Annotated in this window: 43 protein-coding genes (2 of these 43 cut by a window edge); 19 read left to right on the top strand and 24 right to left on the bottom strand. The window is 63.0% G+C overall.

Annotated elements, in window-relative coordinates; translation table 11 throughout:
* The 11 genes from pdxJ to rpoE form a co-directional block, all read right to left on the bottom strand.
* A protein-coding gene (gene pdxJ / locus SA496_RS04855; RefSeq protein WP_120652493.1) for a pyridoxine 5'-phosphate synthase crosses the window boundary here: on the bottom strand, positions 1–427 show its 5' portion. It extends 320 nt beyond the left edge of the window; only the first 427 of its 747 coding nucleotides appear in the window; it begins with the start codon at positions 425–427; its stop codon lies off the left edge, out of view.
* Positions 420–1118: a DNA repair protein RecO gene (gene recO / locus SA496_RS04850; protein WP_120652494.1), complete on the bottom strand. Its 699-nt coding sequence runs from the start codon at positions 1116–1118 to the stop codon at positions 420–422. Before recO ends, pdxJ begins: the two co-directional genes overlap by 8 nt.
* A gap of 8 nt (positions 1119–1126) precedes the next feature.
* Positions 1127–2029, bottom strand: coding sequence for a GTPase Era (gene era, locus SA496_RS04845; protein ID WP_120652495.1), 903 nt, complete (start codon positions 2027–2029; stop codon positions 1127–1129).
* The gene (gene rnc / locus SA496_RS04840; protein WP_077527417.1) at positions 2022–2711 is read right to left on the bottom strand and encodes a ribonuclease III; all 690 of its coding nucleotides are present in this window, start codon (positions 2709–2711) and stop codon (positions 2022–2024) included. The genes era and rnc overlap by 8 nt, the downstream gene beginning before the upstream one ends.
* Positions 2708–3085, bottom strand: a complete 378-nt coding sequence (locus SA496_RS04835) for a DUF4845 domain-containing protein (protein WP_120652496.1) — start codon at positions 3083–3085, stop codon at positions 2708–2710. The genes rnc and SA496_RS04835 overlap by 4 nt, the downstream gene beginning before the upstream one ends.
* Positions 3086–3201: 116 nt before the next feature.
* Entirely contained in the window at positions 3202–4056 is an 855-nt protein-coding gene (gene lepB, locus SA496_RS04830) for a signal peptidase I (RefSeq protein WP_120652497.1), read from the bottom strand.
* Positions 4057–4061: 5 nt separating this feature from the next.
* Complete coding sequence (lepA, locus tag SA496_RS04825; RefSeq protein ID WP_330115093.1) at positions 4062–5861, bottom strand: translation elongation factor 4; 1800 nt, start codon at positions 5859–5861, stop codon at positions 4062–4064.
* Between the two features lie 152 nt (positions 5862–6013).
* A complete protein-coding gene (locus SA496_RS04820; protein WP_120652499.1) occupies positions 6014–7438 on the bottom strand; it encodes a DegQ family serine endoprotease in 1425 nt (474 codons plus the stop codon).
* 192 nt (positions 7439–7630) lie between these two features.
* Positions 7631–8581 carry a MucB/RseB C-terminal domain-containing protein gene (locus tag SA496_RS04815; RefSeq protein ID WP_120652500.1) on the bottom strand — a complete coding sequence of 317 codons (951 nt, stop codon included), beginning with the start codon at positions 8579–8581 and terminating at the stop codon, positions 7631–7633.
* 8 nt (positions 8582–8589) lie between these two features.
* Positions 8590–9183, bottom strand: coding sequence for an RseA family anti-sigma factor (locus SA496_RS04810; RefSeq protein WP_120652501.1), 594 nt, complete (start codon positions 9181–9183; stop codon positions 8590–8592).
* A 31-nt stretch (positions 9184–9214) separates the two neighbouring features.
* On the bottom strand, positions 9215–9796 hold the full coding sequence (rpoE, locus tag SA496_RS04805) for an RNA polymerase sigma factor RpoE (RefSeq protein WP_077527424.1): 582 nt from the start codon (positions 9794–9796) through the stop codon (positions 9215–9217).
* A gap of 381 nt (positions 9797–10177) precedes the next feature.
* Between rpoE and nadB the strand changes: the two genes are divergently transcribed.
* Positions 10178–11794, top strand: coding sequence for an L-aspartate oxidase (gene nadB, locus SA496_RS04800; RefSeq protein WP_120652502.1), 1617 nt, complete (start codon positions 10178–10180; stop codon positions 11792–11794).
* Here the strand turns inward: nadB and SA496_RS04795 are convergent.
* Both SA496_RS04795 and SA496_RS04790 read right to left on the bottom strand, forming a co-directional pair.
* A complete protein-coding gene (locus tag SA496_RS04795; protein WP_120652503.1) occupies positions 11763–12215 on the bottom strand; it encodes a protein YgfX in 453 nt (150 codons plus the stop codon). The two genes, nadB and SA496_RS04795, sit on opposite strands and share 32 nt — an antisense overlap.
* The gene (locus SA496_RS04790; protein ID WP_330115092.1) at positions 12199–12453 is read right to left on the bottom strand and encodes an FAD assembly factor SdhE; all 255 of its coding nucleotides are present in this window, start codon (positions 12451–12453) and stop codon (positions 12199–12201) included. Before SA496_RS04790 ends, SA496_RS04795 begins: the two co-directional genes overlap by 17 nt.
* 119 nt (positions 12454–12572) lie before the next feature.
* Here SA496_RS04790 and ygfZ point away from each other — a divergent pair, with 119 nt between their 5' ends.
* From ygfZ to SA496_RS04775, 3 genes are all read left to right on the top strand, one after another.
* Entirely contained in the window at positions 12573–13514 is a 942-nt protein-coding gene (gene ygfZ, locus SA496_RS04785) for a CAF17-like 4Fe-4S cluster assembly/insertion protein YgfZ (RefSeq protein ID WP_120652504.1), read from the top strand.
* 168 nt (positions 13515–13682) lie between these two features.
* On the top strand, positions 13683–14519 hold the full coding sequence (locus SA496_RS04780; protein ID WP_120652505.1) for an HDOD domain-containing protein: 837 nt from the start codon (positions 13683–13685) through the stop codon (positions 14517–14519).
* Between the two features lie 68 nt (positions 14520–14587).
* Entirely contained in the window at positions 14588–15343 is a 756-nt protein-coding gene (locus SA496_RS04775; RefSeq protein ID WP_120652506.1) for a substrate-binding periplasmic protein, read from the top strand.
* Between the two features lie 121 nt (positions 15344–15464).
* Here SA496_RS04775 and SA496_RS04770 read toward each other — a convergent pair whose 3' ends face one another.
* Both SA496_RS04770 and SA496_RS04765 read right to left on the bottom strand, forming a co-directional pair.
* Positions 15465–16850 carry a sensor histidine kinase gene (locus tag SA496_RS04770; protein ID WP_120652507.1) on the bottom strand — a complete coding sequence of 462 codons (1386 nt, stop codon included), beginning with the start codon at positions 16848–16850 and terminating at the stop codon, positions 15465–15467.
* Positions 16843–17514, bottom strand: coding sequence for a response regulator (locus SA496_RS04765; protein WP_120652508.1), 672 nt, complete (start codon positions 17512–17514; stop codon positions 16843–16845). The genes SA496_RS04770 and SA496_RS04765 overlap by 8 nt, the downstream gene beginning before the upstream one ends.
* A gap of 201 nt (positions 17515–17715) precedes the next feature.
* Between SA496_RS04765 and SA496_RS04760 the strand changes: the two genes are divergently transcribed.
* From SA496_RS04760 to SA496_RS04735, 6 genes are all read left to right on the top strand, one after another.
* Entirely contained in the window at positions 17716–18981 is a 1266-nt protein-coding gene (locus SA496_RS04760) for an OprD family porin (RefSeq protein ID WP_330115091.1), read from the top strand.
* A 31-nt stretch (positions 18982–19012) separates the two neighbouring features.
* Entirely contained in the window at positions 19013–19987 is a 975-nt protein-coding gene (locus SA496_RS04755) for a tripartite tricarboxylate transporter substrate binding protein (RefSeq protein WP_120652510.1), read from the top strand.
* A 96-nt stretch (positions 19988–20083) separates the two neighbouring features.
* Positions 20084–20527, top strand: a complete 444-nt coding sequence (locus tag SA496_RS04750; RefSeq protein WP_330115090.1) for a tripartite tricarboxylate transporter TctB family protein — start codon at positions 20084–20086, stop codon at positions 20525–20527.
* Position 20528: 1 nt separating this feature from the next.
* Positions 20529–22040: a tripartite tricarboxylate transporter permease gene (locus tag SA496_RS04745; RefSeq protein WP_120652512.1), complete on the top strand. Its 1512-nt coding sequence runs from the start codon at positions 20529–20531 to the stop codon at positions 22038–22040.
* Entirely contained in the window at positions 22033–23055 is a 1023-nt protein-coding gene (locus SA496_RS04740; RefSeq protein WP_120652513.1) for an AbrB family transcriptional regulator, read from the top strand. Before SA496_RS04745 ends, SA496_RS04740 begins: the two co-directional genes overlap by 8 nt.
* 120 nt (positions 23056–23175) lie before the next feature.
* Positions 23176–24039 carry a DUF6279 family lipoprotein gene (locus tag SA496_RS04735; RefSeq protein WP_330115089.1) on the top strand — a complete coding sequence of 288 codons (864 nt, stop codon included), beginning with the start codon at positions 23176–23178 and terminating at the stop codon, positions 24037–24039.
* Between the two features lie 10 nt (positions 24040–24049).
* Here SA496_RS04735 and ung read toward each other — a convergent pair whose 3' ends face one another.
* Positions 24050–24745: a uracil-DNA glycosylase gene (gene ung / locus SA496_RS04730; protein WP_120652515.1), complete on the bottom strand. Its 696-nt coding sequence runs from the start codon at positions 24743–24745 to the stop codon at positions 24050–24052.
* Positions 24746–24854: 109 nt separating this feature from the next.
* Between ung and SA496_RS04725 the strand changes: the two genes are divergently transcribed.
* On the top strand, positions 24855–25697 hold the full coding sequence (locus tag SA496_RS04725; RefSeq protein ID WP_120652516.1) for an HDOD domain-containing protein: 843 nt from the start codon (positions 24855–24857) through the stop codon (positions 25695–25697).
* Between the two features lie 144 nt (positions 25698–25841).
* Here SA496_RS04725 and SA496_RS04720 read toward each other — a convergent pair whose 3' ends face one another.
* Positions 25842–26723 carry an AraC family transcriptional regulator gene (locus SA496_RS04720; RefSeq protein ID WP_120652517.1) on the bottom strand — a complete coding sequence of 294 codons (882 nt, stop codon included), beginning with the start codon at positions 26721–26723 and terminating at the stop codon, positions 25842–25844.
* Positions 26724–26854: 131 nt separating this feature from the next.
* Between SA496_RS04720 and SA496_RS04715 the strand changes: the two genes are divergently transcribed.
* From SA496_RS04715 to mmsB, 5 genes are all read left to right on the top strand, one after another.
* Positions 26855–28348: a CoA-acylating methylmalonate-semialdehyde dehydrogenase gene (locus SA496_RS04715; RefSeq protein WP_120652518.1), complete on the top strand. Its 1494-nt coding sequence runs from the start codon at positions 26855–26857 to the stop codon at positions 28346–28348.
* 63 nt (positions 28349–28411) lie between these two features.
* Positions 28412–29575: an isobutyryl-CoA dehydrogenase gene (locus SA496_RS04710; RefSeq protein ID WP_120652519.1), complete on the top strand. Its 1164-nt coding sequence runs from the start codon at positions 28412–28414 to the stop codon at positions 29573–29575.
* Positions 29576–29585: 10 nt separating this feature from the next.
* Positions 29586–30404: an enoyl-CoA hydratase gene (locus tag SA496_RS04705; protein WP_120652520.1), complete on the top strand. Its 819-nt coding sequence runs from the start codon at positions 29586–29588 to the stop codon at positions 30402–30404.
* A 23-nt stretch (positions 30405–30427) separates the two neighbouring features.
* The gene (locus SA496_RS04700; protein ID WP_153922050.1) at positions 30428–31531 is read left to right on the top strand and encodes an enoyl-CoA hydratase/isomerase family protein; all 1104 of its coding nucleotides are present in this window, start codon (positions 30428–30430) and stop codon (positions 31529–31531) included.
* Positions 31532–31574: 43 nt separating this feature from the next.
* The gene (mmsB, locus tag SA496_RS04695) at positions 31575–32459 is read left to right on the top strand and encodes a 3-hydroxyisobutyrate dehydrogenase (RefSeq protein WP_153922047.1); all 885 of its coding nucleotides are present in this window, start codon (positions 31575–31577) and stop codon (positions 32457–32459) included.
* A 63-nt stretch (positions 32460–32522) separates the two neighbouring features.
* Here mmsB and SA496_RS04690 read toward each other — a convergent pair whose 3' ends face one another.
* The 3 genes from SA496_RS04690 to SA496_RS04680 all read right to left on the bottom strand — a co-directional run bounded on the left by SA496_RS04690 (position 32523) and on the right by SA496_RS04680 (position 37490).
* Positions 32523–33881 (bottom strand): HlyD family type I secretion periplasmic adaptor subunit, encoded by a 1359-nt coding sequence (locus SA496_RS04690; protein WP_330115088.1) that lies wholly within the window; start codon positions 33879–33881, stop codon positions 32523–32525.
* Positions 33871–36027, bottom strand: a complete 2157-nt coding sequence (locus SA496_RS04685; RefSeq protein ID WP_330115087.1) for a type I secretion system permease/ATPase — start codon at positions 36025–36027, stop codon at positions 33871–33873. The genes SA496_RS04690 and SA496_RS04685 overlap by 11 nt, the downstream gene beginning before the upstream one ends.
* A gap of 110 nt (positions 36028–36137) precedes the next feature.
* A complete protein-coding gene (locus tag SA496_RS04680; protein WP_153922041.1) occupies positions 36138–37490 on the bottom strand; it encodes a TolC family outer membrane protein in 1353 nt (450 codons plus the stop codon).
* A gap of 337 nt (positions 37491–37827) precedes the next feature.
* On the opposite strand from SA496_RS04680, the gene SA496_RS04675 reads away from it, so the two are divergent.
* Together SA496_RS04675 and SA496_RS04670 are read left to right on the top strand one after the other, a co-directional pair.
* Positions 37828–51885 (top strand): retention module-containing protein, encoded by a 14058-nt coding sequence (locus SA496_RS04675; RefSeq protein WP_330115086.1) that lies wholly within the window; start codon positions 37828–37830, stop codon positions 51883–51885.
* Between the two features lie 86 nt (positions 51886–51971).
* A complete protein-coding gene (locus SA496_RS04670; protein ID WP_120652526.1) occupies positions 51972–52322 on the top strand; it encodes a tryptophan synthase subunit beta in 351 nt (116 codons plus the stop codon).
* 262 nt (positions 52323–52584) lie between these two features.
* On the opposite strand, the gene lapD is transcribed toward SA496_RS04670, so the two are convergent.
* The 4 genes from lapD to SA496_RS04650 all read right to left on the bottom strand — a co-directional run bounded on the left by lapD (position 52585) and on the right by SA496_RS04650 (position 57527).
* Positions 52585–54534 (bottom strand): cyclic di-GMP receptor LapD, encoded by a 1950-nt coding sequence (gene lapD / locus SA496_RS04665; RefSeq protein WP_120652527.1) that lies wholly within the window; start codon positions 54532–54534, stop codon positions 52585–52587.
* 8 nt (positions 54535–54542) lie between these two features.
* Positions 54543–55202 carry a cysteine protease LapG gene (lapG, locus tag SA496_RS04660; protein ID WP_174235582.1) on the bottom strand — a complete coding sequence of 220 codons (660 nt, stop codon included), beginning with the start codon at positions 55200–55202 and terminating at the stop codon, positions 54543–54545.
* Between the two features lie 207 nt (positions 55203–55409).
* Entirely contained in the window at positions 55410–55655 is a 246-nt protein-coding gene (locus SA496_RS04655) for a DUF1145 domain-containing protein (protein WP_120655251.1), read from the bottom strand.
* 84 nt (positions 55656–55739) lie between these two features.
* Entirely contained in the window at positions 55740–57527 is a 1788-nt protein-coding gene (locus SA496_RS04650; RefSeq protein ID WP_120652528.1) for an alkyl/aryl-sulfatase, read from the bottom strand.
* A gap of 98 nt (positions 57528–57625) precedes the next feature.
* On the opposite strand from SA496_RS04650, the gene SA496_RS04645 reads away from it, so the two are divergent.
* On the top strand, positions 57626–57671 hold the start of the coding sequence (locus tag SA496_RS04645; protein WP_153921222.1) for a LysR family transcriptional regulator. 857 nt of this gene lie beyond the right edge of the window; the window shows 46 of its 903 coding nt (coding positions 1–46); the start codon lies at positions 57626–57628; the stop codon falls past the right edge of the window.

The raw sequence follows: 57671 nt of genomic DNA, 5'->3' as shown, positions 1-57671 counted from the left end.
GCTGCGGATCGGCGTCGATGAACAGCGAAACCTCACTGCCAATTTTGGCCAGGCGCTCTACCGCAGCCTTGATGCGTGCCTCCTGGCCTGCAACGTCGAGGCCACCTTCAGTGGTCAGTTCCTGACGCGTCTCCGGCACCAGGCAGACATGCTCGGGACGAATCTCTTCGGCGAAGGCCATCATTTCTTCGGTCACCCCCATCTCGAAGTTCATGCGGGTCTGCAGAACTTCCTTGAGCAGGCGCACATCGCGCTCCTGGATGTGACGGCGGTCTTCACGCAGGTGCACGGTGATGCCGTCGGCGCCAGCCTCTTCAGCGTCCAGCGCTGCCTTCACCGGGTCCGGGTAACGGGTACCACGGGCCTGGCGAAGGGTTGCGACGTGGTCGATGTTTACGCCCAGAAGTACGCGGTTGGCTTCAGTCACGGGGAGGTTCCTTGATCGTCATGAATAGCTCGCGGCTGACCAGCGGCCGGCCGCCCAGATGAGGTGCCAGGGCCTGGCGCATCAAGCGCTTGGCCGCACCGAGGGCGCCTGGGGCGCTCCAGTCGGCTTCAGCCAGCGCAAGGAGTTCGCGGCCCTGGAACAGGCCGGGTTGCAACTGCCCCACCGGTTCCAGTCCGGCATCCGGCAGTAGGCGGTAGATGCCTTCTGGCGCGATGGGTTGCCCGGCGAGGTCCGAATCCAGGGCAAAACCATAGCCCAGCTCGTCCAGCAGACGCCATTCGAATGCGCGCAATAGAGGTTCCAGCGGACGGTTGGCGGCCAGCGCCTGGACGGTAACGGCGTAGTGCTCGAAAAGCGCCGGCTGCGGGTCTTCGGCCGGCAACAGGCGAACCAGCAGCTCGTTGAGGTAGAGGCCACTGAACAGCGCCTCGCCGGCCAGCAGGTTAGGGATGCCGGCGCTCTCCAGTCGGCCAACGTTCTTCAGCTCGCCCCGACCACGAAACTCGGCTTCCAGCGGCAAGAATGGCCTCGCCAAGGTACCGGCCTTGCCGCGGGCACCGCGAAGTACGGCGCGCAGACGGCCTTCGGGCGTAAAGAAGTCGACCAGCGCGCTGCTTTCCCGATAGGCCCTGCTGTGCAGGACGAATGCCGGTAGCGCCGCACTGATCATGGAGAGGCTCAGAGGTCGTTGTAGCCCAGGGAACGCAGGGCACGCTCGTCGTCGGACCAGCCGCCCTTCACTTTCACCCAGAGGTTGAGCATGACCTTGGAGTCGAACATGGTTTCCATGTCCTTGCGGGCATCCTGGCCGATGCGTTTGATGCGCTCACCACCGTCGCCGATGATGATCTTTTTCTGGCCATCGCGCTCGACGAGAATCAGGGCGTGGATATGCAGGACATGGCCTTCCTGCTTGAACTCTTCGATTTCCACGGTGATCTGGTAGGGCAGCTCGGCGCCCAGCTGGCGCATGATCTTCTCGCGAACGAGCTCTGCGGCAAGGAAGCGACTGCTGCGATCAGTGATCTGGTCTTCCGGGAAGAAGTGGTCGCCCTCCGGCAGACGCTCGGCCACCAGACGCTCCAGGGTATCCAGGTTGTGGCCCTGGAGAGCAGAGATCGGCACCAGTTCGGCATTCGGCAGCTGTTCCTGGAGCCAGGACAGGTGCGGGATCAGGTCACCCTTCTCGTCCATGCGGTCGGTCTTGTTCACGGCGAGCAGAACCGGGCCCTGCACATACTGCACTCGTTCCAGTACCAACTGGTCCTCTTCGGTCCAGCGGTCACGGTCGACAACGAAGACGACCACGTCCACGTCCTTCAACGCCGCCGAGGCGCTGCGGTTCATGTAGCGGTTCAGCGCCTTGTCGCTCTTCTTGTGCAGGCCGGGGGTGTCGACGTAAATCGCCTGGACACTACCCTCGGTCTTGATACCCAGCATGTTGTGGCGGGTGGTCTGGGGCTTGCGCGAAGTGATCGCCAGCTTCTGCCCGAGGATGTGGTTGAGCAGCGTGGACTTGCCCACATTGGGGCGGCCGACGATGGCGACATAGCCGCAGCGGGGGGTATCGATATCAGTCATTGCCATTCTCCACGCCGAGGGCGACCAGGGCGGCGGCCGCAGCCACCTGTTCGGCGATACGGCGGCTGGCGCCCTGGCCCTGGGTCTTGTCATTCAGCAGGGTGACCTGGCACTCGACGAAAAAGGTTCGGCAGTGCGGTTCACCCTGGATATCCACCACTTCATAACGTGGCAGTTCGCAGGCTCGCGATTGCAGGAATTCCTGCAGGCGGGTCTTGGGATCCTTGTTGGTATCTACCAGGGTCAGGCCTTCCAGTTCATTGGTCAGCCAGGCGAGTACGCGCTCACGCGCGGCCTCCATTCCCGAATCCAGGTAGATGGCGCCGATCAGTGCTTCCAGTGCATCGGCGAGGATCGACTCACGGCGAAATCCGCCGCTCTTCAGTTCGCCCGAACCCAAGCGCAGGTACTCGCCCAGTTCGAAACCACGAGCAAGAAGCGCCAGGGTCTCGCCCTTCACCAACCGTGCGCGCAAACGCGACAGCTGGCCCTCGCGGGCCTGGGGGAAGCGTTCGAACAGCGCCTCGCCAGCGACGAAATTGAGAATGGCGTCGCCGAGGAATTCGAGGCGTTCGTTGTTGCGCCCCGCAAAACTGCGGTGGGTCAGGGCCAGAGTCATCAGACTCTGGTCCTTGAAGGTATAGCCGAGCTTACGCTCGAGACGGCTGAGGGATACGCTCACTGGGCTCGCACACGGAATTCTTTGTCGAAGCGCACCACCAGATCGAGGTTCTCGACCAGGGGTTCGCGTTTTTCATACTTCAGGTGTGCCTGGAACTCGTTGTTTTCCAGGGTCACCTTCAACGCCTTGTCCAGGTCCAGGTCTCGGATGCCGTTGACCTGCATGCCTTTGGACACATGGCTATAGAAGTCGGGAATAGTCCTGATTTCCAGGGCTTTCTCGGTTTCCACCGAGGTGATGATCTTCTCCAGGGAGAAGAAATCCAGGTAATGCGGGATGACCTTGAAAGCGGTGCTGGCCAGGAAAGCCACTACGGCCAGGACCAGCAGCCAGCCCATAACCGACATACCCTTCTGCTTACGCGCGAACGTCATGATCGACCTCAATGTCTGTTTTTATTGGAGGCCGGTTGGCCCGCAAGCAAGACTATATAGCGACTGCGGCGCTGTCATGAACAACGCCGCAAAACCGCGATGGCGAGGGGCCTGTGTCAGTGAATCAGGCCTACTCGAGAGAAGTTTGGCAGGTTTCGCAGTTTCGGATCGGGCCAGCTCATCCACACGGCGAACGCCTTGCCGACGATATTCCGGTCCGGAACCATGCCGAGCAGGTCTTTCGGAATGCGGGGATCGTTCCAGTAGCGGCTGTCGTTGGAGTTGTCCCGGTTGTCGCCCATCATGAAGTAATGCCCCTGGGGCACCACCCATTCGCGGCCCGGCTCCATGCGGTAGCGCTTCATTTCCTTGCGGATCAGGTGTTCGGCTTCGCCCAACTTCTCCTGGTAGAGCATGGCGCTACCCAGGGTGCCCGGCTCTTCGCCCAGCAGCTTCTCGGCGACCGGCTGACCGTTGATGGTCAGGCGCTTGTCGCTGCTGTAGGCGATGCGGTCACCCGGCAGGCCGATAACACGCTTGATGTAGTTGATGTTCGGGTCGCTGGGGTAACGGAACACCATGACATCCCCGCGCTGTGGGTCACCCACTTCGATCACCTTGTTATCCAGCACGGGCAGGCGGATGCCATAGGCGAACTTGTTGACCAGGATGAAATCGCCCACTTCCAGAGTCGGCTTCATCGAGCCTGATGGGATCTGGAAAGGTTCGACCAGGAAAGAGCGCAGCACCAGCACGATGGCCAGCACCGGGAAGAACGACTTCCCATACTCCACCAGCAGCGGCTCCTTGTTCAGCCTGTCGAGGACGTCCGGATCGGGCTCGTTGACCTGCCCCTCGTAGGCGGCAATCGCTGAGCGCCGGCGCGGAGCCAGCAAAACAAGGTCGACAAGCGCGAGGACGCCGCTAACTGCCACGGCAATAACCAACAACAGCGGGAAATTGATCGACATAGACCCTAACTATCCACTTTGAGCACAGCAAGGAAGGCTTCCTGCGGGATTTCCACGCTGCCGACCTGCTTCATCCGTTTCTTACCGGCCTTCTGCTTTTCCAGCAGCTTTTTCTTGCGACTTACGTCACCGCCGTAGCATTTGGCCAGAACGTTCTTCCTGAGCGCCTTTACGGTAGTCCGTGCAACGATCTGTCCACCGATCGCTGCCTGAATCGCGACGTCGAACATCTGCCGCGGAATCAGTTCCTTCATTTTCTCGGTCAGCGCGCGGCCTTTGTAGTGGGCCTGGTCGCGGTGCACGATGAGTGCCAGGGCATCGACCTTCTCGCCATTGATCAGCACATCCAGCTTCACCAGATTAGCCGGTTCGAAACGATCGAAGCTGTAGTCCAGCGACGCATAGCCACGACTTACCGACTTCAGGCGATCGAAGAAGTCGAGTACCACCTCGTTCATCGGCAGGTCGTAGCAGACCTGGACCTGCGAACTGAGGAATTGCATGTCGCGCTGGACGCCACGCTTCTCGATGCACAGGGTGATGACGTTGCCGAGGTGCTCCTGAGGTACCAGGATGTTGGCGCGGACGATGGGTTCGCGCATTTCGGCGATAGAGGCGAGGTCGGGCAGCTTGGACGGGTTGTCGACGTATATCGTTTCGCCGTTCTTCTGCACGATCTCGAAGACCACGGTCGGCGCGGTGGTGATCAAGTCCAGGTCGTATTCGCGCTCCAGGCGCTCCTGGATGATCTCCATGTGCAGCATGCCGAGGAAGCCGATGCGGAAACCGAAGCCGAGGGCCTCGGAGCTTTCCGGCTCGTACTGCAGGGCCGCGTCGTTCAGGGTCAGCTTCTGTAGAGCTTCACGGAAGTCCTCGAAGTCGTCGGAACTGACCGGGAACAGACCGGCGTAAACCTGCGGCTTGATGCGCTGGAAGCCAGGCAAAACGTCCACGTCCGGAGTGTTGGACAGGGTCAGGGTATCGCCTACCGGTGCACCCAGGATGTCCTTGATACCGGCAATGATAAAACCTACTTCACCGGCCTTGAGGTCAACCATTTCGGTGTGTTTCGGGGTGAATACGCCCACGCTGTCCACCTGGTGGATCTTGCCGGTGGACTTCACCAGAATCTTGTCGCCCTTCTTCACACGACCATGCTTGACGCGTACCAGAGAGACTACGCCCAGGTAGTTGTCGAACCAGGAGTCGATGATCAGGGCCTGCAACGGTGCGTCGATCTCGCCTTCCGGAGCCGGGATCACTTCCACCAGGCGCTCCAGCACGTCGATCACACCCATGCCGCTCTTGGCGCTGCAGGGAACGGCGTCGGTGGCGTCGATGCCGATGATGTGTTCGATTTCTTCCTTCACCCGCTCCGGCTCGGCCTGGGGCAGGTCCATCTTGTTCAGCACGGGCATCACTTCCAGGCCCTGCTCGATGGCGGTGTAGCAGTTGGCCACGGACTGGGCTTCAACACCCTGGCCGGCATCCACCACCAGCAGCGCGCCCTCGCAGGCAGCCAGGGAACGGCTGACTTCATAGGTGAAGTCCACGTGGCCGGGGGTGTCGATGAAGTTCAGTTGGTAGGTCTTACCGTTCTGTGCCTTGTAGTGCAGGGTGACGCTGTGGGCCTTGATGGTGATGCCGCGCTCGCGTTCCAGGTCCATGGAGTCCAGTACCTGGGCCTCCATCTCGCGATCGGACAGGCCGCCGCACATCTGGATGAAGCGGTCAGCCAGGGTCGACTTGCCATGGTCGATGTGGGCGATGATGGAGAAATTGCGGATATGACTCAGGTCACTCACAGGTCAACACTCAAAAGAAGCCGCAAGCAGGTTGCTCGCCGAAAAATAGCGGGGGAGTTTACCTGATCGGCGACCTACCCGTCACGCCCATGCGGCGGAAGGCAGAAACGAAAAAGGGCGGCCAATGGCCGCCCTCTCCTACTGCAACTGCTTTACTCGGCCAGCTTGAAGGTAATGAAGCTGGCGCGCCCCTGACGCAGGACACGCATGGACACCGAACGATTCTTCGGCAGGTCCTTGGCAACCTGGGTGAACGCCTTGGCAGAAGTGATGGCCTGATTGTTCAGGTGGGTAATCACATCACCCGGACGCAGCCCCATCATGGCAGCCGGACCATCCTGGACTTCCTTGATCACTACGCCGCCCTGGATATCCAGGGACTTTTTCTGCTCATCGGTCAACTCGACCACGCTCACACCGAGGCGATTACTGCTGCGCTCGACGCCGTCGCCGGTCGCGGCCGCCATTCCATCGCCATCCTCCGGAAGCGCGCCAATGGCCATGTCGAGCGACTTGCGGCTACCGCCACGCACTACATCGAGCTTGATCTTGCTACCCGGCTTGAGGTTACCCACCAGATGCGGCAGGTCGGCGGAAACCACGATGGGCTGGCCGTTCATGCTGAGAATGACGTCACCAACCTGCAGACCGCCCTTGGCCGCCGGACCACCTTCCTGGACCTGGGCAACCAGGGCACCGGCCGGCTTGTCCAGGCCGAAGGATTCGGCCAGGTCCTTGTTCACTTCCTGAATCACGACGCCCAGCCAACCGCGGCTGACCTTGCCTTCGGACTTGAGCTGGTCGGCCACGCTCATGGCCACGTCGATCGGGATGGCGAACGACAACCCCATGAAGCCACCGGAGCGGGTGAATATCTGGGAGTTGATGCCGACCACTTCGCCATCCAGGTTGAACAGCGGACCACCGGAGTTACCCGGGTTGATGGCTACGTCGGTCTGGATGAACGGTACATAGTTCTCGTTCGGCAGGCTGCGCCCCTTGGCACTGACGATACCGGCGGTCACCGAATGATCGAAGCCGAAGGGCGAACCAATGGCCAGCACCCAGCTTCCCACCTTGAGCTCGTCGGATTTGCCGATCTTCACGATTGGCAGATCCTTGCCCTCGACCTTCAGCAGCGCCACGTCGGTACGCGGATCAGCACCGATCAGCTTGGCTTCCAACTCACTACGATCAGACAGACGCACGATGATCTCGTCGGCATCAGCCACCACATGGTTATTGGTCAGGACATAGCCGTCCTTGGAAATAATGAATCCGGAACCGAGGGACTGCGCCTCGCGCTGGCGGCCACCCTGGGGATTGCGCGGCACTTGCGGCATGTTGCGCTCGAAGAACTCGCGCAGCATGGGCGGCAGGCCTTCCAGGTCAGGCATTACCTGGGCACCGGCCGCACCGCGCTGGGGCAGTTTCTGCCGGGTACTGATGTTGACGACTGCCGGGGACGCCTCTTCGACCAGAGGCGTAAAGTCCGGCAGTTCGGCACGGGCCACGAGGGTTTGACCGAGCAGCAGCAAGGCTGCCACGGCGGTCATGCAGGATTTGAGGTTAAGCATCGACATACAGCTCCCGTCGCATAACGAGTGGTATGAACTCACCGGGCCGCCCGGCCCTGCGAGCAAAACAGAAACACAAAAGCAAAACAGGCCGGGAGCATCAGCTCCAGGCCCGGTGGAACATCGTGAAAAAGACAAGGCGGGAGCCTGGGCTCCCGCACTGCAATTCGGACGCAGATCCTGTAGCAGGGATCATTGTGTCGCAGTGGCCTCCGCTGCCCGCATGGACAGGGCAACCCGTTCGGCCGTTCCCAATGGAATCTCACCGACTACGGTCACCATAACGTCGCCATCTGGCGTACTGACCCGTTTGGACACCATGACTGTCGGCCCTAGCTGACTGCGCGCATCTTCGACGACGGCTCCATGCAGCGGCTCGAGGAATACCGAGAAGCGCGCCAGCCCGTCACTGTAGAGCAGGCTGGACACAGAGTCGGAGGACACCGGACTACGACGCTCCTGGGCACTGGAGAGGCTGAATCCCGGCGGCAGCCATTCGGAACGCCAGTGGGCCGGCTTATCGCCCGGCGCCTCGGTGAGCCGTACAGCCTTGCAAGCGGAGCTGGGCTGCACATCGGCATCAGCCGGAGTCCCAGCGGTATCGATGTTGGTAAACTGGAAGCGTTCCAGAAGCTGCCCCTTGTCGCTGAGGAGCAGGGACTTGAGCGGCAGGCCGGTATCCCGGTCCAGATGCAACTCGAAGCCATAACGATGCTGATCACGCGGGGTCAGGGTCAGCACCGTGGCCGGCCGCCCGGCTACACGTGACTCACCCGCCAGGCGCAGGTCATACCATTCGGAAAGCTGCTTGGCGTCGAGCGCCCTGGCAGGCCAGACTTGGCCATCGGACAACTGATCGGAAAGGGAACCACCCATGCACTGGGTGCGGCCATTAACCCGCACCACTTCCTGGGCCGGCCCATCGAGCTGTAGAAGACGCTCGCGCACCTCCCCACCCTGCTGGACCTGATGCCAGACTTTATGGGTGGAGAAGCTCCCATTTCGCTCGTAGACGAACGTTCCCTGGAAACTCTGGCGCTGCTCCGCGTCAGCGAGGCGCTGCAGCCAGTCCTGAGCGTCGGCGGCTAGAGCTGGTTGAGCCAACCAGCCGCCAAGCAAGATGATTACCGGTAGTGCGCGCATGTTCCTCCTCAGCGGCTCTCCAGACTGGCAGCGCGGGCGTATGGCAGAGCACTATCGCTACCGCTCATGGCCGCCTGCTGCGCGTGTTGCCGCAGGTAAGCCGGCAAGCGCTTCTCATGCCAACCAGAAGACGACTGGGTCGCGCCGATGGGCTGCTGCACCTGCTGGGCATCCTCACTATAGCCAGCCAGCACGGCACCTTGCTGGGCCTGCGGCATGACCATGGCGGGTTGGCCAGCTTGCTGCTGCGCCAGTTGCTGGGTACCTGCGGCTTCGTCCTGGTTGTACAGGCGCACACCTGCCAACACGGCCACAGTCACCGATGCGGCAACAGCAAGGCGACCCAGACTACGCCATGGCCCCCGAACCACCTTGACCGGCGGCGCGGCGTCCTCGGCCAGGGCAGCCGATACGGCAGCTGCGATGTCCAGGCGCGGCTCCAGTAGCTCCTTGTGCATCACGGCCCGAGCAATCTGGTAACGCGACCAGGTTGCCCGCAACTCTTGATCTTCGCTGGCGGCGAGAACTCGACGCAGCTCCAGTTCGTCCGCCTCGTTATCCATCACCGCGGACAGCGATTCCTGCAAAGCTTCACGACTCATGGCGGTTCCCCTCTTGGCTGTCGCCGCTGTCTCAGGTTCCATGCAACAGAGGTTGCAAGGCTTTATCGATGGCTTCCCGCGCCCTGAAGATGCGGGATCGCACAGTACCGACCGGACACTGCATGACACTCGCAATGTCTTCGTAACTAAGTCCGTCGAACTCACGCAAGGTCAACGCCGTACGCAAGTCTTCTGGCAGTTGCTGGATGCTCCGGTGCACTGTGGCCTCGATCTCGTCGCGGAGCAGGGCTCGCTCTGGCGACTCGATATCCTTGAGGGCGTGGTCGCCGTCATAAAACTCGGCGTCCTCAGCACTTACATCGCTATCTGGCGGGCGTCTGCCACGCGCTACCAGATGGTTCTTCGCCGTGTTGATGGCGATACGGTACAGCCACGTATAAAACGCACTGTCGCCGCGGAAGTTTCCGAGCGCACGATAAGCCTTGATGAAGGCTTCCTGGGCTACGTCCTGGGCTTCCTGGGCGTCGTGCACGAACCGCACGATCAACCCGAGAATCTTGTGCTGGTATTTCAGCACCAGCAGATCGAAAGCCCGCTTGTCGCCTCGCTGCACCCGTTCGACCAGTTGCTGATCCTCTTCCTGGGTTAGCATGAACACTCCTCATCGATCTCGAAGGGGTGTTGCGCCAGCCAGTGGATCGGCTTGCCAAAATAGACTCGGGCGTTGCGCAAAAGTTCTCCCCTCCAAGCAAGCTTCCTGCAGATTGTTTTTTCATCTGCACGGAATGACGCAGCAGGGCTCGCGGCCGTGCTGCGCCGAATATAAGTCGCTTGATCTACAGGCATCCGGGTTGCACAGTTCAAGTGCATTCGTTGCATGAGTGTAAGCAAGCACCGTCTCTTCAAAATGGTGACCCTGAATGGAACCCGAACGACTAAAAAAGTTCCGTAGCACCATGCATGGTCATAAGCGCGCTATTGTGCCGTCCACCCCAGCTATATACTAGCCGCCGCTTTTTTCGCGGGAACCGACATGAGCCAACATTTCCAGCATGACGTACTGGTCATCGGCAGCGGCGCCGCCGGCCTGACCCTGGCCCTTACCCTGCCCTCGCACCTGAACATCGTGGTCCTGAGCAAGGCCGATCTCAGCAATGGTTCGACCTATTGGGCCCAAGGTGGTGTCGCCGCCGTGCTGGATGATACCGACACCGTTGACTCCCACGTCGAGGACACCCTCGTGGCCGGTGCCGGCCTGTGTCGCGAAGACGCCGTGCGCTTCACGGTAGAACACAGCCGCGCGGCCATCCAATGGCTGATCGACCAGGGCGTGCCGTTCACCCGCGACGACGAAAGCGCCCGCGAAGACGGCGGCTTCGAGTTCCACCTGACCCGCGAAGGCGGTCACAGCCATCGGCGCATCATCCATGCCGCCGACGCCACCGGCGCCGCCATCTTCAATACGCTGCTGGAACAGGCCAAGAAACGGCCCAACATCCAGTTGCTGGAGCAACGGGTGGCCGTCGACCTGATCACCGAGCGCAAGCTCGGCCGCGAGGGCCAGCGCTGCCTGGGCGCGTATGTACTGAACCGCAACAATGGTGAAGTGGATACCTTTCACGCCCGCTTCACGGTGCTCGCCTCCGGAGGCGCCGCCAAAGTCTACCTCTATACGAGCAATCCCGATGGTGCGTGCGGCGACGGTATCGCCATGGCCTGGCGCGCCGGCTGCCGGGTAGGCAACCTGGAGTTCAACCAGTTCCACCCCACCTGCCTCTATCACCCGCAAGCCAAGAGTTTCCTGATCACAGAAGCGGTACGGGGCGAGGGTGGACTGCTCAAGCTGCCCAACGGCGAGCGCTTCATGCAGCGCTTCCATCCGCGTGCCGAACTGGCCCCGCGCGATGTCGTGGCCCGGGCCATCGACCATGAGATGAAGCGCCTCGGCGTGGACTGCGTCTATCTGGACATCAGCCACAAACCAGCCGAGTTCGTGAAGAGCCACTTCCCCACTGTCTACGAACGCTGCCTGGACTTCGGCATCGACATCACCCGCGAGCCCATCCCGGTAGTTCCCGCGGCCCACTACACTTGCGGCGGCGTGGTGGTGGACAAGTTCGGGCGCACTGACATTCCCGGTCTCTACGCCATTGGCGAGACCAGCTTCACCGGCCTGCACGGTGCCAACCGCATGGCCAGCAACTCCCTGCTGGAGTGCTTCGTCTACGGCCGCTCGGCAGCGGAAGACATGCTCGGCCAGTTGGAGGCTGTACAAATGCCCACCAACCTGCCGACCTGGGACGCCAGCCAGGTAACCGACTCGGACGAGGACGTGATCATCGCCCACAACTGGGACGAACTGCGGCGCTTCATGTGGGACTACGTGGGCATCGTGCGTACCAACAAGCGCCTGCAGCGCGCCCAGCACCGGGTACGCCTGCTGCTCAGTGAAATCGACGAGTTCTACAGCAACTACAAAGTCAGCCGCGACCTGATCGAACTGCGCAACCTGGCGCAGGTGGCGGAACTGATCATCCGCTCTGCCATGCAACGCCACGAGAGCCGTGGCCTGCACTACACACTGGATTATCCGGACCTGCTTCCGGAAGCCAGGGACACTATCCTGGCTCCGTCCACCTTCGGCGACTGAATCCCAGCCTCACCCGCAACCGGCGGTGCTGCTCCCGATCGAGCGCATCCGCCGGAATGCATAAACCACCGCTCCGGAGCGTTCCTGGAACCCGAAAGCGCAGGATCACCGCCAGCGGTAACGCCATGCTGTCAGGGCGCAAGCGCACCGGCGTCCAGCCATCCACAGCTCGCCATAACTGCCAGCCATCGTCGTTCAGGCGTAATCCGGTAAAAGCCTTGGGGGACGTCAGGAGAATCTGCCTGGGCAGGCACCAGGCTGCGTGAGCCACGCAGGCAAGAAGGCCGCCCATCCGCGCCCAATGCGGTATGTCGGCAAGCGACAAGGCCAGAACGGCCAGGAATGACAGGATCAGGTAGAGCACCAGCAGGCGCCGCGACGGGCGCCAGTGGCATTCGAAGGCGTTACTTGGGCTGGACACGGTCCAGAATCATGCGAACCATGCGGCGCAAATCCGCATTTTCCGGCTCACCGCGCTGCATGAACCAGCCGAACATGTCCTGGTCTTCGCATTCCAGCAGTTTGCGGTAGCGGGCCTGGTCTTCGGCGTCGAGACTCGGATAGACCTCCTTCACGAAGGGGACGAGGAGCACGTCCAGTTCAAGCATGCCGCGACGGCTGTGCCAGAAGAGTCGGTTCAGTTCAATTGAGTCGGCCATCACAGCGCCTCCAGGAATGAGGCGCGCATTATAACCACAGCCGCCGCCCCGGGCACCCGCTGACAAGCCACCGGCGGGACTCTATGATGGCGCCCCAGACTTTTATCCAGCGATCCGCAATGGCCGACTCAGCATTCTTCTGTCCGCTCACCCATGAAGGCCTGCTCGCCGTCCGCGGCGTGGATGCCGCGAAATTCCTCCAGGGCCAGGTTACCTGCAACCTCAACTACCTGGACCAGGCCACCAGCAGCCTGGGCGCCCGTTGCACGCCAAAGGGCCGGATGACGTCCAGCTTCCGCATCCTCATCGAAGGCGAGGGTCTTCTCCTGGCCATGGCCAACGAGCTGGTCGAAACCCAACTGGCCGACCTGAAGAAATATGCCGTCTTCTCCAAGTCCACCTTGACCGACGAAAGCGCTGACTGGGTACGGTTTGGGCTCAGCCAGGGGGATGGGGTGCTACTTGCCCTGGGTCTCGACCTGCCACAGACCTCCGACAGCGTCGCCCGTGAGGGCAAGCTGATTGCCGTGCGCCTGGCCGACGGCCGCGTTGAGCTCTGGGCGCCCAAAGCCGAAGCCGCCACTCTGGAAGCCCGCCTGGCTGCGCAGCTGCCGCAAGCGCCGCTGGATGCCTGGCTGCTGGCCCAGGTGCGCGCTGGCATTGGCCAAGTGTTCGGCGCCACCCGCGAGCAGTTCATTCCGCAGATGATCAATCTCCAGGCCCTGGGCGGCGTCAGCTTCAAGAAAGGCTGCTATACGGGCCAGGAAATCGTTGCCCGCATGCAGTACCTGGGCAAACTCAAGCGCCGCCTCTACCGACTGGCTCTGGCCGCGGGCGAGCTGCCCCAGGCCGGCGCCGAACTTTATTCCCCGGTACACCAGAGCTCCGTGGGCGAAGTGGTGCTGGCAGCCCCGGCGCCGAACGGCTGCGAACTGCTCGCCGTGCTTCAGGAAGACGCCGTGAGCGATGGCCGCATCCACCTCGGCACCGCCGATGGCCCGGCACTAAACCTGCTCGACCTGCCCTATACCCTGGACGCCGACCGCGAAATTCAACGCTAGGTTTGTACGAAAGGCCGCCGAGCGAGCTCAGGCAAGGCGAAGTCGGCCGAAGAAGCACGGTTTGCATGTTGTAAATGAGCCTTCTGAGACCGACTTCAACGCAGCATCACTGAGCGCAGGCACTTTTCGTACATCACCTCCCCCTTCCGGCCACTGACGAGACATTCAATGAGCAAGCTTGCCGACAAAGTCCTACAAGACCTCACCAAAGCCATCGAATGCGATGAACTGGTGCTGCCGACCCTGCCGGAAGTGGCGCTGAAGGTGCGCGAAACTGCCGAAGACCCGAACTCCGGCATCCAGGACCTGGCCAAGGTCATCGGCAACGACGCCGCGCTGACCGCCCGAATCATCAAGGTGGTGAATAGCCCGCTGCTGCGTACCAGCAAGGAAATCACCGACCTGCAGATGGCTATCAGCCGTCTCGGCATCAACTACACCAGCAACCTCGCCACAGGCCTGGCCATGGAGCAGATGTTCCAGGCCACCACCGATGTGGTCGACCGCAAGATGCGCGAGGTCTGGAACAAGAGCACTGAAATCGCTGGAATCTGCCACGTGCTCTGCCGCCACTACACCCGCCTGATGCCCGACCAGGCCACCCTGGCCGGTCTGGTGCACCAGATTGGCGTACTGCCAATCCTCACCTATGCCGAAGAGCACAACGAGTTGCTGGCGGACTCCATCAGCCTCAACCACGTGATCGAGCGTATTCACCCGCTCATCGGCGACCGCATCCTGCGCGCCTGGGAATTCCCCGAGCCGATCGCCGCGGTTCCCAGCCAATACCTGGACTTCAGCCGCAACTCGGCCCGCGTCGACTACATCGACATCGTCCAGGTCGCCACCCTGCAGAGCTACCTCGGCAGCGAGCATCCCTACACCCAGCTGGACTGGGCCAATGTGCCCGCCTTCGCCAAGCTCGGCCTCGACCCGAACGTCGACATGCAGGCTGACGAAGACCTCTCTGCCGCCATGGAAGCGGCCATGGGCATGCTCCAGTAAACACCCACGCGCATTCATCCATCCGGCGCTAGACTCAGCCTTCTTCTGACGTCGCTGGATGGATCCGGATGCGCGTACTCCTTCTCGCCCTCTGCCTGCTGTGCCACTGCTTCGCCGCCGCGGAAGAGCTTCGCCTGACCAACGGCGAATGGGCGCCCTACCTTGGGGCCAAGCTACCTCACCAGGGCGTGGCATCGCGCATAGTCGAAGAAGCGTTCGCCCTGGAGGGCGTCAAGGTGCAGTGGGAGTTCTATCCCTGGGCCCGCTCGATGCACCTGGCCGAACGCGGCGAGCGCGCCGGCACCGCCGTCTGGCTGCGCAGCCCGGAACGGGAGCAACGCTTTTTCATCAGTGACCCGGTCGTGGAAAGCAGCTACTACCTCTTCCACCGTAAGGATCGCCCCCTCGACTGGACACACATCGCCGACCTCAAGGGAGTACGCCTGGGCGGCGCAATTGGCTATGACTACGGGACGACCTTCCAGCAGGCCGAGCGCAGCGGCCAGATCCAGGTCAAGCGCCTGAGCGGCGAGGAACAGGGCCTGCGCATGGTGCTTGCCGGACGGCTCGACGCATTTCCCATGGACAAGGTGGTCGCCTTCGCCCTGCTCAATGACAGGTTCAGCTCCACCGATCGCAAGCAAATGAGCTTCCATCCGCTGCCGCTGCGCAGCGACAGCCTGCACCTGATGCTCTCCCGCGAGGTGCCCGGCAATGCCGAGCTGATCGTCCGCTTCAACCAGGGTCTGGCCCGATTGCGCGAAAGCGGCAAGGTTGCCCAGTACCTGATGGAAGTCCAGCAGCCGCTGAGCCTGGCGCCTTGAATGTAGGGGCGATTTCAATCGCCAAGCAATCCGCAGGTTCGCCCAGCAAACTAAAGGGGGGCAGCTGCACCGCCCTTGGCGAATGAGTTCCCCCCCACAGGGGTTTAGCCTCGATACCAAATCAGGCCGGAGGGAAACTCACCCGTACCTTCAATCCGCCGCTGTCGCCATCGTGCAGGCTGATCTCCGCCTGATGGGCGCGGCAGATCTCACCGACGATGGCCAGACCCAGCCCTGCGCCGCCACTCTGGGCATTGCGGCGATAGAAGCGCTGGAACACCTTGTCGCGCTCCTCCGGTGGAATACCGCTGCCGTCGTCTTCGACTTCCAGCAAAGCAGGAGAACGCACCCGAAGGATCACATTGCCGCCCTTGGGCGTATGGGCCAGTGCGTTGTCCACCAGGTTGCAGAGCAGTTCATTGAGCAAGGTCGGCTCGCCCATTACCCAGACCTGATCTTCCGCCTCCAGGGCGAGTGCGATACCACGTGCGTGCGCCAGGGGCGCCAGCGCCATGCCCAGTTCCCGGGCCAGTTGGCCCAGTTCGATGCGCTCAGCACCGCCTTCGGCAATGGCCCGCGCACCGCTTTCGATACGTGCCAGGGACAACAACTGATTGGCCAGGTGGGTCAGGCGGTCGGTGTTCTGCGCCGCCTCCTCAAGGGTCGAGCGCCAAACCGCCGGTTCGTGCTCACGCAAGCCTAACTCCACCCGGGCCTTGAGGGCGGCCAGCGGCGTACGCAATTCGTGGGAAGCGTCGGCAATGAAGTCCGCCTGGCGCTGGAACAGCCCGCGCAGACGTTCGGTGAACTGATTCAGCGCATCCACCAGTGGACGCAATTCGCGCTGTACCGCCACTTCCGGCAACGGGCGAAGATCATCCACCTGACGCTCTTCCACCGCCAGGCGCAACTTGTTCAGCGGCCGGAGCGCAGCGCTAACCGCCAGCCAGACCAGCACTAGCGCCGCCACTACCAGCAACACCAGGCGCCACAGACTATCCACCAGCAGCCCCCTCGCCAGGCGCTCCCGTGCGCTTTCGGTTTCGGCCACGCGGATCTCCGCGATGCCATTCAGCCTGGGCTCGCTCACCGGCTGCAGCAGGCTTACCACCCGCACGCCTGTGCCTTCGTACTCGGCATCATAGAAGCGCGCCAGCGCCGGGTAATCGTCCGTACGAGGCGTACCCGGCGGCGGTGCCGGCAGGTGGTCGTAGCCGGAAACCAGCTTCCCGTCCGGGTCGATCACCTGGTAGAAAATGCGGCCGGCGCTGTCGTACGCGAAGACATCGAGCGCCACATAGGGCACGTCGGCCTTCAGGCGACCATCGGTCTCGTAGAGGCCATCGGCGATGGCTCGCGCCGAAGCCAGCAGAGTGCGGTCGTAGGCAGTATCGGCGGCTTCGCGGGCATTCCAGTAGGAACTCAGGCTGGCGATCAGCAGCAACGCACCCAGCATCAACGCCAAGCGCCGCAGCAGCCGTCCGCGCAGGCTGCCGGCTTCACGCATCCTGGCTCTCCAGCAGGTAGCCCAGGCCACGGAAAGTCACGATACGCACTGCGCTGCCCTCCAGCTTCTTGCGCAGGCGATGGATGTAGATCTCGATTGCGTCGGGACTGGCCTCCTCGTCGAGGCCGAATACCTGGGAAGCCAGTTGCTCCTTGCTCATCACTCGCCCCGGCCGGGCAATCAACGCTTCCAGCACAGACTGCTCCCGTGAGGTCAGGCTGAGGATTTCGTCCGCCAGGCTGAAGCGCCGCGTGCCCAGGTCATACACCAGGACGCCGCAGCGCTGTTGTTGCTCGCCACCGAGAACGCTACGGCGCAGCAGCGCTTTCACCCGCGCTTCCAGCTCGGTCAGTTCGAAAGGCTTGGCCAGGTAATCGTCGGCACCGAGATTCAGGCCATGGACCCGGTCCTTCACCTCTCCCCGGGCGGTCAGCATCAGCACCGGCAGCGTCTTGCCGCGTCCGCGCAAACGCGCCAGCACCTCGAAACCGTCCATGCGCGGCAAGCCAACGTCCAGCACCGCCAGCGCGTATTCCTCGCTGGCAAGTGCCAGGTCGGCGGCGACGCCGTCGTGCAATACGTCCACCGTCCAACCCGCGCCCTTGAGCACTTGGGCAACGCTCTCAGCCAACTGTGGATGGTCTTCGACCAACAGGATGCGCACGACAAATTCTCCGAAATGGCAGCGATCGCTCAGAAGTTTAACGGTGCTCCGGCCTCTGTGAACGACATGACGACTTTCTTTCACGCTGAAAGGCTGGCGAAAGTTTCACTGCATAGCATCGCGACAGGGTGGCAAGTACCACCCAATAAAAGTCGGCCCGTGGTTGCGCCGGCTTACAAGAACAACAATGGAGACCACTCGATGCTCACTGCCGCACGGCAGGCGCATGCGCCTGTTCGCACCCTCAGTCTCGCCATCGCTGGCTGCACCCTGGCCACCCAGGCCCATGCCGAGTTTTTCAAGGACAGCTCGGCGACCCTCGAAGCCCGCAACATCTACCTGAATCGCGACTTTCGCGATGGCAGTGGCCAGTCCAAGCGCGAAGAATGGGCGCAAGGCTTCATCCTCAATCTTGAATCCGGCTACACCGAAGGCACGGTCGGCGTGGGCCTCGACGCCCTTGGCATGCTCGGTATCAAGCTCGACTCAGGCCCCGGCCGCAGCGGCACGGACCTGCTTCCGGTGCAGGACGACGGCGGCACCCCGGACGAGTACAGCAAGCTCGGCCTGACCGCGAAAATCCGCGCTTCAAAGAGCGAGCTGCGGCTGGGAACGCACATTCCCGAGCTGCCGGTTGTTAAAGCCAGCGACAGCCGCATTCTGCCCCAGGTATTCGAGGGTGGGCTGCTCACTTCGAAGGAGATCAGCAACCTGACCTTCACCGGCGGGCGCCTGTCGGAGGTCAAGGATCGCGCTTCCACCAACTCCGAAGACCTGGCCATCAGCAACAAGAACAAGCGCTTCGCCGCAGCCGCCACTGGGGATCACTTCGATCTGGCCGGCGCCGATTACGCCTTCAACAAGCAGTTCACCGGCCGCTATTACTTCGCCGAACTGGACGACGTCTACCGCCAGAACTTCTTTGGCCTGCTGGCCATCCAGCCCCTCGGCGCGGGCACCCTGAGTGCCGACCTGCGCTATGCCATCAGCGCTGACGTCGGCCGAGCCGAGGCCGGCAAGGTGGACAACCGCGCCCTCAACGGCATGGTCAGCTACGGCCAGGGCAGCCACAAGTTCGGCCTGGGCTACCAGCGCATGAGCGGCGACACCGGCTTCGCCTACATCGACGGCAGCGACCCGTTCCTCATCAACTTCGTGCAGATCAACGACTTCGCCAATGCCGACCAACGCTCCTGGCAAGCCCGCTATGACCTGGACTTTGCCGCCATGGGCGTGCCGGGCCTGAGCTTCATGACCCGCTACATCACCAGCGACAACGCCGAGGTCACCAACAGCCTTGAAGAAGGCCGCGAGTGGGAACGCGATGTCGAGTTCAAGTACGTGGTGCCGAGCGGCAGCCTTAAGAACCTCACCTTCCGCGCCCGCCACGCAGGATTCCGCTCCACCTTGGCCCGCGATGCGGATGAACTGCGCCTGATCGTCAGTTACGCACTGCCGATCTGGTGAACCACAATAAAACTCCACAGGAGAACCCCCGATGAAAACCGCCCTCTCCCGCATCGCCCTGATCACCTCCGGCCTGTTGCTGTCCACCCAGTTGATGGCCGAGCCCAAGCGTCCCGAATGCATCGCCCCGGCCAAACCCGGCGGTGGCTTCGACCTCACCTGCAAGCTGGCACAGAGTGGTCTGAAGGATGAAGGCCTGCTCAAGGCCCCCATGCGAGTGACCTACATGCCAGGCGGCGTCGGCGCCGTGGCCTACAACGCAGTGGTAGCCCAGCGACCGAAGGACGCCGGCACCATCACCGCATTCTCATCCGGTTCCCTGCTGAACCTCGCCCAAGGCAAGTTCGGCCGCTATGACGAGAACGCGGTGCGTTGGCTGGCAGGCATCGGCACCGATTACGGCGCAATCTCCGTACGCGCCGACTCACCCTACAAGACCCTGGCCGAGCTGGTCGAAGCGGTGAAGAAAGACCCGGCCGCCATCGTCTTCGGCGCTGGCGCCACCATTGGCGGCCAGGACTGGATGCAGACGGCGCTGATCGCCCGCGCTGCCGGTATCGACCCGCAGAAGCTGCGCTACGTGGCCTTTGAGGGCGGTGGCGAGACCCTTACCGCCATGCTCGGTGGCCACGTACAGGTCACCAGCAGCGGCCTGGGCGAAATCACACCGCAGCTCGCCGCCGGCAAGATCCGAATCCTCGCGGTACTGTCCGATCAGCGCCTGCCAGGCAAGTTGGCGGAGATTCCCACTGCCAAGGAACAGGGGTTCGACATCGTCTGGCCGGTGATCCGCGGCTTCTACATGGGCCCGGAAGTGAGCGACGAGGACTTCAACTGGTGGAAGCAGCAGTTCGACACCCTCCTGGCCAGCGAGGAGTTCGGCAAGCTGCGTGAACAGCGCGACTTGTTCCCCCTGAGCCTCACCGGCGAACAGTTGAAGGCCTACGTCCTCGACCAGGTGAAGCAGTACAAGCAACTCGCAGGCGAATTCGGCCTGGCGCAGTAGCCCTCCCCTGAAGATCGGGTGATGCGGTCGATCCCCTCACCCACGGCCCCTCTTCCATTGGGAGAGGGGAGATCAATGACTCCTAGGTAAACCGCCATGTACGTACGAATCTTCGCTGCGGTCTGGCTGCTCGTCTGCGCCGTGCTCGCCGTGGTCGCCTGGGGCTTCCAGGCCCCCTTCAGCTATGACCCGGTCGGCCCGCGTGCCTACCCCCTGCTGCTGCTGTTCCTGATGGTCACGGCCGCGCTATGGCTGATCTACAAGCCGGGCGATGCCGACAGTCTGCCGATTTCCTGGCCACTGGCGCGCAAGGTGGCCCTCTGTGTACTCGCCCTGTTCGCCTACGCCCTGCTCTTCGAACCCCTGGGCTTCGTCGTCAGCACGTCCCTGGTCGGTTTCGGCCTCGGCCTGCTGTTCATGGGGCGACCACTGGCCAGCCTGGTCAGCGGTGTGCTGATGGGCTTGCTGCTCTACGGCCTGTTCGACTACCTGCTGGATGTCCCGCTGCCCTTGGGCCTGCTGGCATTCCTGGAGAACTGAGATGGAAACCCTGAACTTCCTGGCCCAGGGCTTCGATGTCGCCCTGCGCCCGATCAACCTGCTGGTGGCGCTGTTCGGCGCCTTCGTCGGTACCGTCGTCGGCCTGCTTCCAGGGCTGGGGCCGATCAACGGCGTGGCGATCTTGCTGCCACTGGCCTTCGCCCTCGGCCTGCCGCCGGAAACCGCGCTGATCCTGCTGGCCGCCGTGTACCTGGGCTGCGAGTACGGCGGGCGCATTTCGGCCATCCTGCTCAACGTACCGGGCGACGCCGCCGCCATCATGACCACCCTCGACGGCTACCCCCTGGCGCGCCAGGGCAAGGGCGGCATTGCCCTGTCGCTGTCGGCCATGAGCTCCTTCATCGGCAGCACCATTGCCACCATGGGCGTGGTGCTCTTCGCGCCGATCCTGGCCAACTGGGCGGTAGCCTTCGGCCCGGCGGAGTACTTCGTGCTGATGGTCTTCGCCATCGCCTGCCTGGGCGGCATGGTCGGCGACAAGCCGGTCAAGACCCTGCTCTCGGCGCTGATCGGCCTCGGCTTGGCCACGGTCGGCGTGGACGCCACCACCGGCGTGTACCGCTTCACCTTCGACAGCGTCGGTCTCTCTGACGGTATCCAGTTCGTGATCGTGGTCATCGGCCTGTTCAGCGTCAGTGAAGTGCTGCTGATGCTCGAACACACCACCACCGGCCAACAGGCGGTCAAGGCCAGCGGACGCATGCTGTTCAACTTCAAGGAGTTCACCTTCACCTGGTGGAGCAGCGTGCGCAGCTCCTTGGCTGGCTTCGTCATCGGCGTGCTGCCTGGCGCCGGCGCAACCATCGCCAGCGCCATCACCTACATGAGCGAGAAGCGCATGGCAGGTAGCTCCGGCCGCTTCGGCGAAGGCGACCTGCGTGGTGTCGCAGCTCCGGAAGCGGCCAACAATGCTTCCGCCTGCGGCTCGCTGATCCCGATGCTGACCCTCGGCGTACCGGGTTCGGGCACCACCGCCGTGATGATCGGCGCGCTGACCCTGTACAACATCACGCCCGGCCCGCTGCTGTTCGAGCAGCAGCCCGATGTTGTCTGGGGCCTGATCGCCTCATTGTTCATCGGCAACGTCATCCTGCTGGTGATGAACATCCCGTTGGTGGGCCTGTTCGCACGCATGCTCAGCGTGCCGACCTGGATCCTGGTGCCGGCGATCACCATCGTCAGCGTGGTCGGCGTCTACGCCGTGCACAGCACCACCTTCGACCTGGTGCTGATGGCCGCCCTCGGGGTGTTCGGCTATCTACTGCGCAAGATGGACTTCCCGCTGTCGTCGCTGATTCTCGGCTTCGTCCTCGGTGAACTGATGGAATCCAACCTGCGCCGCGCACTTTCCATCACCGATGGCGACCTGAGCATCCTCTGGAGCAGCCCGATCACCATCGCCCTCTGGGTGCTGACTGCGATCATGCTGGCCCTGCCGGGCATCCGCTGGATGCGCGCACGCCGCGCCAGGGCGAAGCTGGCCCATGCCTAAGTGGTTGCTGACGCCGCTGGTGGGCGCCGCCGGCGGATGGCTGGCCAGCCTGATTGGCTGGCCGTTGCCATGGATGGTGGGCTCACTGCTGGCGGTGATCGCTGCGCGCTGTATTGGCAACCTGCCGCTGACAGAAGTACCCGGCGGCCGCAAATGCGGGCAGTGGATCGTCGGCGTCGGCATCGGCCTGCATTTCACCCCGGCGGTCATCGAGCAGGTGCTGGCCAATAGCGCGATCATCCTGGTCGGTGCCGTGGCCACCACCCTCTCTAGCGTCATCGGCATCAGCCTCATGCTGCGCAGTGGCGAGGACCGCGCGACTGCGTTCTTCGCCAGCATGCCGGGCGGTGCCAGCGAGATGGTCAACCTCGGCCAGCGTAACGGTGCAGTACTCAGTCGAGTCGCCGCTGGCCAGAGCCTGCGTCTGCTTCTGGTGGTGCTGAGCGTGCCAGCGCTGTTCCAGCTGTTCGTTGGCGTCCCGGCCGTGCAGCATCCGGTTGCACAGGTCGACTGGGGTTGGCTGGCCCTTCTGCTGGCTGGCGGGGCGTTGCTGGCGATGCTGATGCAACGCTTTCACCAGCCCAATCCCTGGCTGATCGGCCCACTGCTGGTCAGCGCAGCGATGAGCATCGGCTTCGACCTGCAACTGGGCCTGCCGGAGGGCGCCAGTCAGCTCGGCCAATGGCTGATCGGCAGTGCCCTGGGTTGCCACTTCGACCGCGCATTCTTCCGCCGCGCGCCCTCCTTCATAGCCCGAACGCTACTCGCCACGTCCCTGGGCATGGCCTTTGCCGCCCTGGCGGCCGAACTGCTCGGCTGGCTGGATGGGCTCGATCATCGCTCGCTGATGCTGGGTATGATGCCGGGTGGTATCGCCGAGCTCAGCCTGACCGCAGAGGCCCTGCAGCTTTCGGTGCCGCTGGTCACCGCCCTGCAGGTGCTGCGCTTGCTATTGGTCCTGTTCCTCGCCGAGCCGGTATTCCGACACTGGCAGAAGCAAGAGACCCACGCTTAGCCCGCCTTGTGCGGGCCTTTTTTATTCTTCTGCAACATTCGATTGCAGGCACCGGTCCACTGGAAATGGGGCGCGCCTATGCTCTCCTCTATTATTCGCTGGTCGCCAAGGCTGCCATTCATGTCCGGACGTACCGACCCATTTCGCTATCTGCTGCTCGCCGTAGCCATCGGGCTGCTGGCCGCCTGCAGCCGCCTCGACCTGGCCTACCGCAATCTCGACCTGGTCATCCCCTGGTGGATCAGCAACTACCTCACCCTCGACGACAGCCAGCAAGCCTGGATGACGCCGCGCCTGGAAAAGCACCTCGCCTGGCACTGCAGCACTCAACTGCCGGAATACGTCGCCTGGCTGGAACAACTGGACCAGCTGAGTCAGCGTCCGCAACTGACCGTCACTGACCTGCAAGGCCAATTCGCGCAGGTGCGCGAATCCGTAAACAACATCGCCGTGCAGGTCACCCCCACGGTGCTGGGCCTGGCGAAGGGCCTCTCACCCAAGCAGATGGGCGAACTTTACGTGGCGATGGACGAACGCAATGCGGAACTCCGCGAAGAACATGTCGCGCCGTCCCTTAAGGATCAGGTGACGGCAAGGTCGCTACGGATGCGAGAGCGCGTCGAAGAATGGATGGGGCCGCTACGGGCGAGCCAGCAAGCGCGAATCGACACCTGGGCAAGGCGCCAGGGCGACTACAACCGCATCTGGGCGGAGAACCGCGAGAGTTGGCAGAAGGAGCTGCGCAACGCCCTGTACGGTCGACACGCCTCGAACTTCCCGGCACGTCTGACCGCATTGCTGCAGGAGCCGGATGACTTCTGGACGCCGGATTACCGCAAGGCGCATCCGGCAGCGGAGACATCCCTTGCGCAGCTGCTCGCCGACCTGTTCAACAGCGCCGACGAGCGCCAACGCAATGCCCTGCGCGAATACATTGGCGGAATGATTTCCGACCTCAAGGGGCTGGAGTGCTACCCGCGATGAACGCCCGATCTCAGAGGTCGGGCAGGCGCCAGTCGATCGGTTCCAGTCCGTGTTGGGCAAGGAACTTGTTGCAGCGACTGAAATGGCCATTGCCGAGGAAGCCCCGGTAGGCCGACAGCGGCGACGGATGAGCCGACTTAAGGATCAGGTGCTTGGTGGGGTCGATCAGACGCTCCTTGCTCTGTGCATGGGAACCCCAGAGCAGGAACACCAGGCGCGGACGGCTCTGGCTCACGACTTCGATGACCTTGTCGGTGAAGGGCTGCCAACCGGCACCGGCGTGGGAGCCGGCACGAGCCTGCTCGACGGTGAGGGAAGTGTTGAGCAGCAACACGCCCTGCTCCGCCCAGGACTGCAGGTAGCCGTGGGAGGGAATCTCGATGTTCAGATCGCGCTTGAGCTCCTTGTAGATGTTCTGCAAGGACGGCGGCGTAGGCACGCCCGGTTGTACCGAGAAGCACAGGCCGTGAGCCTGGCCGGGGCCGTGGTATGGGTCCTGGCCGATGACGACCACCTTCACCTGTTCCAGCGGCGTGGAGTTCAGCGCATTGAAGATCAGCGGCCCCGGCGGGAAGATCACCTTGCCGGCATTCTTTTCCTGGCGCAGGAAGTCGCCCAGGGCCTTCATGTAGGGCTTTTCGAACTCATCCCGCAGGGCTTCTTTCCAGCTCTCTTCGAGCTTGATCCGGTCGTCGCTTTCAGTCATTGCTCTATCAGTTCCGTGGCGGTTGCCGGGGCGCTTCCCGCCCGATGGTCGGGCACCCTAAGAAATGCCCACTACCCTTGTCAATCAAGGACGCCCGGAGCAAGCCCACATGGACAATCGCCACGACACGGTGAAACTTGCGCTCTACGAGCGCTTTCTCAAGGACGCCGGCGCGCTGCCGTCGATGCCTGAGGCCTCCCTGCGCCTGCGCCAATTGCTGACCGGTGACGCCCCTTCCCACGAGCAGGCCAGTGCCCTGCTGGAGACTTATCCCTCCCTGGCCGAACGCCTGATGGAGTTCGCGTCTCTGCCACTGCTCGGCCATATCCAACCTGGAGCGCGGCTCCTGGACGTGGTCAGGCAACTGGATGGCAAGCGCCTCTCCAACCTGGTACTGGCCTTCGAGTTGCATCAGCTGTTCGATGGCAAGGAACCCAGCCTGCGCAAAGTCTTCAACAAGCGCTGGCACCTCAACCTGCAACGAGCCGCCGTCAGCGCCGGCCTGGCCCAGCACCTGCCCCACCTGGAAGAAGAAGATGCCCTGCTGGCGGGTCTGCTGCAGGACATCGGCAGCCTGCCGCTCCTCGAGGAGCTGCACCGATGGCCTCAGGTATCGCGCCTGGAAGTCGACCTGCAGCGGCTCTGCGAACAACTCTCAGCCGAAGTGGGCGTGCTGCTGCTCATTGCCTGGAAACTGCCCGCCAGTCTTCAGGACTGTGCACGCCTGCGCCGCGACTGGTGTCGCCAGCACAAGGGAGCAGTCGACCTGGCCGATGTGGTGCAGGTCGCCAGCCAGTTGCTGGAAGAACCTCGTAACGACGACCGCCTGGCGCGGTTACCGGCATACCAGCGCATGGACCTACCGACGCCCCAGGTGCTGCGCGCCGAGCTGGCCGAGGTGGTGGCGCTATGGCTCAAGTTGTTGGGTGGTCGGCCACCGGAAGCGGATTGAGGCGTTTGCAGGGTGCGCACGTAGGGCGCCTGGCGCTCTTTTTCCACCATCGGAACCAATCTGAGCTGCCCCCCGTCAAGCACCAAGGGCGAACCGGTGGTCCGCTTGGCGATTGAAATCGCCCCTACAGGAGTCCATCGCGGTTTAGCCCCGGTGCAACACACGGTAGTGACTGGGCGCCATGCCCACAACCTTCCGAAACAGCCGCGAGAAGTAGTAAACGTCCTCGTAACCCAGTTGCTCAGCGATCTGTTTCACGCCTCGGTCACCCTCATCAAGCAGACGACAGGCGTGGGCCATCTTCAGCTGGATGAAGTCCTGGATCGGCGCATGGCCAGTCAGGGCGCGGTAGGTCTTGGCGAAATGGAAGCGCGACAGCTTGAACTGCGCCGCCAGCTGATCGAGATTGAGGCTGTCGTGCAGATGGGCGCGCATTACCGCCTGCACCGCGTCCACGTCCAATACCCGGCCTGACTTGAGATACCCCCGCACCGGCAGCACCGCGAGTGAAGTCAGGAGGGTCTGCAACTGGTGCGCTGCATGGATGAAGTGCGGCAGGTTCAGACCCTGCTTGCGTAATCCCAGCAAGGCGTCGAAATCCGCCAGCAGCCGCGGTTGCACACCAATCCGACGCAACACTGACTTGCCCAGCGGGCGCAGGTAGTCCTCTACCAATTCGCCTTCGAAATGCACCCAGTAGATGCTCCAGGGCCGCTGCGCATCCGCGCCGTAGGCATGGACCTGCCCCTTGGGCAGCAGCAACAGGTCTCCACCGCCCACCTCGAATCGTCCATCCCGGCAGTCCAGCCAGCCCTGCCCGGATCGGCAGTAGATCAGCAGATTGTCTTCAGGTTGATGGCGTTCCATGCGGTGTCCCAGCGCCTCTGGGTAATAGCCCAGGGCCAGCGGGTAGCAGGCGGAAGTCAGCGGGTGGCGGGCCAGCAGGCGACGCAAGCGCGGCGGCGTGGTGAAGCGCACGCCGTTTGCCGGCAAAGGCCAGTTGGAGGTTTCGACGGTGCGGCTCATGTTGGTTCTTGTAGTGGCCTGCAATGCCAAGATCGTCCATCCAACCACCAAGATCGTCAATCCACATCTGTATCGGCGGCCGCTATAAGGGCAAGAAACAACAAGGTCCCGTCTCACGGGTGGAGGACCAGATGCCCCGGACAATTCCGCAGTTGATCGACGGTGAGTGGCGCGACAGCCGCGCCCGCGAACTGATCGAAATCACCGACCCGGCGACCCAGGAAGTCCTTGCCCTGGCCCCCAAGGCCACCGCGGAGGAAATCGAGGCCGCTGTCGCCAGTGCCAAGGCGGCCTTTCTAACCTGGCGCGAAGTGCCGGTCCCCGAGCGCGCCCGGTTGATGCTGCGCTACCAGCAACTGCTCAAGGAGCATCACGACGAATTGGCCGAGCTGCTGGCCAGCGAGACCGGCAAGACCTTCGCCGATGCCAAGGGCGATGTCTGGCGGGGCATCGAGGTGGCCGAGCACGCCGCCAACGTGGCCAGCCTGATGATGGGCGAGACGGTGGAGAACGTCGCCCGCGAAATCGATACGGCCAGCTGGGTGCAACCCTTGGGCGTGTGCGTTGGCATCACCCCCTTCAACTTCCCGGCGATGATCCCGCTATGGATGTTTCCGCTTGCCATCGCCTGCGGCAATACCTTCGTCCTCAAGCCCTCGGAACAGGACCCGCTGACGCCCAACCGCCTCGCCGAGCTGTTCATCGAAGCCGGCGCCCCCAAAGGTGTGCTGCAAGTGCTCCATGGCGGACGCGAACAGGTGGACGCCCTGCTCACCCATCCCGATGTGCGCGCGATTTCCTTCGTCGGCTCGGTTCCAGTGGGCCAGCACATCTACCGAACCGGCACTGCGCACCTGAAGCGGGTGCAAGCCTTTGCCGGCGCCAAGAACCACATGGTGGTGCTGCCCGACGCCAACAAGGACCAGGTGCTCAGCAATCTGATAGGTGCGAGCTGTGGCGCCGCTGGCCAGCGCTGCATGGCCATCAGCGTGGCCATTTTCGTTGGCGAGGCGCGTGAGTGGATCTCGGAATTGGCCGCGCAGATGGCTGAACTGCGTCCCGGCCACTGGAAGGACGCCCATTCCGCCTTCGGCCCCTTGATCAGCCAGCAGGCTCGCCAACGCGTCCTGCGCTTGATCGCCGAAGGCAAGGCGGAAGGTGCGCAATGCCTGCTAGACGGTTCGCAGTGCGAGGTGCCCGGCTATCCAAACGGCAACTGGCTTGGCCCCACCCTCTTCCGTGGCGTAACCGCGAAGATGGGTCTGTACCGTGAGGAAATATTCGGCCCGGTGCTGGTGTGCATGGAAGTGGACAACCTGGAAGACGCCATCACCCTGGTGAATGCCAATCCCTACGGCAACGGCACCAGTCTGTTCACCCGTTCCGGCGGCGCCGCGCGGCACTTCCAGCATGCGGTTGAAGTGGGACAGGTGGGGATCAACGTCCCCATCCCCGTGCCCCTTCCGTTCTTTTCCTTCACTGGTTGGAAAGGCTCTTTCTATGGCGACCTGCACGCCTACGGCAAGCAGGCGGTGCGCTTCTACACCGAAACCAAGACGGTCACCTCCCGCTGGTTCGATGACAGTCCGGTCACCGGCCCGAACCTGACCATCCAGCTGAAGTAGCGGCAAACTCATTCGCCAAGCGGTGCCCAGCATCGCCCGGGACCGAGCAAAGGCAGACGACATATGGATTTCGACCTCACAGAAGAACAACGCCTGCTGGTGGATAGCGCCCGCGCCTTCGCCCGCCACGAATTGATGCCCTTTGCCGCAGACTGGGACCGCAACCACCACTTCCCGCTGGAGGTGATACGGCGCGCTGCGGAACAGGGTTTCCTGGCGCTCTATATCGCTGAAGAAGATGGCGGTCTGGGCCTTTCCCGGCTCAGTGCCTCGCTGATCTTTGAACAGCTCGCGGCAGGCTGCGTAGCCACCACCGCCTACCTGACCATCCATAACATGGCCACCTGGATGCTCGCGTCCTTCGGTGATGCCGAGCTGAAGGCACGCTGGCTGCCAGGGCTGATCGGCGGCGAACTGCTCGCCTCGTACTGCCTGACGGAGCCGGACGCAGGCTCCGATGCAGCCAACCTGCGTACCCGCGCTCGCCGCGATGGCGACCACTATGTGCTGGACGGCAGCAAATGCTTCATTTCCGGCGCTGGCAGTACACAGGTGCTGATTGTCATGGCGCGCACCGGACAAGATGGCGCCAAGGGCATTTCGTGCTTCCTGGTGCCGGCCGATGCCGAAGGTATCCGCTACGGCCGCAACGAAGACAAGATGGGCTGGCGTGCCCAGCCCACCCGCACCATCACCTTCGAAGGCGTGCGCATTCCTGCCGCAAATCGCATAGGCCCGGAAGGCCAGGGCTTCGTCTATGCCATGAAAGGCCTGGACGGCGGTCGTCTGAATATCGCCAGCTGCTCACTCGGTGCCGCCCAGGCGGCACTGGAACAGAGCTTGCGCTACGTGGAGGAACGCAAGCAGTTCGGCAAGCCTCTGGCCGACTTCCAGGCATTGCAGTTCAAGCTGGCCGACATGCTCACGGCACTCACCGCCAGTCGGCAGATGGTGCGCCTGGCCGCCTACCGCCTGGACCAGCGTCACGCCGAGGCCAGCCTCTATTGCGCGATGGCCAAGCGCTTTGCCACCGACCAGTGCTTCGAGCTGTGCAACGAGGCCCTGCAACTGCATGGCGGCTACGGTTATCTGAACGACTATCCTCTGGAGCGCTGGGTACGGGATACCCGGGTGCACCAGATACTCGAAGGCACCAATGAGATCATGCGCGTCATTGTGGCGCGCCGTTTACTGGAACAAGGCGGAGCCATCGACCGCCTGCTGTAAGGAGATGCACATGTCTACTGCCGTTGAACCCTACCAGCCCGGAATCTTCGACCTGACCCACAAGTTGACGGTGGAAAAACACGGCCACACCGCACTCATTACCATCAACCATCCGCCGGCCAATACCTGGGATCGTGAGTCGCTGATCGGTCTCAAGCAACTGATCACGCACCTCAACCACGACGACCAGATCTACGCGCTGGTGGTAACCGGCCAGGGGCCGAAGTTCTTCAGTGCCGGGGCAGACCTCAATCTCTTCGCCGATGGCGACAAGGCCCGTGCCCGCGAAATGGCCCGACGCTTCGGCGAGGCGTTCGAAGCCCTGCGGGATTTTCGTGGCGTGTCCATCGCTGCAATCAACGGCTATGCCATGGGTGGCGGCCTGGAATGTGCCTTGGCCTGCGATATCCGCATTGCCGAACGCCAGGCGCAGATGGCGTTGCCGGAGGCCGCTGTTGGCCTGCTGCCTTGCGCGGGCGGCACCCAGGCGCTGTCCTGGACGGTGGGTGAAGGCTGGGCCAAGCGCATGATCCTCTGCGGCGAGCGCGTGGATGCCGAAACCGCCCTGCGCATCGGCCTGGTGGAGCAGGTCGTGGACAGCGGCGAAGCCCGTGGCACTGCCTTGCTGCTCGCCGCCAAGGTGGCGCGCCAGAGCCCTGTCGCGGTACGCACCATCAAGCCGCTGATCCAGGGCGCGCGGGAGCGTGGGCCGAACAGCTGGCTGTCGGAAGAACGCGAGCGCTTCGTCGACCTGTTCGATGCCGAGGACACCCGCGAAGGCGTCAACGCCTTCCTGGAAAAGCGCGACCCGCACTGGCGCAATAAATGACCTCGAGCCCGACGAGAACGATCATGAATGTGAGTTTCGAAGAACGCAGCGGCCTCCACGGTGCACGCATCGGCATCGCCAGCCTGGACGCCGAAACCAGCCTCAACGCCCTTTCCCTGCCGATGATCGAGGCTCTGGACGCGAAACTGCGCGCCTGGGCCGATGACCCGGAAATCGTCTGCGTACTGCTCCGCGGCAACGGCCCCAAGGCGTTCTGCGCTGGTGGCGATGTCCGTAAGCTGGTGGATGCGTGCCGCGAGCATCCCGGCGTGGTGCCGCCACTGGCGGGCCGCTTCTTCTCTGATGAATACCGGCTCGACCATCGCATCCACACCTACCCCAAACCGCTGATCTGCTGGGCACACGGCCATGTGCTGGGCGGTGGCATGGGGCTGATGCAGGGTGCATCCATCCGCATCGTCACGCCCTCCAGTCGCCTGGGCATGCCGGAGATCAACATCGGTCTCTATCCCGATGTGGGCGGCAGTTGGTTCCTCGCCCGCCTGCCGGGCAAGCTCGGCCTGTTCCTCGGCCTCGGTGCCGGCACAATCAACGCCCGCGATGCCCTGGACCTCGACCTTGCCGACCGCTTCCTGCTGGAAGATCAGCAGGATGCCCTGGTTGCAGGGCTGATCCAGCTCAATTGGCGCGACCACCCCGAAGCCCAGCTCAACAGCCTGCTCAAGGCGCTGGAGCACGAAGCCCGCGGCCACCTGCCGGAGGCCCAGTGGCTGCCACGGCGCCAGCGTATCGACGAGCTGCTGGATGTGCCCGACCTGCCTGCTGCCTGGAAGGCCATTGCCGCTCTACAGCATGACAGCGACGTGCCACTGGCACGTGCCGCCAAGACCCTTGTTGGCGGCTGCCCGCTCACCGCACACCTGGTGTGGGAACAGATACGCCGGGCGAAGCACCTCTCCCTGGCTGAAGTGTTCCGCATGGAATACGCCATGAGCCTGAATTGCTGCCGTCATCCGGAGTTTCCCGAGGGGGTGCGTGCCCGACTCATCGACAAGGACAACGCCCCGCGCTGGCACTGGCCGGATGTGACGGCCATTCCCCGTGCCGTGATCGAGGCCCATTTCGAGCCGGTGTGGGAAGGCCGGCATCCGCTGGACGATCTCTGACAACTCGCCCGACGCCACACGCGTCGGGCCAAGGAGAAACACGATGAGCAAGATCGCCTTTATCGGACTTGGCCACATGGGCCTGCCCATGGCCCGCAACCTGCTCAAGGCTGGACACGAGCTAAGCGTCTACGACCTGGTTCAGGCCGCCGTCGACGAGCTGGCGGCCGAGGGCGCCAAGTCGGCCCGAGACGCTCGTGACGCGGTCAGCGACGCCCAAGTCGTCATCACGATGTTGCCGGCGAGCAAACATGTGGAAGGTCTGCTGCTGGGTAGCGGGGGGTTGCTGGAGTCCATTGCCCCCGGCAGCGTAGTGCTGGAATGCTCGACCATTGCCCCGGAATCCGCACGCAAGGTACACGCAGCCGCCAAGGCCAAGGGTATCGAACTGCTGGATGCTCCGGTGTCAGGAGGCACCGCAGGCGCCGCCGCTGGCACCCTGACGTTCATGGTGGGCGGCGAGGCGGCAACGCTGGAGAAAGCACGACCGGTGTTCCAGGCCATGGGCAAGAACATTTTTCACGCGGGTCCCGACGGCGCCGGCCAGGTGGCCAAAGTCTGCAACAACCAGCTGCTGGCAGTGCAGATGATCGGCACTGCGGAGTCCATGGCCCTGGGCGTGGCCAATGGCCTGGACCCGGCCGTGCTGGCCGAGATCATGCGCCAGAGTTCGGGCGGCAACTGGGTGCTTGAACGCTACAACCCCTGGCCGGGGGTGATGCCCAACGCGCCGGCGAGCAAGGACTACGATGGCGGCTTCATGGCCGAACTGATGGCCAAGGACCTTGGGCTGGCCCAGGAGACGGCACAGGTCAGCCTCTCCAGCACTCCGATGGGCGCTCTGGCGCTGCAGCTCTATCGCCTGCTGCTCAAGCAGGGCAAGGGCAAGAAGGACTTCTCGGTGGTGCAGAAGCTGTTCGCGGAGTGAGTCAGCGATACCTTCCTTGTAGGAGCGAATTCATTCGCGAACAAATTCGCTCCTACAGGTCGATCACCGCTCCCGCAACGCTTCGGCGCGGGCCTTGATGATGGGCTTGAGCAGATAACTCAGGATGCTCTTCTTACCGGTCATGATGTCGACCGAGGCCACCATGCCAGGGATGATCAACAGCGGGTTCTCTTCGCTTCCCAGATGGCTTTTCTGGGTGCGCAACTTGATCAGGTAGAAGCTGTTGCCTTCATCGTCGGTAATGGTGTCCGCGCCGATCTGCTCGAGGTCCGCAGTCAACCCACCGTAGATGGTGAAGTCATAGGCGGTGAACTTGACCATGGCGCTCTGCCCGGGGTGCAGGAAGGCGATGTCCTGCGGGCGGATGCGCGCTTCCACCAGCAGCGTGTCGTCCAGCGGGACGATTTCCACAAGGTCGCTGCCCGGCTGGATCACACCACCGATGGTGTTGACCAGCAACTGCTTGACGATACCCCGCACTGGCGACGTGACCAGCGTGCGCTTGACACGGTCCTCCAGGGCCTTGCCGGTGGCATTGGCCTTGTTCAGCTCGGTGCGTGCCTCGTTGAGCTGGGCCAGCGCCTCGCTGCGGAAGCGCGAGCGGGTCTCGGCGATCTTGCGCTCGGCTTCCTTGATCGCCGATTCCGCACGGGGAATGGCCAGGCTGGTAGCTTCCAGCTCGCCGCGATTCTCCACTTCGGCGCGGCGCAGGCGCAGGACCTCCACCTTGGAAATCGCCCCCTGGGCCACGAGTGGCTCGGAAATGGCGATTTCCTGACGCAGGAGCTGCAAGCTGTTGCGGTACTGGCCCTGCTTGGAGATGAACTCCTGCAGCTCCTGGCGGCGCTGCACCAGTTGCTCTTCGAGTCCGGCCACCTCCTCCTGCAGTTGCTGCTGGCGGCTGCGGTAAAGGGCGTCTTCACTGTTCGCCTGCTCGGGCGCGAGCTTACGCAGCTCTTCGGAAATCTGCAGCGGGCGGTCGTCCACCTCGGCGCTCAGGCGCTCCACCCGCAGCTGCATGGCGTTGCGGTCAGCTTCGGTTTCACCGACGTTGGACTCGAAGCGGGTCGGGTCCAGGCGCAGCAGCGGATCACCGACCTCCACCACCTGGCCCTCGTGAATGAACAGTTCGGAAACGATGCCGCCTTCCAGGTTCTGCACCTTCTGCAACTTGGAAGATGGAATCGCCTTGCCTTCGCCACGAGTGACCTCGTCCACCTGGGCGAAGTGCGCCCAGAGCAGCATGAACAGAGTGAAGCCGATGAGCGTCCAGATGGTCAGGCGCACCACGCGCGGCGCATCCTCCACCAGGGCTTTGTTGACCTCCGGCAGCGGCTGATCGGAAAGCGAATCGCCACCCTTGAAGTACTGGCGCAGTGCGCCGAAACCCTTATGCGACACTGATCTGCCCCTTCTTCAGTGCTTCCATGACCGCTTCCTTCGGGCCGTCGGCGATGACCCGGCCACGGTCGATGATCAACAGACGGTCCACCAGCGAAAGCATCGAGGCACGGTGCGTGACCAGCAGCAGGGTCTTGTTGGCGATTACCGCGGATAGACGTTCCTTGAGACGTTCTTCGCCAGGGTTGTCCATGGAGCTGGTTGGTTCGTCGAGCAGCAGGATTGGCGGATCCAGCAGCAGTGCGCGGGACAGGGCGACGTTCTGCCGCTGGCCGCCGGAGAGGTTCTGACCACGCTCGCCGACCTGCAACTCATAGCCCTGCGGGTGCATCCGGGCGAACTCGTGCACGCCGGACAACTCGGCTGCCTGCAATACCAGCTCGTCTTCCACATAGCGGGCGCCGGACATGAGGTTGTCGCGCAGGGTGCCGCTGAACAGCTGGATGTCCTGGGGTACATAGCCGACGTTGTGGCGCAGCTCGCTGACGTCCAGCTGGCGGATGTCGGTGCCGTCCACCAGCAGGCTGCCCGAGTCGGCCTGGTAGAGGCCTACAATCAACTTGGCCAGGGAACTCTTGCCCGAGCCGCTGCGGCCAATGATGCCGATCTTCTCCCCCGGGCGGATGATCAGGTTGACCTCGCTGAGCGCAGGCGTCTGCTGATGCGGGTAGGTGAAGTTGATCTGCCGCAGTTCGAGGCTGCCCTGCAGCTTTGAACGTACCAGCGGCTGTTCGCTTTCCTGGCGTTCCTGGGGCAGGTCCATCATCTGGTCCACGGACTTCATGGTCAGGCGTGCCTGCTGGTAGCGGGTCAGCAGGCCGGAAAGCTGGGTCAGCGGACCGAGGGCACGGCCGTTGAGCATGTAGCACGCGATCAGGCCGCCCATGCTGAGGTCGCCGGCCATGATCAGGTAGACGCCGGCGACGATCATCACCACGCCCGCCAGCTGCTGGATCATCAGCGTCAGGTTCATCGCCAGGCTGGAGAGCATCTTCACCCGTAGCTCGAGGCGGCCCAGGGTGCCGATGGTCTGTTCCCAGAGGTACTGGCGGTCGCTTTCAGCGTTGTTGACCTTCACCGCATCGAGGCCGGCGAGGGTTTCGATCAGGCTCGACTGGCGCTCGGCGGCCAGCGCCATGGTGCGATCCATGGTCGCCACCAGCGGCTTCTGCAACAGCCAGCTGATAGCCATGGCGAGCGGGAACGCCAGGATCGGCACCCACACCAGGTGACCGCCGAGCAAGCCGATCACCAGCAGGATCAACAGGGTAAACGGCAGGTCGATGACACTGGTCATCGTCAGTGAGGCCAGGAAGTCCCGAAGCGTCTGGAACTCGTGGATGTTCTGGGCGAAGCTGCCGACCCGCGCCGGTCGGTACTTCATCGCCATACCGACGATGCGCTCGAACAGGGTCGCGGAAATGATCAGGTCGGTCTTCTTCCCGGCCAGATCCAGGCACAGGCCGCGCATGGTCTTGAGCAAAAGGTCGAACAGGTAGGCGCCGGAGATACCGACGGCCAGCACCCAAAGGGTGGCGACGGCCTGGTTGGGCACCACGCGGTCATAGACGTTCATCACGAAGAGCGGAGCGCCAAGGCCGATCAGGTTGATCAGCAGGCTGGCGGCAACCGCATCGGTGTAGAGCCAGCGCGAGCGCTTGAGAGTGTCGCGGAACCAGGATTTGGTGCGCGGGATGAGGCTGCCCTGGTTGAGGTCGTACTTGTGCTGCGGCTGGGCAAAGAACACCTGGCCGCTGTAGTCCTCCTGCAGCAGCTCGCGAGTGACCTTCACCTCGCCACCGTCGCTCTCGCTGAGCAGCAGGCGTGCACTGCCGTCGTCGTCCCAACCGAGCATCACCGCGCAACGGCCTTCCTTGAGCAGCAGCAAGGCCGGCATGGCGATCTTCGGAATCTGCTCCAGACGACGCTGCAGCAAGCGGCCCTGCAGGCCGACGCGGGCTGCGGCGCGAGGCAGCAGCTCGGCGGTCAGGCGTTGCTTGGGCAGCGGCAGGCCGCTGGTGAGCATGGCCCGATTGGCAGGTTTTCTGTGCAGGACACAAAGGGACAGCAACGAGTCGAGCAAAGGATCGTCATGCTGACCGCGGGGATCGGTATTGATGTGAACTCGACTGACTTCTGGATCCACGCCTGGATTCTCTGCTCTGGGTTCTACGGGTATCAGGTCCCAGGCCGGATGCCGGCGGCGCAGGAGGGAGGTGAACTCCCCGCTGCGCCATGCGGATCCGAATCAGGTACCTAGTTCAGGCCGGGGAGCGTTGCTTCTGGCTTGAGTTCGGTCTGCACGACCGTGGCCATAGGTGCCACCACTCCCTGGCTCTTCAGCAACTCGCCTATGGTCGCCTTGATGCGGTACTGAGTAAACAGCTCGGTGTAACGCAGGTCCACCAGGCGACGCGAGGCGGTGAACAGCTCGTTTTCGCTGTCCAGGAGGTCGAGCAGGGTACGTTCGCCGATGCTGAATTGCTGCTGGTAGGACTCACGCACACGGGTGCTGTAGTCGACGTATTGCTGGGCGATCGGCAGTTGCTCGCGAGCATTGCCGAGAGCGTTCCAGGACAGGCCCAGCTCTTCGTTCAACACGCGCAGGGCGTTGTTGCGGATATCCAGCGCTTCGTTGACCTGATAGGCCTTGGACTCCAGGTCCGCTTTGTTGCTACCGCCAGCGAACAGGTTGTAACGCATGCGCAACATCGCCTGCCACTCGTTGACGTGGCCGTTCTCACCGTCCAGATCATTGTCCGCTCCGCGGGACAATTCCGCGTCGAAGCGCGGGTAGAAGAAGGACTTGGCGGCATCGTACTGTTTCTCGGCAGCAGCGACGTCGGACTCGGCGGAACGCAGGATCGGGCTATTGGCCAGCAGGGTCTGGCGGGCGCCCTCGAGGGATTCCGGCAATTGCCCCGGCAGGCCGGCCGGCTCGCTCAGGTCCACCGGGTCCATGCCCACGACGCTGTAGTAGTTGGTGCGGGCGTCGCTGAGGTTGGTCTGCTCTGTGATCAGGTTGTTACGGGCTTGGGCCAGACGTGCTTCCGCCTGGTCCTGGTCGGCCAGACGCCCTACCCCGCGCTCGCTGCGCAGGCTGATCTGATCGAAGATTCTCTCGTGGCTGCGCAGGTTGGCCTGGGCCAGTCGCACCATTTCTTCACGGCGCAGCACATCTATGTAGACCTGGGCCACGTCCAGCGCGGTGCGCTCGGAGGTCCCGAGCAGCGAGTAGGCACGGGAATTCACGGTGGCCTGCTGGCGGCCGACTTCGTTCTGCGTGGCAAAGCCGTCGAACACCATTTGTTGCAGGCGCAGGCTGGACTCACCACGGGTCATGGTCTTCCAGTGGTCGTTTCCAGTGGCGCGGGTCGTGGTGTTGTCGGTGCTTTCGCGACCATAGCCGCCCAGCAGGTCGACGGACGGTAGGTAGCCGCCCTTGGCCGCCTTCAGTTGTTTGTCAGCCGAAAGACGACTGTTGACCCCTGCCTGGATTTCCGGATGCACATCCATGGCACGCTGCATGGCTTCAGAAAGGCTCTGTGCTTGTACGGGAAGGCTCGCCGCCAGGGCAAATGGGAGGAAGGTGGAGAGTCTCAGACGCATGTTCTTGGCATCCTTTTCGTTGAATTGGAGGTCCTGAAACTTCACCGGAGCTTGCTTCCTGCCCAGGCCAGGTTTCGTGAATCACATCACATCAGAAGCTGCCAGATGAGGAAGCAAATATCAAAGTGACAGCATGGAATTGATTGTTTAGGATGGAAGTCAATTGGTCAATACTTTGGCATATATGCAATAGCCAATTGTAATAAGCCAATATATTGGCGCCACCTTTTCGCCATGCATTAAATATAGATAGGGAATGTCAGTCCTGCGCAAAGTCCTCGTTATTCGACTCCAGTGACGACAAGCCAGCTGAAAGCCAATTCAGGAGAGTCACCCCATGAGCAGTGTTATTGCGATCGTCAAAAGCATTGTTGGCCAGGTTTTCGCAATGTCCCCGGAAGGGTTCCAGCGCCTGCTCGTAGAAGGTGACCGCCTATTCAAGGGTGACCAGTTACAGACGGGCATCGAGGGGATGGTGACTCTCGAGCTCACTGACGGCCGCACCGTCGATCTGGGCCGCGACACGCAATGGAGCGAGTCCGACGCCGTCGCCAGCGTCGAAACACAGCCTGCCCAGGCTGCTTCCCCGACGCCCGCCGATGACGTTGCGCAACTGCAGAAGGCCATCGAGGCGGGTGTCGACCCGACCAAGGAACTCGAAGCCACCGCGGCCGGCCCGGGCGCTGGTGGCGCTGGCGGTGGTGCCGCTGGTGGCGGCCACAGTTTCGTGATGCTGGATGCGACGGCCGACCGCGTCGACCCGACCATTGGCTTCTCCACGGGAATCGAGCCACTGGCCGGAGAAGTGCTGGCGGAAGAGGACAACACACCGACTGTAGATGCCACGCTTCCGTCGAATGACGGCCAACAGCCCACCCCTGAACTGCCGGACAGCCCCAACGCGTCCCCGCAAGGCCAGGACGCCAGCCTGACCACCGACGAAGACACCCCAGTGAAGGGGCAACTGGGCGCCACCGACCCCGACGGCGACCCGCTCACCTACACGCCCGGCGACGTTCCGCGCAACGGCACCGTTGTGATCAACCCGGACGGTTCCTACACCTACACGCCCAACCCGAACTTCAACGGCACCGATACCTTCACCGTAATTGTCGATGACGGCAAAGGCGGCACCGACACAATCGTCGTCACTATCGGCGTGAATCCGGTGAACGACGCCCCCGTTGCAGCCAACGATGGCCCGACCGCGGTGACCGAGGACACTCCGGCCACCGGCAATGTCCTGACCAACGATCGCGATACCGACGGCGATAATCTGACCGTCACCCAGTTCACCGTGGCTGGGACCACTTACTCAGCCGGCCAAACCGCCACCCTCAGTGGCGTTGGCACCCTGGTGATCAATGCCAATGGCACGTACACCTTTACCCCGGCGACGAACTACAACGGCCCGGTGCCGACCGCGACCTACACCGTCACCGACGGTACCGCCACCGATACCGGCGAACTGAGCTTCGCCGACGTCACCCCGGTGAATGACGCCTCGGTCCTTGTCGCCGATAGCAACACCGTGGCCGAAGACAGCCCGGCCACCGGCAATGTGCTGAGCAACGACAGCGATGTGGATAACGTCCTGACTGTCGCCAGTTTCAGCGTGGCGGGTATCAACGGCAGCTTCAGCGCCGGCCAGACTGCGGCCATCAATGGCATCGGCAGCCTGGTGATCAATGCCGACGGCACCTACACCTTCACGCCGAATGCCAACTGGAACGGCGCGGTACCGCAGGTCAGCTACACCACCAACACCGGCAGCAGCTCGACACTGAACATCAGCGTCACGCCGGTGAACGATGCTCCGGTCGCCACTAACGATGGCCCCGTCCCGGTCACCGAGGACACCCCGGCCATCGGCAATGTGCTGACCAACGACAGCGATGTGGAAGGCGATACCCTCACCGTCACCCAATTCACCGTGGGCGGGACCACCTACACCGCCGGCCAGACCGCCACCCTCAGCGGCGCTGGCACCCTGGTGATCAACAGTGACGGCAGCTTCACCTTCACTCCGACACCGAACTACAACGGCCCGGTGCCGACCGCGACCTATACCGTCACCGACGGTACCGCCACCGATACCGCTGAGCTGAGCTTCGGCAACGTCAGCCCGGTCAATGACGCACCGGTCGCCAGCAATGACGGCCCGATTGCCGTGACCGAAGACACCCCGGCCACCGGCAACGTGCTGACCAATGACAGCGACGCCGACGGCGATACCCTGACAGTTACCGGCTTCAGCTTCGGCGGTGCCAGTTACCTGGCCGGCCAGACCGCGACCATCAATGGCGTCGGCACCCTGGTCATCAATGCCAACGGCAGCTTCACCTTTACTCCGTCGCAGAACTACAACGGCCCGGTGCCGACCGCGACCTATACCGTCACCGACGGCACGGCCACTGATACCGCCGAGCTGAGCTTCGGCAACGTCAGCCCGGTGAACAACGCACCGCTCGCCAGCAACGACGGCCCGGTCCCGGTCATCGAGGACCTCGCGGCGGTTGGCAATGTCCTGACCAACGACAGCGACGTCGACAACGACACCCTGACCGTCACTCAGTTCGAAGTGAGCGGCAGCACGTATCTGGCCGGCCAGACTGCCACCCTCGCGGGCGTCGGCACCCTGGTGATCAACGCCAACGGCAGCTTCACCTTCACCCCGGCGCCGAACTACAACGGCCCGGTGCCGACCGCGACCTATACCGTCACCGACGGCACTGCCACCGATACCGCCGAGCTGAGCTTCGGCAACGTCATCCCGGTCGACGACGCGTCGGTCCTGGTCGCCGACAGCAACACCGTGGCCGAAGACAACCCGGCCACTGGCAACGTTCTGGGTAACGACAGCGATGTGGATAACACCCTCACCGTCGCCACCTTCAGCATCAATGGCGTGCCCGGCACCTTCACCGCAGGCTCCAGCGCCGTCATCGCCGGTGTCGGCACCCTGACCATCGCCGCTAGCGGCAACTACACCTTCACCCCGGTGCAGAACTGGAACGGTGCGGTGCCGGAAGTCAGCTACACCACCAATACCGGCAGCAGCTCGACGCTGAACATCAGCGTCACGCCTGTGAACGACGCGCCGGAAACCAACGCCGCCAGCGGCTCGGGCAATGAAGACAGCCCGATCACCGTCAACCTCAGCGGCTCGGATATCGATGGCAGTGTCGACCACTTCGTCATCAAGACCCTGCCCACCGACGGCACCCTGATGTTCGACGGCGTGCCGTTGGTGATCGGTTCGGTCGTGCCAGCCAACGCCAATGGCGCCAGTGTCACCTTCGTGCCCAACGCCAACTGGAACGGCACCACCACCTTCCAGTATGCCTCCGTGGATAACGACGGTCTGGAAGACGCCACTCCGGCCACCGGCACCATTACGGTCAATGTGGTGGACGATGCTTCCGTCCTGGTTGCCGATACCAACACCGTGGCCGAAGACAACCCGGCCACTGGCAACGTGCTGAACAACGACAGCGATGTGGATAACACCCTTACCGTCGCCAGCTTCAGCGTGGCTGGCATCACTGGCAGCTTCACTGCCGGCCAGACCGCCATCATTGCCAACGTGGGTACCTTCACCCTCGGCAGCAACGGTGACTACACCTTCACCCCGGCTGCCAACTGGAACGGTGAAGTACCGCAGGTGACCTACACCACCAACACCGGCAGCAGCGCCACGCTAAGCATCAGCGTCACTCCGGCGAACGATGCACCGCTGGCCAGCAACGACGGCCCGGTTCCAGTGATTGAGGACCTCCCGGCAGTCGGCAACGTCCTGACCAACGACAGCGATGTCGACGGTGACAGCCTCACTGTCACCCAGTTCGAAGTGGGCGGCGCCACCTACACCGCTGGGCAGACCGCCACCCTCACCGGTGTCGGCACCCTGGTGATCAATGCCAATGGCAGCTTCACCTTCACCCCGGCGCCGAACTACAACGGCCCGGTGCCGACCGCGACCTATACCGTCACCGACGGCACTGCCACCGATACCGCCGAGCTGAGCTTCGGCAACGTCATCCCGGTCGACGACGCGTCGGTCCTGGTCGCCGACAGCAACACCGTGGCCGAAGACAACCCGGCCACCGGCAATGTGCTGAACAACGACAGCGATGTGGATAACACCCTCACCGTCGCCACCTTCAGCATCAATGGCGTGCCCGGCACCTTCACCGCGGGCTCCAGCGCCGTCATCGCCGGTGTCGGCACCCTGACCATCGCCGCTAGCGGCAACTACACCTTCACCCCGGTGCAGAACTGGAACGGTGCGGTGCCGGAAGTCAGCTACACCACCAATACCGGCAGCAGCTCGACGCTGAACATCAGCGTCACGCCTGTGAACGACGCGCCGGAAACCAACGCCGCCAGCGGCTCGGGCAATGAAGACAGCCCGATCACCGTCAACCTCAGCGGCTCGGATATCGATGGCAGTGTCGACCACTTCGTCATCAAGACCCTGCCCACCGACGGCACCCTGATGTTCGACGGCGTGCCGTTGGTGATCGGTTCGGTCGTGCTAGCCAACGCCAATGGCGCCAGTGTCACCTTCGTGCCCAACGCCAACTGGAACGGCACCACCACCTTCCAGTACGCCTCCGTGGATAACGACGGCCTGGAAGACGCCACTCCGGCCACCGGCACCATTACGGTCGATTCGGTCAACGATGCGCCGGAATCCAACGCGGCAATCGGATCGGGCAACGAAGACAGTCCGATCACAGTCACCCTCAGCGGTTCGGATATCGACGGCAATGTCGGTCACTTCGTCATCAAGACCTTGCCCACCGACGGCACCCTGATGCTCAACGGTGTCGCCCTGGGCCTTGGTGCAATCGTTCCGGCCACTGGCAACGGCGCCAGCCTCACCTTCGTCCCCAACGCCAACTGGAACGGCACCACCACCTTCCAGTACGCCTCCGTGGATAACGACGGCCTGGAAGACGCCACTCCGGCCACCGGCACCATCACGGTCAATGTGGTGGACGATGCTTCCGTCCTGGCTGCCGATACCAACACCGTGACCGAAGACAACCCGGCTACCGGCAACGTGCTGGGTAACGACAGCGATGTGGATAACACCCTTACCGTTGCCAGCTTCAGCATCAATGGCGTACCCGGCACCTTCACCGCAGGCTCCAGCGCCGTCATCGCCGGCGTCGGCACCCTGACCATCGCCGCTAACGGCAATTACACCTTCACCCCGGTCGCCAACTGGAACGGTGACGTCCCGCAAGTCACCTACACCACCAACACCGGCAGCAGTTCGACGCTGGATATCACCGTCACCCCAGAAAACGACGCACCGCTGGCGGCCAACGACGGCCCGATTGCGATCACCGAAGACACGCCGGCCATCGGCAATGTCCTGACCAACGACAGCGATATCGATGGCGACAGCCTGACCGTCACTCAGTTCGAAGTCGGTGGCAGCACTTATCTGGCCGGCCAGACTGCCACCCTCACGGGCGTTGGCACCCTGGTGATCAACGCCAATGGCAGCTTCACCTTCACCCCGGCATCGAACTACAACGGCCCGGTACCGACGGCGACCTACACCCTCTCGGACGGCAACCTCACCGACACCGCCGAGCTGAGCTTCGGCAACGTATCGCCAGTCAACGACGCGCCAGAAACCAACGCGGCAGCCGGCTCGGGCAACGAAGACAGCCCGATCACCGTCACCCTCAGCGGTTCGGATATCGACGGTAACGTCGCTCACTTCGTCGTCAAGACCCTGCCCGCCGAAGGCACCCTGATGCTCAACGGTGTTGCCCTCGGCCTTGGCGCAATCGTTCCGGCCACTGGCAACGGCGCCAGCCTCACCTTCGTCCCCAACGCGAACTGGAATGGCACCACCACCTTCCAGTACGCCTCTGTGGATAACGACGGCCTGGAAGACGCCACTCCAGCCACCGGCACCATTACGGTCAATGCGGTCAACGATGCGCCAATCGCCGTCAATGACGGCCCGATCGCGATCACCGAAGACACCCCGGTCAACGGCAATGTGCTGACCAACGACAGCGATCCGGAAGGCAATGCCCTGACCGTCACCGGCTTCAGCTTCGGCGGTAGCAGCTATCTGGCCGGAGAGACCGCCACCATCAATGGTGTCGGCAGCCTGGTCATCAACAGCGACGGCAGCTTCACCTTCACCCCCGCCCTGGACTACACCGGCGCGGTGCCGAGTGCCACCTACACCCTCTCCGATGGAAGCCTCACCGATACCGCGGAGCTCAGTTTCTCCATCGTCAATCCCGAAAACGACGCACCCATCGCTGCTGATGACGGTCCGATTGCGGTCACCGAAGACACTCCAGTCAATGGCAATGTCCTGACCAATGACACGGACACTGATGGCGATGCCCTGACTGTTACCCAGTTCGTGGTCAACGGCACCACCTACCAGGCCGGCGATACCGCCACCATCACCAACGTCGGCACGCTGGTGATCAATGCCAATGGTTCGTATACCTTCACCCCGGCGCAGAACTACAACGGCCCGGTGCCCAGTGCGACCTACACCGTCAGCGACGGCAGCCTCACCGACACCGCCGAGCTGAGCTTCGGCAACGTATCGCCGGCCAACGACGCGCCAGAAACCAACGCGGCAGCCGGCTCGGGCAACGAAGACAGCCCGATCACCGTCACCCTCAGCGGTTCGGATATCGACGGTAACGTCGCTCACTTCGTCGTCAAGACCCTGCCCGCCGACGGCACCCTGATGCTCAACGGTGTTGCCCTCGGCCTTGGCGCAATCGTTCCGGCCACTGGCAACGGCGCCAGCCTCACCTTCGTCCCCAACGCGAACTGGAATGGCACCACCACCTTCCAGTACGCCTCTGTGGATAACGACGGCCTGGAAGACGCCACTCCAGCCACCGGCACCATTACGGTCAATGCGGTCAACGATGCGCCAATCGCCGTCAATGACGGCCCAATCGCGATCACCGAAGACACCCCGGTCAACGGCAATGTGCTGACCAACGACAGCGATCCGGAAGGCAATGCCCTGACCGTCACCGGCTTCAGCTTCGGCGGTAGCAGCTATCTGGCAGGCGAGACCGCCACCATCAGCGGTGTCGGCAGCCTGGTGATCAACAGCGACGGTAGCTTCACCTTCACCCCGGCGCTGAACTACAACGGCCCGGTACCGACGGCGACCTACACCCTCTCGGACGGCAATCTCACCGACACCGCCGAACTGAGCTTCGCCGACGTCACCCCGGTGGACGATGCCTCCGTCCTGGTCGCCGATACCAACACCGTGGCCGAGGACAACCCGGCCACTGGCAACGTCCTGGGTAACGACAGCGATGTGGACAACGTCCTCACCGTCGCCAGCTTCAGCATCAATGGCGTGCCCGGCACCTTCACCGCGGGCTCCAGCGCCGTCATCGCCGGCGTCGGCACCCTGACCATCGCCGCTAACGGCAACTACACCTTCACCCCGGTCGCCAACTGGAACGGTGACATCCCGCAAATCGCCTACACCACCAACACCGGCAGCAGCTCGACGCTGGACATCACCGTCACGCCTGTGAACGACGCGCCTATCGCCTCCAACGATGGCCCGATTGCGGTCACCGAGGACACGCCGGCCATCGGCAACGTCCTGACCAATGACAGCGATATCGATGGCGACAGCCTGACCGTCACTCAATTCGAAGTCGGTGGCAGCACTTATCTGGCCGGCCAGACTGCCACCCTCACGGGCGTCGGCACCCTGGTGATCAACGCCAATGGCAGCTTCACCTTCACCCCGGCGCTGAACTACAACGGCCCGGTACCGACGGCGACCTATACCGTCACCGACGGCACTGCCACCGACACCGCCGAGCTGAGCTTCGGCAACGTCATTCCGGTGAACGACGCCTCGGTCCTGACGCCCGACACCAACAGCGTGGCCGAAGACAACCCCGCCACCGGCAATGTGCTGAGCAACGACAGCGACGTGGATAACGTCCTGACTGTCGCCAGCTTCACCGTGACCGGTGTTACTGGCAGCTTCAACGCCGGCCAGACCGCCACCATCGCCAACGTCGGTACCTTCACCCTCGGCAGCAATGGTGACTACACCTTCACCCCGGTCGCCAACTGGAACGGTGACATCCCGCAAATCGCCTACACCACCAACACCGGCAGCAGCTCCACGCTGGATATCACCGTCACCCCGGAGAATGACGCACCTGTCGCCTCCAACGACGGTCCGATCGCGGTAACCGAGGACACCCCGGCCACCGGCAATGTCCTGACCAACGACAGTGATATCGACAACGACACCCTGACCGTCACCCAGTTCGAAGTGGGCGGTACCACCTACACCGCTGGCCAGACTGCCTCCCTCTCGGGTGTCGGCACCCTGGTGATCAACGCCAACGGCAGCTTCACCTTCACCCCGGCACTGAACTACAACGGCCCGGTACCGACCGCGACCTATACCGTCTCCGACGGCAACCTCACCGATACCGCCGAACTGAGCTTCGCCGACGTCATTCCGGTGAACGATGCTTCCGTCCTGGTGGCGGATACCAACAGCGTCGCCGAGGACAACCCCGCCACCGGCAACGTGCTGGGCAACGACAGCGATGTGGATAACACCCTCACCGTTGCCAGCTTCACCATCAATGGCGTCCCCGGCAGCTTCACCGCCGGTTCCAGCGCGGTGATCGCCGGTGTCGGCACGCTGAGCATTGCCGCTAACGGCAACTACACCTTTACCCCGGTGCAGAACTGGAACGGCGACGTCCCGCAGGTCACCTACACCACCAACACCGGCAGCAACTCCACTCTGGATATCACCGTTACCCCGGTGGACGATGCGTCCGTCCTGGTGGCGGATACCAATAGCGTCGCCGAAGACAACCAGGCCACCGGCAATGTGCTGGGCAACGACAGCGATGTGGATAACACGCTCACCGTTGCCAGCTTCAGCGTGGCCGGCATTACCGGCAGCTTCACCGCCGGCCAGACCGCGACCATCGCCAACGTGGGTACCTTCACCCTCGGCAGCAATGGTGATTACACCTTTACCCCGGCCGCGAACTGGAACGGCACGGTGCCGCAGGTCACCTATGTCACCAACACCGGCAGCGATTCGACGCTGGACATCACTGTCACGCCGGAAAATGACGCGCCTGTCGCCTCCAACGACGGTCCGATCGCGGTAACCGAGGACACCCCGGCCACCGGCAATGTCCTGACCAACGACAGTGATATCGACAACGACACCCTGACCGTCACCCAGTTCGAAGTGGGCGGTACCACCTACACCGCTGGCCAGACTGCCTCCCTCTCGGGTGTCGGCACCCTGGTGATCAACGCCAACGGCAGCTTCACCTTCACCCCGGCCCCGAACTACAACGGCCCGGTACCGACGGCGACCTATACCGTCACCGACGGCACTGCCACCGACACCGCCGAGCTGAGCTTCGGCAACGTCATTCCGGTGAACGACGCCTCGGTCCTGACGCCCGACACCAACAGCGTGGCCGAGGACAACCCCGCCACCGGCAATGTGCTGAGCAACGACAGCGACGTGGATAACGTCCTGACTGTCGCCAGCTTCACCGTGACCGGTGTTACTGGCAGCTTCAACGCCGGCCAGACCGCCACCATCGCCAACGTCGGTACCTTCACCCTCGGCAGCAATGGTGATTACACCTTCACCCCGGCGCAGAACTGGAACGGTGACGTCCCGCAGGTCACCTACACCACCAACACCGGCAGCGATTCGACGCTGGACATCACCGTGACGCCGGTCAACGACGCGCCGCAAACCAATGCAGCCGCGGGCTCGGGCAACGAAGACAACCCGATCACCGTCAACCTCAGCGGTTCGGACATCGATGGCAGTGTCGACCACTTTGTCATCAAGACACTGCCCACTGACGGCACCCTGATGCTCAACGGTGTCGTCCTTGGCCTTGGTGCAATCGTTCCGGCCACCGGCAACGGTGCCAGCCTCACGTTCGTGCCGAATAACAATTGGAATGGCAGCAACACCTTCCAGTACGCCTCGGTGGATAACCAAGGCCTGGAAGATGCCACGCCAGCCACCGGCACCATCACGGTCAATGCGGTGGACGATGCTTCCGCGCTGGTTGCCGATAGCAATACTGTGGCCGAAGACAACCCGGCGACCGGCAACGTGCTGGGCAACGACAGCGATGTGGATAACACACTCACCGTTGCCAGCTTCACCATCAATGGCGTGCCTGGCAGCTTCACCGCCGGTTCCAGCGCGGTGATCGCCGGTGTCGGCACCCTGAGCATTGCGGCGAACGGCAACTACACCTTCACCCCGGTGCAGAACTGGAACGGCGACGTCCCGCAGGTCACCTACACCACCAATACCGGTAGCAGCTCCACGCTGGATATCACCGTCACCCCGGAGAATGACGCGCCTGTCGCCTCCAACGACGGTCCGATCGCGGTAACCGAGGACACCCCGGCCACCGGCAATGTCCTGACCAACGACAGCGATATCGACAACGACACCCTGACAGTCACCCAGTTCGAGGTCGGGGGCAGTACCTACCTGGCTGGCCAGACTGCCACTCTTACCGGTGTCGGCACCTTGGTGATCAACGCCAACGGCAGCTTCACCTTCACCCCGGCACTGAACTACAACGGCCCGGTACCGACCGCGACCTATACCGTCACCGACGGTACCGCCACCGATACCGCCGAACTGAGCTTCGGCAACGTCATTCCGGTGAACGACGCCTCGGTCCTGACGCCCGACACCAACAGCGTGGCCGAAGACAACCCGGCCACCGGCAACGTGCTGGGTAACGACAGCGATGTGGACAACGTCCTGACTGTCGCCAGCTTCAGCGTCGCGGGCGTCACCGGCAGCTTCACTGCTGGCCAGTCCGCCATCATCGTCAACGTCGGTACCTTCACCCTTGGCAGCAACGGTGACTACATCTTCACCCCGGCGCAGAACTGGAACGGTTCGGTGCCGCAGCTTACCTACGTCACCAATACCGGCAGCAGCTCGACTCTGGATATCACCGTGACGCCGGTGGACGACGCGTCGGTCATGGTGCCCGACACCAACACCGTGGCCGAGGACAATCCGGCCACCGGCAACGTGCTGGGTAATGACAGCGATGTGGACAACACCCTCACTGTCGCCAGCTTCAGCGTCGCGGGCGTCACCGGCAGCTTCACCGCTGGCCAGTCCGCCACCATCGCCAACGTGGGCACCTTCACCCTTGGCAGCAACGGTGACTACACCTTCACCCCGGCGCAGAACTGGAACGGCTCGGTACCGCAGGTCACCTACGTCACCAATACCGGCAGCAGCTCCACGCTGGATATCACCGTGACTCCGGTAAACGACGCGCCAGAAACCAACGCCGCCAGTGCGACTGGCAATGAAGACACCGTCATTGCCGTCAACCTCAGTGGTTCGGACGTCGACGGCACCGTCGCCAGCTTCAAGCTGACCTCGCTGCCGGCCAATGGCACCTTCTACAGCGATGCCGCCGCCACCAACCCGCTGACCCTCGCCAGCGTCATCGCGGCCACAGGCAACGGCGCAACCATCTACTTCAAGCCCAACGCAGACTGGAGCGGCACCAACACCTTCCAGTACACGGCCACCGACAACAGCGGCCTGGCAGATGCCACTCCGGCCACCGGTACCATCACCGTCAACCCGGTTAACGACGCACCGGAAACCGGCACTTCCAGTACCACTGGCAATGAAGATAGCCTGATTGCCATCAGCCTGAGCGGCTCGGACATCGAAGGTACGATCGCCAGCTTCAAGATCACCTCGCTGCCGCAGCACGGGACCTTCTACAGCGATGCAGCCGGCACCATCGCCATTACGGCGGCCAGCGTCATCGCGGCTGTGAGCAATGGCGCGACCATCTACTTCCGTCCGGACAGCAACTGGAACGGCAACACCAACTTCCAGTACAGCGCTGTGGACAACGCTGGCCTGCAGGACGCAACGCCGGCCCAGGGCACCATCACGGTCAACCCGGTCAACGATGCGCCAACCTCGGCCAACGCTTCGGCCAGCGTCAACGCGGGCAACACCTACACCTTCAAGGTGGCGGACTTCAGCTTCAGCGACAGCATCGATGCCGCGACCGGGCAGACCCACACGCTGCAGAACGTGATCATCAAGGCGCTGCCGGCCGGCGGCACGCTGCTGCTCAACGGTGTGGCCATCGGCGCCAACACATCGGTGAGTGCCAGCGATATCGCCCAGGGCAAACTGACCTACCAGCCAGGCGCTACGGGCAACCTGACGAGCTTCCAGTTCACCGTGCAGGACAGCGGCGGTACCACCAACGGCGGTGTGAACACTTCCGGCCAATACGACTTCAACATCAACATTGGTCGAGTCGAAGTGCCCACCAATCCGAACGGTGACAACGACATCGTCGGTGGTGGCGGCGATGACGTGATCCTCGGCGACGTCGGTGGCACCCTGACCACGACCCAGCCGGGCACCAACTACAACGTCGCGCTGATCGTCGATACCTCCGGCAGCATGGCCTACAGCCTGCAGGGACAAAGCGGTGTCAGCTACAACGATTCCCGGATGAAGCTGGTCAAGGATGCCCTCCTGAACCTGGCCAACCAACTGAAGAACCACGATGGGGATATCAACATCACCCTGATCGGTTTCGCCGGTTCAGCCTCTACCAAAGTCAGCATCACGGATCTCAGTGATAGCAACATCGAGCAACTGCTATCGGCAATCGGTCGCAGCCAGACGGAGGGCCTCAGCGCCACTGGCAGTACCAACTACCAGGACGCCTTCGAAGAAGCCACGAGTTGGTTCCAAGCCCAAAACAACAACTACCAGAAACTGACGCTGTTCCTTACCGATGGCGACCCCACCACCACCAATAGTGGTGCAAGCAGTGACTACAACGTACTCACTCAGTCCATCGCCACATTCAGTAGCCTGAGTGGCCTCAGCACCGTGCGCGCCATCGGTATCGGCCCGGGCGTCAACGAGAACTATCTGAAGTTCTTCGACAACACCAGCGTGACCGGTAACAGCACGCTGAACTTCGGCACGACCAGCACGGTCATCGCCAACTTCGACAGCAACGGCGGTATCAACAGGGCCAGCAACTGGAGCACCACCGGCAGCGGCTCTGTGTCGCGCGACAACGATCAGTTGCGAATCACCGATTCCAACAACAACGTTGCCACGACCGCCACCAGCCCCGAGTTCAGCGTGAGCGCAAACAATGCCGGCAAACTCTCGTTCAGCTACCAGGGCACGGTGTTCAACAGCGGCGATACCTTCAGCTGGACCCTCTGGAAGAAAGTCACGGCAGCGAATGGCACCACGACCTGGACAATGGAAGATTCGGGTAGCCGGACAACTGGCACACTCGCGACAATCGAATCCAAGGTACTGAACGACGGCACCTACAAGATCGAGTACTTGCTGAACGATGCCAGCAGTGGCGGCAACGACGCCGTCGTGCGTATCGACAACATCACTGTCACCAGCCAGAACACCGTCACCGGCCCCACCGGCCAGGTCGACATCGTGCAGCAGGCCAGTGACCTGACCAGCGCACTCAACGGCGGCTCCAGTAGCACCACGCCGGTGGCCGTGGGGCACGACACCATCAACGGTGGCGCAGGTGATGACATCATCTTCGGTGACACAATCAACACCGATTACCTGCCATGGGGCATCAACGGCAACCCGGCCAAGCCTGCCGATCTCCCGGCTGGCTCGGGCATGAAGGCGCTGCAGAGCTTCCTTGAACTGAAGAACGGCCACGTCGCCACCTCGGATGAGCTGTACAGCTACATCAAGAGCAACCACTCCACCTTCAACGTGGATGGCGACACCCGCGGCGGCAACGACCTGATCCAGGGCGGTGACGGCAACGACATCCTCTATGGCCAGGGTGGCAACGATCAGCTCATCGGCGGTAACGGCAACGACATCCTGTTCGGCGGTACCGGTATCGATACCCTGACCGGTGGCAAAGGCAGTGACACCCTGTGGGGCGGTGCGGGCGCCGACACCTTCGTCTGGAAGGCCGGCGACGCGGGCAGCACAGGCAGTCCGGACCTGGATGTGGTGAAGGACTTCAAGATGAGCGAGGGCGACAAGCTCAACCTCAGCGATCTGCTGCAAGGGGAAACCAGCGCCACCATCGACAACTTCCTCAAGCTGATCGTCGATGCCGGCACCGGCAACGCCACACTGCTGGTCAGCAAGGACGGCCATCTGAACGACGCCGGAGGCACTGTCGCCAGCCACGCCGACCTGTCCATCACCCTCGAGGGCGCCGCAGCCCAGCTCAGTGGTTCGTCCATCAACTCCCTGATCGCGGGTGCTGATCCGACCATCAAGGTGGACCAGAACTGATGTTCTCCGGTCCGCAGCCACCGAGGTGGTTGCGGACCGGGGGCATCTGCCCTCATGCTCGCGGCATTCCTGAAGGGAGACTCGCCATGCTCTATATCCAGCGCGACGAAGAAGGAAGCCTGGTTCGCGTCGAGGCCGCGGCATTCGATGAGATGACCGGCAGCCTGCCGGCCGACGACCAGGAGATCCAGGCCTGGTACGCCAACCTGGCAATGCAAAGCAGCCTGCTGCAGCTGAAACAGAGCGACCTGGACATGATCCGGGTACTCGACGACCTGATCACAGTGCTGATGGCCAAGGGCGTGATCCGCATCACCGACCTGCCACCAGCCGCACAATCCAAGCTGCTCAGCCGGAACCAGGCGCGTGAGGCCCTTGGCGGCATTTCTCGGCTGATCGTCGAAGAAGACGACGAGCTGGGCTCCGGACTGATCTGAGCCGGACCGCACGACTACCCGCTCTTCGTGGGAGCGAATTCATTCGCGAAATCCCCGCACGCTCCACGCAGCACCGTTCTTGTAGGAGCGGTCTTGCTCGCGAAGCTCCTGAGTCCGGCCTTTCGCGAGCAAGCTCGCTCCTACGGAAACGCCAGGTTCATCCTGGCACTCGGAGCATTCTGGTTGTAGATGACGTCCTGGGGACGCAGCGCCCCAGGCTCGAATTCGACCCGACGAACATCCTCCTGAACTCAACCCACCGTCAACGCCAGGGCGCCGGCGCACCGAACAGTTGACCCTGCACGCCCTGGATACCCATCGCCCGCAACACCTCCAGTTCCCCTTCGGTTTCCACGCGCTCGGCAATCAACGGCAGGTCGATGCTATGCGCTGCACGCTGCATGGCCTCGATGAACAGACGCTTGTCGGCTTCCAGGTCGATGGCGCGAATGTAGCTGCCGTCCACTTTCAGGTAGGCCAGACCCAGGCGGGCCAGGTTGCCGATCATGCTGAAGCGGCCGCCGAAGTGCTGCAGGCTGAGGCTGAAGCCCAGCTCGCGCAGGCGTCGGGTGAGTTGCTCCAGCGTGGCCTGCTCGGGCAGCTGATCCTCTCCCAGCTCCAGCACCAGGCGCGGCCCCAGTTGGGCGTGCTTGCGCAGCAGCTCGAAGGCCTTGTCCAGCGCCTGTGGCTCGCGCAGCAATGCGCCGGAAAGGTTGAGCGCCAGGGTTTCGCCATGGCTGGCCATCTGCTGCAGCACCAGCTCCAGCATCAGCAGATCGAGGCGCGCCATCCAGCCGAAGCGCTGCAGCCAGGGCAGGAAACGTCCGGCCGGAATGTTCCCACCGTGCTCGTCGCGCAGGCGTGACAACACCTTGTAATGCAACACCCGCGCACGATCACGACTGTCCACCACTGGTTGGAAATAGAGCTGCAGCTGCCGCTGGCTGAGGGCGTGATCCAGCATCTGGTGCCAGGCGTGGCGTTCATCACCCACGCTGGGCGCTTCGCCCTGGGTCAGCGTCGCCCAGGTCCGGTCGGTCTGGCTTTCCGCCTTGGCCAGGGCTTCGTCGGCCAGGCGCAGCAGGTCGGACAGCGCTTCACCCGGGTTGAACGGCACCAGTCCCATATGGGCAACGGGCAACGCATCGGCCGAGCCCGTGGTCACCAGATTGGCCAGCCCGGCATCCAGGCGCTGCGCCAGCTGCTCGGCTTCTTCCGCCACCAGACCGGGCAACAGCAGGGCGAAATCGCCGCCCCGACTGCGCGCAACCAACCGGCCGGCGCCCTGCCCCGCCGCCACCTGGGTCAACAGCTCGGCCACCGCCAACAGCAACTGGTCGGTGCGCTGGCCACCCAGACGCTGGTTCAGGCCGGCCAGGTCATGCACCCGCAACAGGAACAGGTAACCCGCACTGGCGTGGTCCTCGGCGCTAAGGCGCGCCTGCAACTGCATCTCGAAATAGCGGCGGTTGGCCAGGCCGGTGAGGTTGTCGCGGTAGGCCTCGTCGCGCAGGCGCTCGCTGCGTTCGGCCTGTTCCTGAAACAGTGCCTTGAGCTTCTCCACCATCTGGTTCATCGCCTGTACCACGCGACGCAACTCAGGGGTGCGCGGCAGTTCCGGCAGGCTGAGGAACTCGCGGCGCGAAATGGCGTGGGACTGTTCGACCATGTAATCCAGCGGTTTGAGCTGGCGGCGCAGGAGGAAGGCGCCGAGGCCGGCACTGACCAGCCCGCAAACCAGTAACCAGCCGAGGCTGCCCAATGCGCTCTGCCAGAGCCGGGACAGCGCGAACAGAGGGTGGCTCTGCACTTCCACCCGTGCGGCCTGCTGCCAGCCACGGCTGACGATGGCGTCGCCACCAGCCGAGCGCAGGCCGATCAGGTCGACGAACCACTGCGGCACCTGGGCGCCCACGGCATCGGGCACGCCGGTACGCTCCACCAGGACCTTGCCGCTTTCCAGGTCAATCACCCGGATGCTCTCGTAATAGCCACTGTCGAAGATGGAGCTGACCATCAGTTCGACCATCGCCGGGTCGTCTATATGCGGGGTCAGCGACAGGCCGAGGGCAGTCGCCGCATCCTGGGCGTGAGAGCGCAATTGGTTGACGTACTGCTCTCTCGAACTCTCCAGGCCGACCATGAAGCTGCCGCTGAAGGCGACGACCAGGAACAGGCAGATGGCGATCAACAACTGTTTGAACAGAGACATCTCGACTCCTATCGGGCCGGTTCTACGGGGAAGCCTTCGGCCTTCATCTTCTTGAGCAATTCCTGCCAGCGCGAAAGGCGCTTGGCGTCGCCCACCTGCTTGCCGCTGCCTTTGCCGGCAAGCCAGAGGCCTTCGGCGTTGAAGGCGTAGACCGGCAACAAGTCGGCGCGTTGACTGGCGGGACGGATGACGCCCACCAGGTTGTCCAGCACCAGCGGCATGGCATCGGGCGTGGCGTAATAGGTCAGCACCATGTGCGCCTGGTTCAGCCGCAGGGCCTTGACGTAGGTGATACGCAACTTCTCGCTGGGCACACCGAGTTGACGCAGGCTGAAGTACTTGGCGATGGCGAAGTCTTCGCAATCGCCGGCACCTATACGCAAGGCTTGCACGGGCGTCGCCCAGTAATCGGTTTCACCCCAGAGTTCGCGGTCATCACGAAAGCGCAGCTTGGCGTTGAAGAAGCGGTTCACTTCTTCCAGTTGCTTCTTCTCGTCGACGCCGGAGAGGCGCCCGAGCATGGCCTGCCAGTCGTCTATCCGTTGCTTGCCGGGGCCGAGGGGGCCATAGAGGGATTCGGCACGCTGGCTGATCAGGGTGAAATCCCAGTCCGCCCGCAACGCTCCAGCCAGCAGCGCTGGCAGCAACGCCGCGACCAGGGCCGGCATCCGCCACCCCCTGCGCGTACGCCAGGCCTGAACGCAACCTTGGAACATCCACCATCCCGTCTAGGAGGCCATCGGGGCCCCATGGAACACGGCGCGAATGGTGCGGGCTGGCCCTGAAAAAAACAATGGCATTCTGCCGCTACACAGCAGACGACAGCGCGTAGGGTGCGCACAGCGCACCCTACCTGTCGAACCTCGTCGGTGGATTCAGCGCAGACCGCGCAGATGCAGGAAGCCGAACAGCAGAACCTGCAGCCGTTCCAGCCAAGGGAAGGGACGTGCCTTCAGCTTGCGATTGAACAGCGCCGCCTCGCCTACGTGGGCCAACAGCACCAGACCCGCCGCCAGCAGCAATGGCCGGTGCAAGGGTTCGCCAAAGGGATAGATCACATTGAGCAGCGCCACCAGCCAGAACATGGCCAGGGCGCCCTTGAGGAAGGATGACAGGTGCATGGTGCCTCCGAAGTTTGCGGACCAGGCGGCCAGTGTGCCGCCTGGTGCCTTGCGGCTCTCCGCACTTTCGGTTGGCGCGGTCACTCAACGTACAGTGAGGGCGATGGGGGCTTCCTCGAAGTCGAAGCAACCGAGGAAGGTCTTGATGTCCATCAGGTTGCCATCCACCTTCACATCCCCCAATACGGCCCCTTTGAGCAGGCTGTTCTGGCCGCTGATGACGGTATCGAGATAGGTCTTGTCGAAGGTCAGCTTGAGCGTGGTGCCTTCGGGGATGCCTTTGTGCAACTCGGCTACGCCACGGCGCACTTCCAGCGCCCACTCTTCCTTGATGTCGGGGAACACGAAGCCCAGGGTCAGGTTCACGTCGGCGCTCTTTTCCGGATCGATTCGGGTCACCCAGTTCTGCAGGAAGATGCGCGCCGGCAGGTTCTTCAGCATGTCGTCGGACAGGAAGGCGTTGCGCATGCCCTGGGACAATTGAAGTGCAGCGTCGCCGTCCAGTTTGCCTTCCAGTTCCATGGCGCTCATCAGGTACCAGTTGCGCCAGTTGATGTTCATGCTGGCGTAACCCATGCGACGGAAGCTGCGCGCCTTGATCTCGCGGGCCAGTTGGTCGTCGTGATCGATGTGGATCGCGTGGCTCGCCAGCTCGGCGGCCCATTGGTAGTCACCCTTGAGATAGGCCTCGCCAGCCGCCATCAATACCTTCTCGCGGCCACCCATCAGGGCGACCAGGCGCTTGGACTTCTCCACCGGTGGAATCGGGTCGAGGTCCACCGGGTCGCCCTGGAACCAGCCCAGGTAGCCCTGATAGATCTGCCGCACGCTGTGCTTCACGGTGCCGTAGTACTCGCGTAGGTAGGGCGTGTAGCCCGCCAGGTAAGGCGGCAGCTTGACCTTCTCCACCAGCTCGTCGGGCGTCAGGCCCTTGTTCATCCAGCGCACGGTCTGGTCATGGACATAGGCGATGGCGTCGCGGGTCATACGCAGCACCTCTTCCACCTTGTCCTTGCCGGACACCGGCTGGCCGTGCAGCGGAACCATGAAGTCGGCCTGGTAGGCGCGCAGTTTGTCGAGGCTGTTCACCCACACCACCGGATCGCGGAACTTGGTACCACGCAGGGTATGGATGTTCGGCAGGGTCGGTCCCTGCGTCACCTCGGCGCTGATCAGCACGCGGTTCTGCGGCAGGAACAGCACGATTTCGTCCGGTGCTTCGCTGGGTACGTGGAGGAACTGCACCGGCAGTCCGGCGATGGTGGTGTCGAGCTTGTCCTTGAAGGTGATGGTGGGCGCGATGAAGGTGGATTTGCCCTCATGTGCCAGCGGGCCGAGCCCGGCGTTCATATCCTTCTTGTCGCTGTCCGGCAGAGCGGCACCGAAGCTGTAACCCGAGCGCATACCGAGAATGGGGCCGACCAGCGCACCCTGGGTGACCACGTTCTCCAGCAGGGTTTCCTGGGCATAGATCTGCACCTCACCACTCTTCACCTGCTCTTCACTGACGAAGCCTTTCACACCGTTGATGTGGTCGGGATGGAAGTGGGTATAGACGATGGCCTTGATGGGCTTTTCGCTGATCTTGCGGAACTCCGCCAGGACCTTGCGCGACTGCTCGGCCGACTCGCCCGTGTCGACGATGATCAGGCCTTCGGGAGCATCGATCATCACGCTGTTGGCCAGGTTCCAGCCCACCGCCGAGTACACGTTGTCGGCGATCTTGTAGACCTTCTCGTTGAAGTGCCTGGTGTGCTCGGCCAGCTCGGCGTTGATGCTGGGCTGAATGGACTCTTCCGGCAGTGCTGCGTCGGCGCCCAGGGGCAGTGCGGCAGCCAGGAGCAGGCCGCTGAATCGGGTGGAGATGCGCATGGTTCGCTCGGGGATTGTTGTTATAGGCCGAGACAGGCTGGCAGGGGCCTGCTAATAATTCCAATGCATTCTTCTTCAATAATTGATGCACAGCGCGCATGAACGACCTTCGACAGCTTCGCCATTTCGTTGCCCTTGCCGAAT

It is taken from the genome of Pseudomonas sp. JS3066, from assembly GCF_036328175.1.
Taxonomy (GTDB): Bacteria; Pseudomonadota; Gammaproteobacteria; order Pseudomonadales; family Pseudomonadaceae; genus Metapseudomonas.
This window is presented reverse-complemented; position numbering and strand designations above follow the sequence as displayed.

What these genes read in the sequence shown, in the direction of transcription:
- SA496_RS04680 (WP_153922041.1), bottom strand. Translation starts at nt 37,490, where the DNA reads ATGCGTCTGAGACTCTCCACCTTCCTCCCATTTGCCCTGGCGGCGAGC.
- SA496_RS04655 (WP_120655251.1), bottom strand. Translation starts at nt 55,655, where the DNA reads ATGCACCTGTCATCCTTCCTCAAGGGCGCCCTGGCCATGTTCTGGCTG.
- rpoE (WP_077527424.1), bottom strand. Translation starts at nt 9,796, where the DNA reads ATGCTAACCCAGGAAGAGGATCAGCAACTGGTCGAACGGGTGCAGCGA.
- SA496_RS04760 (WP_330115091.1), top strand. Translation starts at nt 17,716, where the DNA reads ATGCTCACTGCCGCACGGCAGGCGCATGCGCCTGTTCGCACCCTCAGT.
- lapG (WP_174235582.1), bottom strand. Translation starts at nt 55,202, where the DNA reads ATGCCGGCCCTGGTCGCGGCGTTGCTGCCAGCGCTGCTGGCTGGAGCG.
- SA496_RS04650 (WP_120652528.1), bottom strand. Translation starts at nt 57,527, where the DNA reads ATGCGCATCTCCACCCGATTCAGCGGCCTGCTCCTGGCTGCCGCACTG.
- SA496_RS04715 (WP_120652518.1), top strand. Translation starts at nt 26,855, where the DNA reads ATGCCCCGGACAATTCCGCAGTTGATCGACGGTGAGTGGCGCGACAGC.
- lepB (WP_120652497.1), bottom strand. Translation starts at nt 4,056, where the DNA reads ATGTCGATCAATTTCCCGCTGTTGTTGGTTATTGCCGTGGCAGTTAGC.
- SA496_RS04790 (WP_330115092.1), bottom strand. Translation starts at nt 12,453, where the DNA reads ATGGCCGACTCAATTGAACTGAACCGACTCTTCTGGCACAGCCGTCGC.
- era (WP_120652495.1), bottom strand. Translation starts at nt 2,029, where the DNA reads ATGACTGATATCGATACCCCCCGCTGCGGCTATGTCGCCATCGTCGGC.
- SA496_RS04745 (WP_120652512.1), top strand. Translation starts at nt 20,529, where the DNA reads ATGGAAACCCTGAACTTCCTGGCCCAGGGCTTCGATGTCGCCCTGCGC.
- SA496_RS04750 (WP_330115090.1), top strand. Translation starts at nt 20,084, where the DNA reads ATGTACGTACGAATCTTCGCTGCGGTCTGGCTGCTCGTCTGCGCCGTG.
- SA496_RS04770 (WP_120652507.1), bottom strand. Translation starts at nt 16,850, where the DNA reads ATGCGTGAAGCCGGCAGCCTGCGCGGACGGCTGCTGCGGCGCTTGGCG.
- recO (WP_120652494.1), bottom strand. Translation starts at nt 1,118, where the DNA reads ATGATCAGTGCGGCGCTACCGGCATTCGTCCTGCACAGCAGGGCCTAT.
- nadB (WP_120652502.1), top strand. Translation starts at nt 10,178, where the DNA reads ATGAGCCAACATTTCCAGCATGACGTACTGGTCATCGGCAGCGGCGCC.
- SA496_RS04815 (WP_120652500.1), bottom strand. Translation starts at nt 8,581, where the DNA reads ATGCGCGCACTACCGGTAATCATCTTGCTTGGCGGCTGGTTGGCTCAA.
- SA496_RS04705 (WP_120652520.1), top strand. Translation starts at nt 29,586, where the DNA reads ATGTCTACTGCCGTTGAACCCTACCAGCCCGGAATCTTCGACCTGACC.
- SA496_RS04725 (WP_120652516.1), top strand. Translation starts at nt 24,855, where the DNA reads ATGGACAATCGCCACGACACGGTGAAACTTGCGCTCTACGAGCGCTTT.
- ygfZ (WP_120652504.1), top strand. Translation starts at nt 12,573, where the DNA reads ATGGCCGACTCAGCATTCTTCTGTCCGCTCACCCATGAAGGCCTGCTC.
- SA496_RS04775 (WP_120652506.1), top strand. Translation starts at nt 14,588, where the DNA reads ATGCGCGTACTCCTTCTCGCCCTCTGCCTGCTGTGCCACTGCTTCGCC.
- SA496_RS04780 (WP_120652505.1), top strand. Translation starts at nt 13,683, where the DNA reads ATGAGCAAGCTTGCCGACAAAGTCCTACAAGACCTCACCAAAGCCATC.
- SA496_RS04820 (WP_120652499.1), bottom strand. Translation starts at nt 7,438, where the DNA reads ATGCTTAACCTCAAATCCTGCATGACCGCCGTGGCAGCCTTGCTGCTG.
- SA496_RS04735 (WP_330115089.1), top strand. Translation starts at nt 23,176, where the DNA reads ATGTCCGGACGTACCGACCCATTTCGCTATCTGCTGCTCGCCGTAGCC.
- SA496_RS04710 (WP_120652519.1), top strand. Translation starts at nt 28,412, where the DNA reads ATGGATTTCGACCTCACAGAAGAACAACGCCTGCTGGTGGATAGCGCC.
- SA496_RS04720 (WP_120652517.1), bottom strand. Translation starts at nt 26,723, where the DNA reads ATGAGCCGCACCGTCGAAACCTCCAACTGGCCTTTGCCGGCAAACGGC.
- SA496_RS04810 (WP_120652501.1), bottom strand. Translation starts at nt 9,183, where the DNA reads ATGAGTCGTGAAGCTTTGCAGGAATCGCTGTCCGCGGTGATGGATAAC.
- SA496_RS04740 (WP_120652513.1), top strand. Translation starts at nt 22,033, where the DNA reads ATGCCTAAGTGGTTGCTGACGCCGCTGGTGGGCGCCGCCGGCGGATGG.
- ung (WP_120652515.1), bottom strand. Translation starts at nt 24,745, where the DNA reads ATGACTGAAAGCGACGACCGGATCAAGCTCGAAGAGAGCTGGAAAGAA.
- lapD (WP_120652527.1), bottom strand. Translation starts at nt 54,534, where the DNA reads ATGTCTCTGTTCAAACAGTTGTTGATCGCCATCTGCCTGTTCCTGGTC.
- SA496_RS04700 (WP_153922050.1), top strand. Translation starts at nt 30,428, where the DNA reads ATGAATGTGAGTTTCGAAGAACGCAGCGGCCTCCACGGTGCACGCATC.
- SA496_RS04670 (WP_120652526.1), top strand. Translation starts at nt 51,972, where the DNA reads ATGCTCTATATCCAGCGCGACGAAGAAGGAAGCCTGGTTCGCGTCGAG.
- SA496_RS04835 (WP_120652496.1), bottom strand. Translation starts at nt 3,085, where the DNA reads ATGACGTTCGCGCGTAAGCAGAAGGGTATGTCGGTTATGGGCTGGCTG.
- SA496_RS04675 (WP_330115086.1), top strand. Translation starts at nt 37,828, where the DNA reads ATGAGCAGTGTTATTGCGATCGTCAAAAGCATTGTTGGCCAGGTTTTC.
- SA496_RS04755 (WP_120652510.1), top strand. Translation starts at nt 19,013, where the DNA reads ATGAAAACCGCCCTCTCCCGCATCGCCCTGATCACCTCCGGCCTGTTG.
- mmsB (WP_153922047.1), top strand. Translation starts at nt 31,575, where the DNA reads ATGAGCAAGATCGCCTTTATCGGACTTGGCCACATGGGCCTGCCCATG.